This window comes from Neobacillus soli NBRC 102451 (assembly GCF_001591665.1).
Lineage (GTDB): Bacteria > Bacillota > Bacilli > Bacillales > Cytobacillaceae > Neobacillus > Neobacillus soli.
In genome coordinates this window covers 1-57,671 of the sequence record NZ_BCVI01000021.1, presented here as the reverse complement: position 1 = coordinate 57,671, position 57,671 = coordinate 1, and the positions used below count along the sequence as shown (strand labels likewise).

Annotated in this window: 29 protein-coding genes; 13 read left to right on the top strand and 16 right to left on the bottom strand. The window is 40.2% G+C overall.

Annotation, left to right across the window (positions count from 1 at the left end; genetic code table 11):
• Positions 1 to 176: 176 nt before the first annotated feature.
• From BSO02S_RS08545 to BSO02S_RS08515, 7 genes are all read right to left on the bottom strand, one after another.
• Entirely contained in the window at positions 177 to 3,521 is a 3,345-nt protein-coding gene (locus tag BSO02S_RS08545) for a CDP-glycerol glycerophosphotransferase family protein (RefSeq protein ID WP_066065371.1), read from the bottom strand.
• A gap of 182 nt (positions 3,522 to 3,703) precedes the next feature.
• Positions 3,704 to 4,738: an acyltransferase gene (locus BSO02S_RS08540; RefSeq protein WP_066065368.1), complete on the bottom strand. Its 1,035-nt coding sequence runs from the start codon at positions 4,736 to 4,738 to the stop codon at positions 3,704 to 3,706.
• Between the two features lie 233 nt (positions 4,739 to 4,971).
• Positions 4,972 to 5,691: a polysaccharide deacetylase family protein gene (locus BSO02S_RS08535; RefSeq protein ID WP_066065365.1), complete on the bottom strand. Its 720-nt coding sequence runs from the start codon at positions 5,689 to 5,691 to the stop codon at positions 4,972 to 4,974.
• Between the two features lie 95 nt (positions 5,692 to 5,786).
• Positions 5,787 to 7,547, bottom strand: coding sequence for a serine hydrolase (locus BSO02S_RS28625; protein ID WP_169802737.1), 1,761 nt, complete (start codon positions 7,545 to 7,547; stop codon positions 5,787 to 5,789).
• A 135-nt stretch (positions 7,548 to 7,682) separates the two neighbouring features.
• A complete protein-coding gene (locus tag BSO02S_RS08525) occupies positions 7,683 to 9,572 on the bottom strand; it encodes a hypothetical protein (RefSeq protein ID WP_066065361.1) in 1,890 nt (629 codons plus the stop codon).
• Positions 9,573 to 9,885: 313 nt separating this feature from the next.
• On the bottom strand, positions 9,886 to 14,727 hold the full coding sequence (locus tag BSO02S_RS08520; protein ID WP_066065358.1) for a S8 family serine peptidase: 4,842 nt from the start codon (positions 14,725 to 14,727) through the stop codon (positions 9,886 to 9,888).
• A gap of 433 nt (positions 14,728 to 15,160) precedes the next feature.
• Positions 15,161 to 22,090: an Ig-like domain-containing protein gene (locus BSO02S_RS08515; protein ID WP_084374954.1), complete on the bottom strand. Its 6,930-nt coding sequence runs from the start codon at positions 22,088 to 22,090 to the stop codon at positions 15,161 to 15,163.
• A gap of 273 nt (positions 22,091 to 22,363) precedes the next feature.
• Here BSO02S_RS08515 and BSO02S_RS08510 point away from each other — a divergent pair, with 273 nt between their 5' ends.
• Positions 22,364 to 23,560: a HupE/UreJ family protein gene (locus BSO02S_RS08510; RefSeq protein WP_066065355.1), complete on the top strand. Its 1,197-nt coding sequence runs from the start codon at positions 22,364 to 22,366 to the stop codon at positions 23,558 to 23,560.
• A 59-nt stretch (positions 23,561 to 23,619) separates the two neighbouring features.
• Here the strand turns inward: BSO02S_RS08510 and BSO02S_RS08505 are convergent, their stop codons facing one another.
• Positions 23,620 to 28,593, bottom strand: a complete 4,974-nt coding sequence (locus BSO02S_RS08505; RefSeq protein ID WP_142303689.1) for a bifunctional 2',3'-cyclic-nucleotide 2'-phosphodiesterase/3'-nucleotidase — start codon at positions 28,591 to 28,593, stop codon at positions 23,620 to 23,622.
• A gap of 284 nt (positions 28,594 to 28,877) precedes the next feature.
• Here BSO02S_RS08505 and tagU point away from each other — a divergent pair, with 284 nt between their 5' ends.
• The gene (gene tagU, locus BSO02S_RS08500) at positions 28,878 to 29,807 is read left to right on the top strand and encodes a polyisoprenyl-teichoic acid--peptidoglycan teichoic acid transferase TagU (RefSeq protein ID WP_066065353.1); all 930 of its coding nucleotides are present in this window, start codon (positions 28,878 to 28,880) and stop codon (positions 29,805 to 29,807) included.
• Between the two features lie 47 nt (positions 29,808 to 29,854).
• Here tagU and BSO02S_RS08495 read toward each other — a convergent pair whose 3' ends face one another.
• A complete protein-coding gene (locus BSO02S_RS08495) occupies positions 29,855 to 32,881 on the bottom strand; it encodes a S8 family serine peptidase (protein WP_142303688.1) in 3,027 nt (1,008 codons plus the stop codon).
• Positions 32,882 to 33,177: 296 nt separating this feature from the next.
• Here BSO02S_RS08495 and BSO02S_RS08490 point away from each other — a divergent pair, with 296 nt between their 5' ends.
• A complete protein-coding gene (locus tag BSO02S_RS08490; RefSeq protein WP_066065342.1) occupies positions 33,178 to 33,750 on the top strand; it encodes a 3D domain-containing protein in 573 nt (190 codons plus the stop codon).
• Positions 33,751 to 34,111: 361 nt separating this feature from the next.
• Here BSO02S_RS08490 and BSO02S_RS08485 read toward each other — a convergent pair whose 3' ends face one another.
• Complete coding sequence (locus BSO02S_RS08485; RefSeq protein WP_066065338.1) at positions 34,112 to 35,395, bottom strand: Ig-like domain-containing protein; 1,284 nt, start codon at positions 35,393 to 35,395, stop codon at positions 34,112 to 34,114.
• A 261-nt stretch (positions 35,396 to 35,656) separates the two neighbouring features.
• On the opposite strand from BSO02S_RS08485, the gene BSO02S_RS08480 reads away from it, so the two are divergent.
• The gene (locus BSO02S_RS08480; protein WP_066065335.1) at positions 35,657 to 36,262 is read left to right on the top strand and encodes a hypothetical protein; all 606 of its coding nucleotides are present in this window, start codon (positions 35,657 to 35,659) and stop codon (positions 36,260 to 36,262) included.
• 73 nt (positions 36,263 to 36,335) lie between these two features.
• Here the strand turns inward: BSO02S_RS08480 and BSO02S_RS08475 are convergent, their stop codons facing one another.
• Positions 36,336 to 37,361 (bottom strand): CPBP family glutamic-type intramembrane protease, encoded by a 1,026-nt coding sequence (locus tag BSO02S_RS08475; protein ID WP_169802736.1) that lies wholly within the window; start codon positions 37,359 to 37,361, stop codon positions 36,336 to 36,338.
• Positions 37,362 to 37,587: 226 nt separating this feature from the next.
• On the opposite strand from BSO02S_RS08475, the gene BSO02S_RS08470 reads away from it, so the two are divergent.
• Entirely contained in the window at positions 37,588 to 37,890 is a 303-nt protein-coding gene (locus BSO02S_RS08470; RefSeq protein ID WP_066065329.1) for a DUF4359 domain-containing protein, read from the top strand.
• Between the two features lie 355 nt (positions 37,891 to 38,245).
• Here BSO02S_RS08470 and BSO02S_RS08465 read toward each other — a convergent pair whose 3' ends face one another.
• Genes BSO02S_RS08465 through BSO02S_RS26955 form a run of 3 tightly spaced genes read right to left on the bottom strand, consistent with a single transcriptional unit; the run spans position 38,246 to position 41,121 of the window.
• A complete protein-coding gene (locus BSO02S_RS08465; RefSeq protein WP_066065326.1) occupies positions 38,246 to 40,030 on the bottom strand; it encodes a hypothetical protein in 1,785 nt (594 codons plus the stop codon).
• Positions 40,023 to 40,979 (bottom strand): hypothetical protein, encoded by a 957-nt coding sequence (locus BSO02S_RS08460; RefSeq protein ID WP_066065324.1) that lies wholly within the window; start codon positions 40,977 to 40,979, stop codon positions 40,023 to 40,025. Before BSO02S_RS08460 ends, BSO02S_RS08465 begins: the two co-directional genes overlap by 8 nt.
• Positions 40,972 to 41,121 (bottom strand): hypothetical protein, encoded by a 150-nt coding sequence (locus BSO02S_RS26955; protein WP_157081412.1) that lies wholly within the window; start codon positions 41,119 to 41,121, stop codon positions 40,972 to 40,974. The genes BSO02S_RS08460 and BSO02S_RS26955 overlap by 8 nt, the downstream gene beginning before the upstream one ends.
• Positions 41,122 to 41,343: 222 nt before the next feature.
• On the opposite strand from BSO02S_RS26955, the gene BSO02S_RS08455 reads away from it, so the two are divergent.
• Positions 41,344 to 43,116: a vWA domain-containing protein gene (locus tag BSO02S_RS08455; protein WP_066065321.1), complete on the top strand. Its 1,773-nt coding sequence runs from the start codon at positions 41,344 to 41,346 to the stop codon at positions 43,114 to 43,116.
• A gap of 161 nt (positions 43,117 to 43,277) precedes the next feature.
• A complete protein-coding gene (locus BSO02S_RS08450; RefSeq protein WP_066065318.1) occupies positions 43,278 to 46,670 on the top strand; it encodes a tubulin-like doman-containing protein in 3,393 nt (1,130 codons plus the stop codon).
• Here the strand turns inward: BSO02S_RS08450 and BSO02S_RS08445 are convergent.
• Entirely contained in the window at positions 46,633 to 46,836 is a 204-nt protein-coding gene (locus BSO02S_RS08445; RefSeq protein ID WP_066065315.1) for a hypothetical protein, read from the bottom strand. The two genes, BSO02S_RS08450 and BSO02S_RS08445, sit on opposite strands and share 38 nt — an antisense overlap.
• Before the next feature lie 35 nt (positions 46,837 to 46,871).
• On the opposite strand from BSO02S_RS08445, the gene BSO02S_RS08440 reads away from it, so the two are divergent.
• Genes BSO02S_RS08440 through BSO02S_RS08420 form a run of 5 tightly spaced genes read left to right on the top strand, consistent with a single transcriptional unit; the run spans position 46,872 to position 55,332 of the window.
• Entirely contained in the window at positions 46,872 to 49,235 is a 2,364-nt protein-coding gene (locus BSO02S_RS08440; RefSeq protein ID WP_066065313.1) for a hypothetical protein, read from the top strand.
• Between the two features lie 12 nt (positions 49,236 to 49,247).
• Entirely contained in the window at positions 49,248 to 50,522 is a 1,275-nt protein-coding gene (locus BSO02S_RS08435) for a vWA domain-containing protein (RefSeq protein ID WP_066065311.1), read from the top strand.
• A gap of 31 nt (positions 50,523 to 50,553) precedes the next feature.
• Positions 50,554 to 51,192: a hypothetical protein gene (locus BSO02S_RS08430; RefSeq protein WP_066065308.1), complete on the top strand. Its 639-nt coding sequence runs from the start codon at positions 50,554 to 50,556 to the stop codon at positions 51,190 to 51,192.
• Positions 51,193 to 51,205: 13 nt separating this feature from the next.
• Positions 51,206 to 52,474: a TRAFAC clade GTPase domain-containing protein gene (locus tag BSO02S_RS08425; RefSeq protein WP_066065306.1), complete on the top strand. Its 1,269-nt coding sequence runs from the start codon at positions 51,206 to 51,208 to the stop codon at positions 52,472 to 52,474.
• The gene (locus BSO02S_RS08420; RefSeq protein ID WP_066065304.1) at positions 52,471 to 55,332 is read left to right on the top strand and encodes a GAP1-N2 domain-containing protein; all 2,862 of its coding nucleotides are present in this window, start codon (positions 52,471 to 52,473) and stop codon (positions 55,330 to 55,332) included. Before BSO02S_RS08425 ends, BSO02S_RS08420 begins: the two co-directional genes overlap by 4 nt.
• A 99-nt stretch (positions 55,333 to 55,431) precedes the next feature.
• On the opposite strand, the gene BSO02S_RS08415 is transcribed toward BSO02S_RS08420, so the two are convergent.
• Positions 55,432 to 56,400, bottom strand: coding sequence for a YheC/YheD family protein (locus tag BSO02S_RS08415; protein ID WP_169802735.1), 969 nt, complete (start codon positions 56,398 to 56,400; stop codon positions 55,432 to 55,434).
• Between the two features lie 270 nt (positions 56,401 to 56,670).
• Here BSO02S_RS08415 and BSO02S_RS08410 point away from each other — a divergent pair, with 270 nt between their 5' ends.
• On the top strand, positions 56,671 to 57,600 hold the full coding sequence (locus BSO02S_RS08410) for a C40 family peptidase (RefSeq protein ID WP_066065299.1): 930 nt from the start codon (positions 56,671 to 56,673) through the stop codon (positions 57,598 to 57,600).
• The last annotated feature ends 71 nt before the right edge of the window (positions 57,601 to 57,671 follow it).

Sequence of the window (57,671 nt, the reverse complement as noted above, 5' to 3'; positions counted from 1 at the left end):
ATCTCATATTGAAAAGAAATTATTTACAATTTTTTCACAAGAAAAATTATATCACACAAAATTTCGACAAACTATATGAATTTTCAAAGCCCTTTACAATGAATTTAATCTCTATTATTTACATTTTCCTAAAAAACAGGCTGTTGAATTAATTCAACAGCCACTTAGGATACTCTCTATTTAGGTGTAACCGGATTATTATTTACATCAAATATCTGATTAACTAAACGGTCAGCTGCAAATCCATCCTCTAACTGGCAGAATTTAGTGTAAAAATCATTTTGTTTATCTGTGTACTGTTTCTGCACTTCATCTATATTTTGTATTGCTTCCAGCAACTCTTCATTTGTTTTTAACAATGGTCCCGGAGCTTCCTTTTCAAAGTCCATATAAAAACCTCGTAATTGATCACGATAGAATTCTAAATCATAGGTGTAAAACAAAATTGGCCGCTTTAAGTTGGCAAAGTCAAACATAACAGAAGAGTAATCAGTAATTAGGATATCTGTTATTAAATATAGTTCTTGTATATCAGGATAATTAGAAACATCAAAAACAAAATCCTTATATTCATCGGGGATTTTAACTTTTTTCTTGATAACAACATGCATTCTTAAGAGCAATAAATACTCATCGCCCAATTTCTCTTTCATCTGCTCAAAATCTAGATTAATGTCAAAGGTAAAATTGTTGGTTCCGCTAGACTGATTATCCCTAAAGGTTGGTGCATATAAGATGACCTTTTTATTGGCTGGGAGTCTCAAGCTATTACGTACTTTGCCGGCAAGCTTTTTACTATCCTGTTGGTAAAATAAATCATTGCGGGGATAGCCAATTTCAAGTATATTCCCTTCGTATCGAAAGGCGCTTTTAAATGCCTTTGTGGCATAGGGACTGGGTGATATTAAATAATCCCAATTTTTTGTTGCCTTGGATACCCGTTCAACATAGTCATCCGTTCGACCTTGAACGTTTTCGATATCAAAGAGCATCTTCTTTAAAGGCGTTCCATGCCATGTTTGAATATAGGTGGTTGCAGGCCTTTTATTGATGTAGGTTGGGAAGTTTTGATTATTAACCCAAACTCCCGCCTTCGCAAGATAATAATAGTATTTAAAACTAAGCCTTTTCACATAAATGGTCTGTTTATCATTAAACCGTTTTTGCGAATTATAAACCCATACCTTTTTATAATTTAGTCCCCTACGGACAATTTCTTCATAAATATAGCGCGGGCTATCTGCATATTGTTTTCCTAACCCACTTTCAAAGACAATCAATCTGTCATCAACTGGGATTACTTTTTTTGCAAGATTATAAAATGCCTTCATTAGTGGAAAATAAATCCGGCTTCTTCTAAACCTTCTATAGCTTGCTTTAACGATTTCATTTTTCACAAGGGATGAACGAAGAGACTTTTTGCGAATTTTTAATGTCTTCTCGTAGATCCTCTTACAGGAATCTAAATCATGATATTTCAGGAATTTTCCTGCCCGCTTTTTATATTCCTGTTCCATGACAAAGTCGGATTGCGCATATTTTTCGACACTATTCAACAAATCACCAATCGTATAAACAATATCTCCAGGCAGGTCGTTATCTAAATTAAGATGGGAAGGTTGTTTTCCAATAAACCTTTGTCGATCAAATTGATAATAGATAATCGGCTTGTCCAGAAAACTCATATCAAATGCCACACTTGAATAATCGGTAATCATTAAGGCACTTTCTTTAAGTAAAAATTGAACATCTACCTCCCCCTGACTAACAATCCTTACAGGGGCATCTTTAAAAAAGGGAGTAAATTGTTGCATATTAGGGTGTAAACAAAGAACGATTTCAAAATTATACTTTGTTGAATACTCATGTAGAGCTGGATTATGGACCAATTCACGGTACCGCTCAAAGTATTCACTTTCTAAAAATATTTCGTCATTTACAATCCATTCGCGCCAGGTTGGAATGATTAATAATTGCCTTTTTGTTTCAACATCCTTTTGGAAAAGGCTATCAAATCGAGATAATCCAGTTACTGCAACATCGGCTGGGTTATATCCAAAGTCCTGAACAATATAGCTCTTTTCATATTCTGAACTTACTATAAATAAATCTGTATCAAAGCTGGGAGACTTAACCCCATAGAAGTGAACGGTATTTTTTGTCCCCATTACACCATGCTGTAAAAATACCTTTTTAGCCTTTACAACCTTCTTAAAGTTAGCCGTTCTTAAAGGATAAAGGTAATCAGCGTGATGGGACCCTATTATTCTTCTCGCCATTATGGTGTGCCAGATGTGTTCCTTCGATCCAAAGAACAAGATATTTCCCAAGTCCTTTACATTCTCCAATTCCGGAGAATCCTTTTCAATTACGTAGTAAACATTCCGTTCTGGATGTTCCGTTCTCATATATTTATAAAAGCGATATCCGGTATCTTGTGCCTTATAAGGACGTTCTCCCACAATCCAAATGTCTCGATTTCTATAAAGCGGTCTTAAAAGCCATGCCCATTTCATCATACGTTTAAAATAAATTAGGGTATCCCTTTCAAACTTATTAATTTGAAGTGAAAGATTAAAGTATTTTATCGTATAGTAGGGTGTAGCAATATACATGACATCGCCATCATCGGCATAAGCTGGTTCCGAATAGCCTTTTGCTCTAATCTTAGGAGACCCCATTCTTACCAATTTGTTCTCGGCACGATTGTTTAGATTCAAGTCTAAAAAGAAATCATAGATATCCTCGTTTAAAGGTTTTCCATTTAATAATAAATTTAGATTGATAGCTGCCTGATAATAATAGTTATTATTTCCATATGAGTTTTTTGGCCTTTTATTTATTAAATCAAGTTCTATCGGAATTTTTACCTTTGTTCCCGTTTCGCGTCCTGATAGCAAGATAGATGCCTCAATGATTCGAAAACTTTGAGTTGAGACTTGGCCACTAATAAAAAATTGGTTTCCCTTTGATTTAATTTTACTTATTTGCACCTTGGGCTTAATACTTAACTCTTTATCCCAAATTAAGGAGATAAAATTATTTTTTGTATTATAGATTTGTCCTGTCTTTTCACCAATACTAAATTCTTCTAATCCACGATATTCTGTTTCTTCAAATTTACCTAGTCTAATGAGATATTCTAACATTACTCCCCCATCAGAACTTGGAATTACTTTTGCTGTGGATTGAATCTTACTATATTGACTCTCACTTAGTTCTTCTTTTGGAGCTTGAACCAACATAAAGAATTTATATTCGTTTTCATCAAATTCCCCTGCATATTTTGCTAAGTCAATTTCAAAAGAGAAATTTGAAGTAGGACTTGATTCTGCAATTTTTAATTTGGATTCCTCATCGGGGGATATAAGCCAAATTTCCTTTGCTTTGAAATTCCCATAAAGTTCACCATTCATACTAAGTTTGTGATTATCTTGATGAAGTTCCAACCGCTTTTTAAATTTACCTTTATTCCGATTAGCAATACGATGCATTAATTTTTTTATCTTATGTAATACCATTCTTAAATTAACCTCCCTCATATTTAATAAACGGTTCTTTTGAAAAAGGCCCCATTTGTTCCCATTAATATGTATTTAGAAAAATAACGCATTATATAAGAAGAGGGATAATTATTCCTTTTTATCAATTATTTCAAAAGTCACAATACCTCAAAACAGAAAGACAAAGTAAAAAGCTATGGTTATCTGATTCTTATTATCGTTTTTCTAATAAGTGAAATTGCATATGCGATAAAAAAGGTAGTTATCACAACAATAGGTGCATACAAAATTGCTCTATCTTGCGTATCATAAATATTATTCATAAAATACTCATATACCCACCTATCCGTTATATTTGAGACTAAGTAAATATCTAAAGTTAGACTGGAAATGGAACGTACTGGGGTTTGAATCCAGGGTAATAATTTATTTTCAGGAAGTTGGATTTGATACAAAAATAAAAATAAAAATGTAGTTTGGAGCATAATTAACGCTGATCCATAACCGCCGACAAAATTAATAAATTTTGTTCCTTCATTAAATCCAATAAGGATTCCTGCCTCTACTATTGTTATGACAATAAATAAACAAAAACTTTTCAACTTGCTTATCTTGATAGGATATTGCCTAATATAAACTCCCATAAAGTAATAAAAAAGGGGATAAATAGGCATCCAAAAGTTAGGAAATAAAACTATCTTCCTATCTCCAAAAAAGGCCGGCAAAGCGTTCCAGAACATAGGGATTCCCGTGACAAATAAAAGCACAAGTAAAAAAATCTTAAATTGTCCTTTTGTTTTAAAACCTTGCCATAAAGTGTTTAAAAATGGAATAAGAAGTGCAAGCCCAATAAACATATTCACATACCAGGCATAACTAATTGCCTCAAACCTAAAAATCAATGATATCCATTCGGTAATTGTCTTTTGCTCACCAAACTGATAGCTTCGAATAATAATGACAAACACTGAGTAAATAACATAGATCAAAATAATATTTAGTATTCCCTTTAAATACTTTTTATTCCATTCCTTTTTCCATTGTAAAAACCCTGTTGCCATAATAAATAAGGGAACACAAACAATAAAGATTTGTCTGTAAAATGTTTGAATAAATAAAAGGGGACTATTTAAAGGAACACTATAGTAGTGCGTTCTTAGTAAAAAATGGACACTCGGAACTGAAATAATTGCAATCACCTTTAAAAGATCAATGCCAAAAAAGTTTTTTTTCATTTAATTCTCCTTAATATAAATGATTATCCTTAGTTTTTGAATAAATTAATACCAATTTTCTTGTCTGTTATCATGCTGGGCTTTTCACATTTCCTGAGATTTCGACAATATTCTTATTAGATTTTAACAATATATAGCCCTTATGTATAGATTTGAAAAAAAAATGAGAATAAAAAAGGCAACCTAGGTTAGCCTTTTATTTTTGATCCAGTTCAGTTCATGTTTTTTCTAGCCTAAAACCTTCTATCATTCCAAAAGTTCTTCACGATATGGTGTTTTGGATTGTAGACCTCTAATTTATAGCCATTCTTTTTTAGGTAATCGATGATGATTGGCAGCTGCTGCGCTGTTCCTCTTGAATCATGGAAAAGGATCACAATCGGGCCCTTTTTACCTTTTAGTCCTGATTTCACTCTTGAGGTAATGACTCTCGGCTGTGTTCGATTATATTTCCAATCTAGTGTATCAATGTCCCAGTCCCACATTTTAAAGCCTTTCTTTGCTAAGGCATCGCGGAGCGGCTTTTTCATATAGGGCTTGCTGCCATAGGGAGCGCGGGTTAGTTTACTATTAAACCCGGAAACTCTTAACAATGTTTGCCTTGTTTTCTCCATTTCAATGGCGACATTATTCGAGCTTCCCCGATAGAGTTTCTGAACATTGTGGGAGACGCTGTGTAAGGCCGGATAGTTGCCCTCACTGATGATTCTTTTCACCATTTTAGGGTTTTGCTTAATATTCCCCTCAATCATGAAAAAGGTCGCATGTGCCTTCTTCCTTTTCAAAATATCAAGAATTTTTGGAGTGTACTGGTTAGGTCCGTCATCAAAGGTCAAATAAACAACCTTGCTGGATTTAGACTCGGCCGCATGTGTGACATTTGCTGAAAATAGGCCCGTACTGCTGAAAATAAGCAGCATTGCCAAAAATACAGTGACTGTTTTTTTAAACATATTCGTTTCCCCCTCCAATATCTAAAATTCTATTTATCTAAAATATAATGATCTAGGTGCCATGGCCCCTGTTAAATGGAAAAGGATCTTTCTATTTAGTAAGATATGGCTCTCTTACTCTGGTTGCTCCATAATTTATTAAATTCCTTTTTGCTGATTTTGGCATTTTTCTCGCCTGACCAGCAATCATTATAGTAATAATTCGTTTTATCAAATCCGGTCAACGTTAAGGCATGGACTGAAAAACCGTGCATTCTTGAAACCAACACAACAATTGGTTTGTTGTTTAATAATTGCTTTTCTACATTTGCATTGCTTGTACCGGTTAAGTTTTTGGCACTTCCAGCATATTTCTTTACTACTCCCATTAAGGCAGGCGGATAAATAGTCCATCCTCTTTTTGTAAATGGATTCCCCACATATCCAAGGTTTGGATTCGATGAATGTCTTGGCATCTTATTCGCTAAGGTCACTTTGTTGACTCGTACACCTTTATATTGAAGCATCATGGTGACGGCTGTAATTTCACAACCAGTTGGTAATTCCGGCCTTTGATTGATCAACGGCACATTTAATGTTATTCCGCTAATCCGTGAAGAATGCTTTCCATAAACCGTATTTGATTGATATTGGTACCAGGCAAGAGTTCTCTTTGTTCCCTTTTCTGTCTTTACAGCTTTCGTTATATACCCCGCGGCATTAAGATCGAAAATATACTTGATATTTCCCCCGTGTTTGCCATAGACCGTTTTTGAATAATATTCATATCGATTCGTTGCTTTTTGCGTTTCTTTATCAAGCTTTGCCGCTTTCGCGATGAATCCGTCGTTATTTATATCATAAATATAGTTAATATGCTGGGATGCATTTTCAATCGTGCTGTTTGGATAAAATTCTTGAATCTTGATTAATTTGCTGCCTGAATATACCTTTGCATAGGCTATTTCTCCCCAGCTGTTTAGATAGATTTTTGTATCCCCTTTAATAATTACCTTTTGTGTAATACCCTTAGCTTTATGTTGTTTATAGACAATCGCTGCCAAGTCCGCAATCACCTTCTGCGACTTTTCATAGGAAAGGTTTTTCGTCATAATCGCTAAAACAAACGGTTTTTTGTCATAAACGATGGCAGCGTCATTATAGATTCTTTCTGCTGGAATCATCCCCACCTTGTGGGCCACCGCCACTCCCTTTATTCCCTTAGGAATGGTAGTATTATAGACTGTCTTTTTCAAATAGCCGACAAGTTCTTCTCCAAGCGGGCTCTTTTTAGAAAATTGATAGAGTTTCTTCGCATAAATCGTTAAATCATTGGCTGAGGTTAAATTTTGTCCATTCGGGTAGGCGTACTGTCCGCCAATGCTTTTTATGTACTTGACTAAATTCGCTTGTCCAACCCGCTCCTTTAACATGATAAACGCAATATTATCGCTGTAAATCATGGCCTTTTTCACAAGATCACGGATGGTGTAGGACGTGCCCACTTTCTGGTTTTGAATAACTCCGCTTCCGCCAGAGTAATGACGACTCTTATAGACTAGTTTTTGATTTAAGTTGATTTTCCCTTTTGACGCCTGCTCCATAATATACAAAGCTAGCGGCAGTTTAATTGTACTGGCAGCGCGGCCGGCTGTTTTCCCCTTGATTTGAAAGACATCGCCCGTACCTAAATCCTGATACTGAAGCGTCACTGTCCCGCCGGATTTTTTTATGTATTTTGTCAGTTCTGCGGATACCTTTTTTGAAAAATCTTGATGCGCCGTTAATGCTGCCGCACTTGCGTTTTTGGCCGGCACCACCATTGAACATAAAATAATGACAATAAGAATCCCTTTTAAAAAACGTCCTGCTCTCAACTTTTTCCCCATCCTTTTTGCATTCTATATTTCTTAAATTTTAACAAAAATTCCAATATATTAAAATAGTCATTACTGTTGAAAAGTAAAAATCTTAAAAAGGGCTCCAATATTTTTTGAAGACCCTTTTTTCAGCTATCTATATAGGTAAGAAGTATACGTTAGTCCATCATACGTATAATAAACCTTTATTACCGTATTATAGGAAAATTGTGAAACAGCTTTTTTGGGATTAAAATAATAGGTTTGGTACGAACGCCCGATTGTAATCCAGTTATTGGGATTATGAGTATAAATAATATTTCCATTATTTAGAAATTGCATCTTTGTTACCTTTAAATTGCTATAACCATAGTTTGTTACTTTCAAGTATCCATAATTATAGTAAATATCATAGTTTGCGTTAAAGGATGAATTGGGTGATTCCCTTATATCCAGTGAAAGCTTCTTCGTCTTTACTGTTTTTGTACCCTTTTGGCGTACATCTACCGCCACTGTATATTTCCCTTTATAATAGGCCGTCCAATATAAACTTTTGCTGCTTGAGTAATCCTGTACGGTCGACCAATAATAGCCATTATATACTCTGAACCGGTACTCCAAGTAATTTCCCGATGATTTTGCTGTGAAATAAAAATACGTATTCGTGGTCTGCTTTGTGCTAATATTTGATTTTAATGTCGGTGCTGAAAAGTAAGAAGGTTTAAAGATCGTAAAGTTTGCTGTTCGTGTTGCCGTCTTTTTAGATAACTTACTTCGTACCGTTACCATCACCTTCGAAGAACCGGCACTTTTCGGTTTCCAATAGGTGTAATTTTTCGATGAATAATTTTGAATCGTCGTCCATTTTTTATTCTGATAGACACTAAATTTGTATTCGAGATTAACTCCCTTAGCAGCGGCTGTCCATTTAATCGAAGTTGATGTCGGCCGCGGCGAAGACATATTTGCTCTTAATGAGGAAATATAAACCTTTCCATCCGAAATTTCATAGCTTAGTTGCTTTGACACGATCCGGTTCGGATATTGGGACCTGCGAACCTCCACTTTGATGGTATATTTTCCGGCGCTTGTTGGCTTCCAGGAATAAGAGCTGTTCGCTCCAAAGCTCTGGACAACTCTTCCATTGACAGTATATTGGTATTGCAATCCAGACTTATTTGTTTTTGTAGAAAAAGTAATCGTCTTTCCCGTTAACGATGGCGAATTGATGTTTGGCGAAAAAGATGTAATCGCAAAATCCGGTTTATAGGCTGTAATTGTGTACGATATTTCCTTTTGGGCTACTGCACTTGGAAAAGAAGGGTCGCGCACCTCTACTTTTAACTTATAGGTGCCCGGTGCTGTTGGCGTCCATTGATAGGTATTCGCCCCGCTGTAACTTTTAACAACCTTTCCCTGGACGGAAAATTGATAGTGAAGTCCTGCTTTATTTGCGCCCGCCTGAACAGTAATCGTCTTCCGTTCGATTTGAGGGGAAGGAAGATTTGCTGTTAAGCTATTAATCACAAAATCTGGGGCATACTCTATGTATTGCCAAAGGTAATATTCCTGATTGTTCATATAAGAGTAACCATTCGTCTTCACAGAGATATAATAGGTGCCTGCCTCCAACGATGTTTGCATGCCTTGGAAATATCCATAATCTTCATCATAAAGGCTTTCGCTGTTGGCAACAGTGTTATCGTTTTCATCATAAATGGTAATGGAATAATCATCTGAATAGCGTTCATTATCCGAGTAATAGTTTCCTAATAAAGATAGCAGGGTATATTGGCCTTTTCTTGGCATAACTAAACGATAATAATCGGTATCCTCATCATCTTGAATGGTACCAAGCACACTATCTGACGGCTGTATTCTATTGGCCGTCTCCTTCGTGTTATTTGGTTCCAGCTCTGTCACTGCTGGATTTTCCAGTTTTTTAAAGCCAGATTTTGACACAAGTCCCTCTGCATGGGCTGTATTCAAAGAATACGTAAATGTTAATAATAGAATAAAAGCTGTAATGACTACTTTTCTCAATTCTTCCGATCCCCCTTTGAAATATTATCCAATTAACAGTTTACCATATTTCCCAAATAATTCATTACCTATTATTAAGAAAAGCGCAAGCGCCCTGGTCAGCGGCGTATGGCCTGGAGCGCTCCAACTGAGATAAAGGAAACACGGTGAGCGGAGCGAACCGATGTTGACTTATCGTAGGGCGGAGAGCGAAGGACACTAGCCGCTAGGGCTCTGGAGCTGGACAATTCTCAAAGCCGAAATTTATACTTTCTGTAAAAAAAATACCCTCGAATAGTTTCGAGGGTATCTCTTGCAAGTTTACGAAAACTTGTTACTTCTTAACAGTAACCTTTTTAGCCGCACTTACATTACCAGCTTTATCAGCTGCCGTAACGGAAAGTGTTTTACCAGCTTTTTGTTTAGCAATCTTAGCTGAGAAATTGCCTTTTTTATCGGCAGTGGCTGTTCCGATTACTTTACTGCCAACTTTGACAACAACTTTTGAGCCAGCTTCTGCTTTTCCTGTTACTTTCGTAGATTTCACAGTTACTTTATCCACTTTTGGTGTGGATGGAGCTGTTTTATCTACTACTTTAACAGCAGCTGCTTTGCTGACATTGCCAGCTTTATCTGTTGCAGTTACTTTAATTTCTGTTCCAGCTTTTTGCTTTTTGATTGTAAAGCTGTAGTTACCAGATTTGTCAGCTGTAACACTGCGTTGATATTTTCCTGCAATGTATAGCTTAACCGTGGCATTAGCTTCCGCTTTACCTGTTACTTTCGTAGATTTATCAGAGATCTGATTAATCTTTGCTGCAGTTGGAGCGGTTTTATCAATCGTGAACTTCACAGTTGTTTTATTTCCAGCTGCATCGGTCACCACTACTGTATAAACACCGTTTGTTTTAACTGCTGTACCAGATTTAACTTCTTTACCATTTAATGTGGCTGTTCCTTCATTAAAGGAAACTGTCACATCTTTATTGTAAAGGCCGTTGTTTGTAACTCCGCTTACCACTGGAGCAGTTTTATCAATGGTGAAGAACTTATACGTGATATTACCTGCTGCGTCTGTTACTTCAATTAGATAGGATCCTTCTTGGGAAACTACAGTTCCAGATGGTATTGGTTGTCCATTTAATAAACCACCTAGCTCATTAAATGAAAGTGTCACATTTTGATTGTATAAGCCGAAGTTTTCCACTCCACTTACAACAGGAGCCGTTGTATCAATCGTAAAGTGAACAGTAGTTACGTTTCCGGCTTTATCCGTTACGACTAATGTGTATGTTCCTTCTTCGCTTACATTTCCACTCTTGAATTCACTGCCATTTAAAGTAGCTGTGCCTTTATCGAAGAGGATAGTAACAAAATGATTGTAATTGCTATAATCCGCAACACCAATCACTTGTGGAACCTTTTTATCAATCGTGAAATTCACAACTGTGCTATTTCCAGCGGCATCTGTAACCACTAATGTATAGCTTCCTTCTTCACTTACTTTAGTTTCATTCTCAATGTCTTTACCATTTAATGTTGCTTCGCCTTCATTAAATGTAATGGTGACATCATGATTGTAGAATCCATCCTCTACTCCATTCACTTCTGGAGCGATCTTATCAATAGTGAACGTAACCGTGGTTTTGTTGCCTGCCTCGTCGGTTACCACTAATGTATGGTTTCCATCTTCGCTTACAAGTGTATTGGTTGCAAAGTCCTTACCATCTAATGTTGCCGTTCCTTCATTGAACGTAATCGCTACATCATGGTTATAGAGTCCATCGTTTTTAACGCCACTAACGATTGGAGCTGTTTTATCAATTTTCACAGTTAGTGATTGGGTTGTTTCCACGTTTTCATTATTATCCGTACTGCGGAAATCCATCGCTGTGGTTCCAGTGGACAGGTTAATTTCTTTCGTGTATGTTGACCATTCACCATCATTTAATTTGTATTCTGTTGATTTAACGCCTGTTCCTTCATCTTTTGCGGAAAGCTCAACAGTGACATCAGAAGTATACCAGCCGTTTGTACCTTCAGTTCCAGTAACCTTTGCAGTCGTTACTGGTGCATCGTTATCAACATAATTCACAACGATTTCTTTCTCAGCATGGTTTTGTCCTTCATCATCAACAGTAAGCTTAACCTTGTTTTCTCCAAGGGTTAATCCGCTTAGAGCTAGCTTAAATGTACCGTCTTGATCAAGCGTAATAGTAGCCGCTTCTCCAACCTTTTCACCATTGCTGTTTGTTAACTCATAGTTAACATGTAAATTCGAGTTGACATCATAGTCTTCGCCAAATGTTTCTTCCACGAGCGACTTCCAATTGACGTATGAATCTTGTAATGAGCCGGATAAATCATAGTTTGATTGTTTCGTAGTATTCGTATCATCCACTACAATTTTCGGAGCCGTTGTTTTGATAAACACTGGACCTAACCAAGCTTCAGCAGAAATTGCATTATTCGCTGTGTTAAGGGAAGCTAAATCCAACGTATAAACGCCATCTGGAGCATTCTTCTTAGCACCAGTGTTCCATTCTGTGTAGCCCCCATTAAAGGTACCAGTTTTCGGTCCTGTTGTAGTTGAAGCAGTACCCACAATATAACCGACTGAGCCGTCCCCGTAATAGCCCCCATCTGGGTTAGAGGCATCCCAAAGTTCGATTTGAGTTTGACCTTGACGGTCATAAAACTCGTAACGAACCGTTGTGCTATCTAATTTTTTATCACCGTTTGGTGAAATATGATAACTATCAACAGAGAAGCTCTTTAGACCTGTTGGCGGTGCAAAGTTTCCTGCAAATGGTAAATTTAAACTTGTCTTACCATTGGTAATTTTCACATAACCTAAAATTTCATTTCCAGTAGTTCCTGTACCCTTTGGAACGTTTAACGTTACTTTTAAGCTGTTTTCACCGTTAGCAGCAAGTGTGAAATTGGATTTATCCACTGTCACGTTTGCAGCAGCTAAAGTACCAGTCGCAGCCTTTGTATTCTGGACAGTAACAGTATAGTCACTAGCGTTACCTGTGAGATTTTTTACTAGAATATCTTTTGTAATGGTTGATGCATTGTTCGGATTGGTTGGAACATTTCCAAACGTTACTGTACCTTTGATATTATCGTAGGATTTTCCAGAGAAGCTAGTCTTATCAAGTGAATAAGCTAATGCTTCAGTTGTTGCAGCCGCTAGAGGCTGAACGCGTCCGGGACCTTGTGAGAATACATCATATTTCTTAACATCAAGTTGTTTCGCAGTATTTGAGATTGCTACTTTAATATCGAATGGCGTCCAATCTGGATGCTCTGATTTTAATAATGCAGCAATACCGGCAACATGCGGAGTCGCCATACTTGTTCCTGTGAAACGGTCATACGACTCCAGGTAACTAGCATCTGGGAAGTCTTTGCCGTAAGCAGGAACAGATGACATGATGTTCGTTCCCGGAGCAGAAACGTCTGGTTTTAAGTCGAAATTCGGATTAGCCGGGCCGCGTGAGCTTGAGCTATTGATATCGTCGCCAGCTGTTTTGCTTTCAGTAAAATTACCAAACGTTACTGTAGCTTTTTTCGTTGCTAAAGCAGTTCTTAATGCATTTCCATTCGTTGTTGACATATCAAATGTCGGAATAAAGGCAAAAGAATCGCCAAGGAATACACCTGCAGGCGCTGTTCCTGTATTATTATGGATGATTGTCGCTACTGCTCCTGCTTTTTTAGCATTGGCAATTTTGTCAACAAAAGCAATCGTACCACGTGAAATCAGTGCTACTTTTCCTTGTACATCCAAACCATTATAGTCTTTTGCTTCTCCAAGTCCTGGAACGGCTACAACATCATATGTTCCGGATAGAAGTTCGCCTGGTTTTGTGCCAAACTTCCAGCCCATTAAATCCATGTCATAAGATGTAGGATCAGATCCTTCTAATGTAACAGAAGCTTGTCCTTTCATTGTAGTTTCAGGTACAGTCGAGTTCGCAACTGAAATAGCATATGCTGCTGTGGATGGGCTTCCAATGGTTCCACGGTTTGGACCTGAGTTACCTGTTGCAATAACCGCAGTTACACCAGCAAGGGCTGCGTTGTTTATTGCGACTGCATCAGACGCTGTTTGGCTATTACTGCTTCCACCTAAGGAAAGGTTGATAACATCCATTTTCTCTTGGGCTGCCTTATCAATCCCGGCAATAACTCCAGAGTTTGCTCCGCTTCCGTAAGCACCTAGTACACGATAAGCATAAAGCTCAACAGATGGTGCTAGGCCTTTAATTCCGAAAGTGTTATTCCCTTGAGCTGCAATCGTACCGGCAACGTGGGTACCATGCTCTGTGTAAAAAGCACTGCCATTAGCATCAAATTCAGCTTTGCCTGCTGGGCGATCCAATGGAGTCGTTTCATATGGATCATCAGCTGCTCGGTCACGAGCGTATTGCTTAGTATCCGTTTGCGGAACAAAGTTGTATCCGCCCTTGTAAACATTTTGGAACTCTGGGTGGTTGTAGTCTATCCCAGTATCAAGAACAGCTACTTTCACACCTTGGCCTTTATAGCCTAGGGCCCATACAGATGGTACATCTAGGAAAGGGCTGCTTGTATTCATCGCTGGCTTAACTGCTGTGCCAGAAGTTTTTGTGCCCAATGCATGTCTTTCGACGTCTGGTTCAACCAATTTAACGCCATCAACTTTTAATAATTCTTTCACTTGGCTAGCTTTTAATGTAAGCGCCATCCCGTTGAAAGTGTAATTGTAAGTATAACCAACCTTTGCTTTAATCCCCTTGGAGCTTAGGTTCGTTTGAAACTTTTGCTGCTGGGAAACTACTTTTTGCTGAATCGTTTTTTCTTCAGCTTTTGAAGTTGTTTTTCCGGCAACTTTATTAATTCCTTTTACCAAAGCAACTGGGTAATCTGATAATTCAACAATTACCGCTACCTCTTTATCGCCGCTAAGGTTTTGTAGATCAGGATGTAAAACGGCCTCGCTACTTAGACCAGCCTTTTGCTGAGCAATTAGTGTTTTCATTTGCGTTAATGCTGCACTGCTCACCTGTTTTTTGACAGATTTGGTACTATTAGCTTGGGCCGCCCCGAAGCCAGGAAATAACAAGGTAAAAATCATCGTTAAAGCTAGGAAACTACTAAATAATCTCTTTCTCTGTCTAAATTTCAATATTCAAACCCCTCTCGTCTACTAGTTTTTCTATTCTATCTAAAATTCCAATACTCCTACTTTCCTTCACCCCCTACAGCAATGCAAACGCAACATGTTTCGTGTCCGATATTATTAAAATTCGAAATTATCAGACTCTAGTAATAGTATACTATAAAAACACGGAAAAAATATAACGAATTTTCCAAATATTATACTAATAAAATATTAAACAAAGGTTGTTGTGCTTGGTGTCTTTGGTTGGTGTCAGGCACCACTCATGTACATTTGTGTGCCTGAGGTGGACAATGTAGTTAGTATATTAGGGGGGATTTATATTTTTCTACTATAAATAGTAATGATATATTCGCCATGTGTCTTTTTATCTAGTAAAATACAACAAATTCCCATAAAAAATACCCTCGAAGTAATTTCGAGGGTATTTTTTGAAGCATTATTTCACTATAGTTACTTTTTTCGCGTTGCTTACATTACCAGCTTTATCTGTTGCCGTAACGGAAATCGTTTTACCTGCTGTTTGTTTAGCTATCTTAGCCGAGAAATTGCCTTTTTTATCGGCAGTGGCTTTTCCGATAACTTTGCTGCCAACTTTGACAACAACTTTTGAGCCAGCTTCCGCTTTTCCTGTTACTTTCGTAGATTTCACAGTTACTTTATCAACTTTTGGTGTTGATGGAGCTGTTTTATCTACTACTTTCACCGTTGTCGCTTTGCTAACATTTCCAGCTTTATCTGTTGCTGTCACTTTGATTTCTGTTCCAGCTTTTTGCGTTTTGATTGTAAAGCTATAGTTACCAGACTTGTCAGCTGTAACACTGCGTTGATATTTTCCTGCAATGTATAGCTTAACAGTCGCATTAACCTCTGCCTTACCCGTTACTTTTGTAGATTTATCAGTGACCTGATTAATCTTTGGTGCAGTTGGAGCAGTTTTATCAATCGTGAACTTCACAGTTGTTTTGTTTCCGGCTGCATCGGTTACAACTACTGTATAAATTCCGTTTGTTTTAACTACTGTCCCAGATTTCACTGCTTTACCATTTAATGTCGCTGTTCCTTCATTAAATGAAACTTTTACATCTTTATTGTAAAGACCGTTATTGCTAACACCAGTTACGACCGGAGCTGTTTTATCAATCGTGAACTTCACAGTTGTTTTGTTTCCAGCTGCGTCGGTTACCACTACTGTGTAAACTCCATTTGTTTTAACTACTGTACCAGTTTTTACTGCTTTACCATTTAAAGTGGCTGTTCCTTCATTAAAGGAAACTGTCACATCCATATTGTAAAGACCGTTGTTTTTAACACCAGTAACAATTGGAGCTGTTTTATCAATCGTGAACACAACCGTTGTTACGTTTCCTGCTAGATCTGTTACCACTAGTAAGTGGGTTCCATCCTTGGAAACGATCGTTCCTGATGGCACTGGATTCCCATCTAATAATCCACCTAATTCATTAAATGAAACGGTAACATCATGGTTGTAAAGGCCATTGTTTTCTACGCCGCTAACTACTGGAGCCGTTTTATCAATCGTGAATTTAACAGTAGTAACGTTTCCTGCTTTATCTGTTACCACTAATGTGTAAGGGCCTTCGTCACTTACTACTGTTTCACTTTTGAACTCATTACCATTTAATGTAGCTGTCCCTTTATCAAAGGTAATCGTTACATCATGATTATAGTAACTATTGTCTGCTACACCTGTTACGGACGGTGCTGTTTTATCAATCGCAAAGTTCACGACTGTACTATTTCCAGCTTTATCTGTTACCACTAATGTGTAGGTTCCTTCTTCACTTACAGTCGTCCCACTCTTGAACGCTTCACTATTTAATGTCGCTGTTCCTTCATCGAATGTGATCGTTACCTCATGATTGTAGAAACCATCTTCAACTCCACTAACTACTGGAGCCGTTTTATCAATGGTGAACGAAACAGTTGTTTTGTTTCCTGCTTCATCGGTTACCACTAATGTGTAGATTCCTTCTTCAGAAACTACGGTTCCATTGGTAAAAGCTTTTTCATTTAAGGTTGCAGTTCCTTCGTTAAAGGAAATAATTACATCCTTATTATAAATACCGTTATTCTCTACACCTGTTACTTCTGGTGCTGTAGTATCAGGAGCTGCAGTTCCTGATAACTCTCTAGTATCTCTGACACGGATTCGTTCACCCTGTGCAAATGCACCGGAAAGTCCAACAGCTTCTAACGTGTCACCCTTTTTAAGAACAGGTACAGGAACATTGCTTTGGTTCACGATATAACCATCTGTAAACACGATCAAGTCGCCAGAACCGTCATTGATCACATAAGAGTTTTCATCGTACTTCGAGACAACTGTTCCTTTTACCTTCACAAGTAGACCTTGGTTGGCAGCTGATGTTGCTTCCCCAGTCGCTACCTGCTTCGGTTGAGTAGGCGTGCCTTTTCCAAGCTTGATAACATCTTTAGCAAAGCTTGTAAACTCTAATTCTATGTTATTTTCGAACGTCTTAATGTGTCCATACACACGTACTTTATCGCCTGCTTTTAAAGATCCATCTGGAACTTCAAGGTAGGCCATAATTCCGTTCGTATCATCTTGTAGATAGAAGGCATCGAAGAATACACCGGCAGCAGTTGTTACCGTTCCTTCTACGACGACATTCGTATCATCAGCTAGTTTGCGGGCATCGGCGATTTTCATTACTTTCGTTTCGCGATGTGCTAACCAGTTGACGGCATTAATCGTCATTTCGTCATTGCCTTTAGGTTCAAATGACTCATCCATCTGTTTGTCATTGAAGATGTTCATTCCGGAAACCACGATCCGGCCATTTGCGCCAATTTCTTCAGACGCAATTAACGGAATCGCTGAACCGCCTGTTGCATCGGAGACAGCATCATAGGTATAACCGCCTTTGATATTGCCTTGGTACGTTGTTTCATTTCCTTTTGCTAAAATTGTAACCTTACCGCCTTCTGTTAAGGCCGTATTGCTAGGGCCAGAAAGACTAGTACCGCTATAGTAATCAATAAAACTTACGCGGTCGGTCATATAATTGGACACTAATCCTGGATGGACTCGGACTGCAAACGGGCTAACAGCTGGATCACCCCAGAAGTTGCCTGTCTTGCTATCATCAAATACGCCATCATTCCCCATGCGGATTTGAGTTCCGATATCAGTTAATAATGGATTATTAACGGTTGGATCTGTTGAGCCATTATTACTCTTTCCAGCCATTAATAACGAACCGCCATTGTTGATAAACTTGGTAACTGCTGCTCTTTCAGCCGCTGTTAGCGCTGTTCTTGCATGAGTTAACACTAAGACTTTTACATTAGTTAATGCTTCATCAGTAAGCGCTACTTTATTTTCTGTGACTGTATAGCCTTCTTTTTGAAGCATTAGTGTAAATGCTTTTAAGTTGTCTTTATACGTACCACTGTCACCACTTGTATTTTCATTGCCGTGCGCTGCATCAATTAACACCGTAACTCCTAGCGGCTCTTTAATTTTTACAGGCATTGTATACTTCACATCACCAATATCGAGACCGTCGGTTGATGTTACGACAACAATGAGCTGATGGTCGCCCTTCAATGGAGTTGGCCATGTAGCCGTTGCTCCGGCAGATCCTTTTGATAAAATCGATGAGATATTATTGGTACCGATAAAATTCTCCGGTTTCACTTCATCGTAATAGAAGTCTACTTTCAAATTCTTGATCGCTTCTTTACCATTATTGGCTACAGTCGCTGTTAATTTAGCAGGGTTGCCGCCAATAATAACGCCGCCGTCAATATCAATCCCGTTTACCTTCACATCAACTGATTCTTCTTTTGACCAGATTGGCGCTGAATAAATTCGTTCGCCATCCATTTGCGTAACCCTGACAACAAACCATTGCTGGCCGCCTGTTACGGTATACTCTGGATTCCATTCAAAGTCAGCAGTCATTGGTGACGCAGAGGCAACGACTTTGCCGCTGTTTGAAACCAATTCAACCAATTTTACTCTATCATCTGATTTATAGCTTGTTGGCAGATAGCTGTAATCTGTGCTATTGCGTTTTTCTGCTACTGGATCGCTTCCTGTGATTTTAAAATTTAACTTCTTGCTATCAACAGTTGAGCCCATGTAGTAGCCATTTGCTAAAACATCTAACTTAAAGTTTGGATCCTCTTCCATGTACACGCGCATATTCCGCATTGCGTGCATTAACGAATCTTGTGACAAATCATCGGAAACGATAACCGTACGGGCATTCGTTTGGCCCCATGTGCCATCGTGGTTGTCTTCCCCATAAGTTGGAGCGACATGCCAGCCAAGGTCTAATGCTGAGAAGAATTTGCCTTCTGCATTGGCATAACCATAGTGACCAGAACCGTTACCCACTTCTAGCATTGTAAATAACTTGTCTAAGTCTTTATTGTATGGCTTAAAATTATTAAAAGCATTTGCAGACATATCTGGGTGGTTAAATTGACCAACGATGTCATCGTATGTCATGACCCATGCGTAATACTTGTTTAAGTCTTGGTATTGCTTGCCATTAATATTTCGGTCAATGAAATTATCTGTTCCGAAGATATTGGAATGTCCCCATGTAGTCGAGGTCATTTCAAATGCCGGGAAGACAACATAATCATTGTTTTTTGTGTATTGCTTCGCTAAATCTTTTGTTAACTGCCATTGGTCTCCGCCAGTACGCTCCTGCATACCGCCGTGCTCCACTGTATCTACACCCAATTTTTCTGGGTCGATATCATGTGAGTGGTCAGAGAATGCGAACCAATCGTAATGATGGGCTTTACCTGCTTTTAGTGCATCTTCAGGTGAACCTGCCGCATCATGTGAAATACTTGTGTGGTTATGTGTTGTTCCACGGTAATGATTTCCACCAGTAAAGCGTGGCACGACTTCAAATGTCCATTGCTTCTCAGAAGCGTTGCCTAAAACGTCTTTAGCGGCTACTTTCACTGTGTGTATCCCTAGTTCAAGGTCTGCTGCTGGTGTATATTTTACTTGTGTTTTGCTAATGACGGCAGCCGGTGCTTTCAGCTCTTGGCCATCCAGCCATAATTGTACGGTTGATTCATTGACACCGCTTGGGTCATCGATTAAAGCTGAAATTTCAGGTGTTGGACTTTCAACTTTTGTACCATCCTGCGGCGTTTCTCCGCTGATAGCTGGTCCAAACGTATCTTCAATTATTTTAACCGCATATGGTGTGGCACTTGTTCCAGCTGACTGTACTTGCGTGCCCGCTTTTGCTTCAATATAATACTCAAATCCATTTTGCGGTACATTTGCTGCTGGCAATGTGACCGTGTAACGGCCTTCACTACCCTTAACCATTGGTAATGCTGTATATTCTGCCGCTCCAGTAGCGCGATAATAAGCAGTTACTGACTCTGCTCCATCGGCATTAGCGGCAATTTCTACGCTTGTACCTTTGTACACTTCTTTAATCGCTGTGTGCGTGATCGCTAGAATTGGTGAAATATCCTTTGGATCACGTGGATACAATTGGTACCCGTTTGTTGCTGAAGCATTGGTTGTATACTGACCTAAAACACCTGTTACGGTATAACTCTTTCCAGTCACAAGATCGTTATCTGGATTGATTTTAGTTGTGGCCATAACACGCAATGTCGTTGCTTTATTATTTTCGTCAACAAAGGTTACGTTCCAGTTTGGCGGTGTACTTGCTACGGCTGACACCTTACCAGTGACTGAAACAAGACTTCCTTCCAGCGGCTCTGCAACTGCAAACGTATTTAAGTCCATGATCGTCAGAGATTTCGGAGCCGGGACTGGATTGCCTTCACTGATTTTTACAATCGCTGTCGCTTCTAATTCGACTAAGCCATTGTATTGTAAGACCTTACCTGTTACGCGGACTTTATCGCCTTTAACTGTCTTAAACGGCGTATCTAATCCACCAAAAATGTTGATTCCTGCTGTTCCGTCTTGAATATAGTAGTTTTGCTTCTGTGTTCCAAGAATTTGGGTGTCAACAGTCGCAACCCCTTCAACTGTGAAAAACTTATTTAAGTTCACAGCCTGGCCTTTATCGTCTGACTTACGAACATCAGCAATCGTGGAAATCGTCGTTGTATCCGCCTTTGTCACGGAAACAGCTACACTTTCCAGCATAATTCCCTTACTGCTTGTGGTAATCTGGGTTACATAAACGGTATCCGGAGCATTTTTAAATGTTGTTGAAAAATCTCCTGCTGTTCCCGCTGTAACGGTCGCTAATTTTTCACTAGCATTCGCATTGTTGTTCGGATAGACATTCACGATAGCACCTGTTGCTACAGTAGCTGGACTGCCAATTAATGTGCCTGTGCCGCTTGTGATGCTGTAGCTTAATTTATCTTGAGCGACCGCGGCGCTAGGTGCTGCTACGCTAATTTGGATCGCTGTACTCTCATCTAAATTGCCTTGCTTGGCCGTAACAAATACGGATGGTAATGCTTTATCAGAGGTGAAACTAATCGAAAATGAACCGTCAGCTGCCGCTGTAGCTGTAGCTAAAGCAGTTCCTTTGGATGCGTTTTCATAAACATTAATCGCCGAGCCCGGTTCAGCTGCATCAGCTAGACCGACTACTTTTACATTATTGCTGTTTTGTGTAAATTGAATGTTTGTTCCTTTGACCTGTAGGCTTGTAACTGGAACCATCGGCTTCTCAGGTGTGCTTGCTGTATTTTTCGGTGCTGCAACTGCTCCTACAAAGAAGTCTGCTGCGTTGTCATCTGTATCCCAGGCATTTCCTTTGCCGGTTGCCGGGTCGACGTTTGCGTATGGTCGGCGCTGAGCGCTTGTTTTCGCATCTAGAGTTTTGGTAGGCCCAGTACCTTCATAGGTAGTTGCCGCTGCGCCATAGCCTACGAAATCAACTGCATCTGCAGGTATCTTTCCATCTGTAAGTGCAGTTGTAGTTTTCATCAATACTACTTTCCCTGCACCAGCTGCCATAGCGATAGCACCTGAATCATCCGCCGCAGGAAGGTCAACTCCGTTCCCTGCACCAGCTGCTTCAGAAATTAAGTAATAGCCATGAGCAGGAATGGTTTTAGTTAAAGGTGTTATCGCACTAAATACGCCGCCGCTGGAAGCATATTGTACAGACCAATCCTTTAAATCAATGGCTTTATCAGTTGGATTATATAACTCGATAAAGTCATTTTTATATGGAGCATTTGCGTTACCTCCCCCACCATAAACTTGGGAGATTACTACATGGTCAGCTTGCTCTGCATGGGCTTTGCCTATTAATCCACTTGGCAAAAATGTGCTAAGCAATAATAGTGCCGCCATGAACGTACTTGTCATGCGCTTGAACTTTCGATTGGTAAAGCTCATCCATCAACCACCCTTTTCCTCATTTATTGTTTTCACGATTTTAGGTATTTCTACCTATCGTGGTGTGATTACTATCACTCTCTCATTCTACAAAATTTTTATTCTGAAAGATATATATTTTTTGTAAATTATTATATAAATATTCGTAAATAAATGTTATTACTGTATACATTCATGTTCAAAGTATGATTATATAAAGGAGAAATTGTTTTACGCTTTCATTTGGTATATTCAGGAAATTATATTAGTATAATGTTTAGGAGGAATGTCAATATGACATTATTCAACAAATTTCGACCCGAAGTCAGACCTCTAACCTTGGTATTGTTATCTTTTTGGTTACTTGCATTTATTATCTTTCCTTCAAATGCTGCCGCTCATGCCTATAGTGCTAGTTATACAAAAATAACAATGGATACAAAACAGACCAAAATCGTCTTTTCGCTTGATACTTTATCTGTTTTGGAGCTAGCCCCCAAGATTGATGCAAACAAGAACTTTATCATTGAAAAATCAGAAATCAAAAAGGAAGAACATCGGATAGAGGAATTAATCACCGAAGGTCTCACGCTCGATAATGGCAACAAGGAACAGACACCGACGGTTGAAAAAATCGAGATTGTCAAAAAGGAAACGAAAGAATTTCTGTCTGTTACGATGATTTTCCCGGCATTTTCACCTGGCGACACATTCGTCTTTAATGATGGTTTTTATTTTCACGATACCGGAACAAATTATGTTAACCTGATTTCCGCTTCTTATCTGGGGGAAACGAGTGAAGCCGCATTACAAGGTAAAGACCGGACTTGGACAATGCTGGTAACGGAAGTACAGCAAGAGCAGCCATCCGGAGAGGGTCAAACGGTTCAGCCAAATTCCGAACAAAAACCGACGGTGCCATCTCAGCCTGTCAAAACGAAAGCGTCTTCTTCCTGGTTTTCATTTTTGAAGCTCGGGATGAATCATATTTTAACAGGATATGACCATTTATTATTTTTACTGGCACTGCTAATCGCTAGACAAAAGTTCAAACAGATTGCAGCAACGATTACCGCCTTCACAATTGCCCATAGCATTACATTAACATTGACCGTATTAGGCATCATTAATATACCTTCAGGTTTTGTGGAACCGGCGATTGCTTTAAGTATTTGTTATGTCGCTTTGGAAAACATCTTCCGGCAGAAGGTTAGTTACCGTTGGGCCATCACATTTGTTTTTGGGCTGATCCATGGGATGGGCTTTGCCGATATCCTAAAGGAAATGAGTCTTCCAAAAAGTTCATTGGCGATTGATTTAGCAAGTTTTAATATCGGAATTGAACTTGTCCAACTTGCCATCGTTGTATTACTTTTACCATTATTATCTTTCATATATCGGTCGAAGTATTCTCGGAAAATTATTACTTCAGTTTCCATTATTGCCTTTTTATTAGGTGCAATTTGGTTAATTGAGCGAATCGTCGCTTAAACAATATTTAAAAGGAAAGACCCCTGAAAACGTTGTTTCAGGGGTCTTTCCTTTTTGGTTTATTTCTTAACGGTTACTTTACTTGCTTTACTCACATTACCAGCTTTGTCTTTCGCGGTTACGGAAAGTACTTTTCCAGCGCTTTGTTTGGAAATGGATACTGAAAACTTGCCATTTTTGTCGGCAGTTTTAGAACCAAGCACTTTGTTTCCAACCTTTACTACTACTGTAGAATAAGCTTCTGCTTTACCCGTTACTTTGGTCGTTTTAGCAGTTACTTTATCAACCTTAGGAGCCGTTGGCGCTGTTTTATCTACTACTTTTACAGTCGTTGCAGCACTTACGTTTTTAGCTTTGTCTGCAGCCGTTACTGTTAAAACAGTTCCTGCTTTTTGAGCTGTTTTTAATGTAACCGTAAATGTACCAGTCTTACCTGCCACAGCGGTTCCTAAAACTTTCGAACCAGCTTTTACAGTGACAGTAGTACCAGCTTCTGTTTTACCTGTTACTTTTTTATCGGAATCTTTTACTTGAGACACGACTGGTTTTACCGGAGCCGTGTTATCGATTACGGTAGTTTTAACAGCTGGGCTTGCATTTCCAGCCTTGTCAGCTACGGTAACTGTTAGGGCTGTTCCTGCTTTTTGAGCTGAGTTTAATGCTACAGAGAAGTTACCATTATTGTCAGTCGTTGCACTGCCAAGAACAGTTTTTCCTGCTAAAACAGTCACAGTCGAACCAGCTTCTGCCTTACCTGTTACTTTTTTATCAGAATCTCCAACTTTGTTTACGCTTGGTGCATTTGGAGCAATGACATCTAATACCGTAGTCATGTTTATAGGACTTACGTTCATTGCAGCATCAATAGAAAATACATACAATACTGTACCTTCTTTAAATGGTTGTAATAATTGAGCGGTAAAATTACCTTCATCATCTGCAAAAAGAGTAATTTTCAAGTCTTTTCCATCAGAGATAACAACCTTTGTGCCTTTTTCCGCATGTCCAGTAATTTTAACATCTTTATTGGTAACAGGATCTAAGGAAGGAGCATTTGGATCTGTTACATCAATTACTTTAACTATAGTTTCTTTACTAACATTTTGAGCGGCATCGGTTGCTGTAACAATTAGTTCCGTTAAAGCAGGTTGAACTGGAATAACCACTGTATAGCTTCCATCTTCAGAAGCAGTAGTAGAACCAATGACTGTTCCATTTGCTTTTACTTCAACTAGTGAACCAGCCTCAGCTTTACCAGTTACTTTTGTTGATTGGTCTGTAACTTCATCAACGGAAGGTGCTGATGGGGCAGTTACATCTGTTACTTTTACTTTTTTGTCATAACTAACGTTCATGGCAGAATCAGTTGCGATAACAACTAGGTCCGTTCCTGCTTTTTGAACAGGAATAGCGACTGAAAAGTTTCCATTTGCAGAAGCAGTCTCAGAACCAATGACTGTTCCATTTGCTTTTACTTCCACTTGAGCACCCGCTACAGTATTACCTGTTACTTTTGTTGATTGGTCTGTTACTTCAGCAACATGTGGTGCAGGAGGAGTGACATCGACAAGTTTAATTCTTCCTTCGATTTTTGATGAAATTGGACCCTTTTGTGCTTTTACATAATCAATTAGTGTATCCAAATCTGTTTTTTGCGTTACTCTGTCTTTACCCTCTTTAAGGATGGTGAATCCATCTCCGCCGTCAGCCATAAAGTTATTGACAGCTACAGTATATACAGCTTTTGGATCAATTTTTGAACCATCTGGCAAGTAAATATCAAGGATCTTATTTCCGATTGATAGTTTATCTGACCATGTGTAGGTCAAACCAGAGATTAGCATAATTTTTGCATAACTCGTTTCAGACCATTGTTGGTTAAGCAAGATTCTTACTTGCGCACCAGTAATTTTTTCTGTAACAACATCATTACCAAATGGCTGGACTGCAAATAAATCTCCCCAAGTAATCGGGCCAGCTTTTTTAATTTCATCACGAACGCCGCCAGCATTCATAAATCCAAATTGCGCGCCTGTTTGGACACGCATGGAGTCTGCAATTAAGTTCCCCATTGCGTTTTCTCCAGATGCATTTACCTTTTTAGTAATTACGTTTGCAGCGTCTCCAACTACTACACTAACGATTGGAGCGATATATGCTTGATACTTATCAATCTCTGCTTTGATTTTTGCATCAAGATGCTCTTTATTTTGGAATGTTCTTACAATCTCACCCTTTTTCGTTACAACATCTTGTGTAATTGGATCAATTGTTAAATCAATATCAGAGAATGCTGTTCCGTAAGAATAAGATTGGACAAGTAATTTGCCATCGACATCAGCATTTAGATAAGCATGGTCATGTGCACCATAGATGACGTCAACTTCTTTATCAACCTTTTTAGCAATGTCAACTACGCTTCCTTTTGCGTTCGTGCCATCAGTACTTGATGTTCCAGCATTATGGGCAAGGACAACGATTGACTTAATGCCTTGTGATTTTAACTCGGCAGCGTATTTGTTAATTGCCGTTGCTTCATCTGTGAATTTCACTCCAGCTACACCACTTGGAGTAACGATAGTTGGTGTTTCTGTTGTAACAACACCGATAAAGCCAATTTTCACGCCATCCACTTCTTTTACTACATATGGAGGTAAAATTAATTTTCCAGTGTTTTCATCCTCAACGTTAGCCACAACGTATGGGAAACTCGCACCTTCAAATGCACCAAAATCTTTTTCGGTTGACGGATGCGCACCACCATAGATTAGGCGCTTCATTTCTGCTACACCTTCATCAAATTCGTGGTTACCAATTGTCCCTACATCGAAACCAAGTTCATTTAAGAAGCGAATGGTTGGCTCATCCTGTAAAAGGGCAGATACTGGACGGCTTGCACCTACTGCGTCTCCCGCTTGAACCATTAATGTATTAGAAGGGTTTGTTGCTTCTCTTTCTTTCAAATAACCAGCTAGGTATTCAATTCCACCTACAGATTGTCCATTAACAGTTGTTTTATAATCTAATTGACCATGAAGATCGTTGATCCCTAGTAATTGAACATGAACGTTCTGGTCCAGTTCAAATAGCTCGTATCCTGGTTTTGTTGTTGATGCACCAAGGTCTTTAACGTTTGGTGTTTGGCCAAGATATGGTTTTGCTTCAGGAGCAGAGTTGAATACTACTTTTGCAACTCCGCCAACAGGAGCAATCTTCCAGTTGTTGTCTGCCACTGGGTTAATTGTGCCTTGAGCACTAATATAATCCATTAAAATTTGACGGTTTTCAAATGGAGAATCTACGACAACTTTGGCATCCTTCAATTCAGGTAAACCGCCGCTGCCGCCTGCACGGTAGTTATTGGTTGCAACAATAAATTTCTGAGCTGGATCTACAGCTTTTCCATCCAACATTGTCAATTTAACTATACGCTGTCCAACAGGCTTTGTTACATCGATTTGGTATTTAACCCCATCAATGACATCATAATTGTAAGGACGGAAATCATAATCAAGTAAGTCTTGATTTCCTGCTTTGTTCGGGTCAATCGTATTGAATTGTGATGCTGAAATTTCTAACCAGCGCTTAACTTGGTCTCCAGTAACTTCAACTGCTTTTAATGTATTATCAAAAAGATATAAATCAGCAGCTCCCTTAATGGCGACAGGTCCTTTTTCAATGTTTGTATAGTCAGACACACCACCGCGTCCGCCTTTAAATGGCGCTGCAGCTGAAAGTACAGGAATATCCTTATATTCTGGCGCATTTGCCTTAATCCATTTGTTTACGTAATCCATTTGTGCTGCGTTAACAATTTGGGTAGACGCATCATCCATTACGCGGGTGAAGAAGCTATGCATTGGAATCTCAGTATCACCAATTTTTCCACGTACATAATTAATCGTCTCATCATGGACTTTTTGTACATCCTTAACAATGGTTTGGTCTAAAGCAGTATTAGCATCAACTGGACGGTTAACAGATTTAGAGTTCGTCTTATCGACAGTCCATTTGCCGCTAGCATCTTGAACTAGTGCTAAGTCAAGCACACCAAGGTTATTGCCCCAGAATCCTGCTTCAACAGCTTGAACACCGTTGATGGTACCTTTTGTATTATCAATTCCGGCCTTAGTGTTAAATGATGCATCGCCAGGGAAGTTCAAGTGAGCATGTCCAAAAAGCATGGCATCAATGCCAGGAACTTTTGTTAAGTCATAAACAGCATTTTCCGCTTCTTCTTGTCCTGCTTCAGCAATATCACAACCAGAGTGGGCAATCGCGACAATCACGTCCGCGCCTTTTGCTTTCATTTCTGGAATGAATTTCTCTGCTTGTTTCTTAATATCTTTTGTAATGACGTTACCAGCTAAGTTGTCTTTATCCCAACGCATAATTTGCGGTGGAGCAAATCCAATAACCCCAACCTTTATGGTTGATTCTTTCCCTTGATCATCGATAATCTTTTTGTCAAGAATTTGGTATGGCGTAAAGTAGTTCACATCATTATCTGGATTTGAATCATGATCGTCTTTATAGATGTTAGCGTTTACAATCGGGAACTTAACTTCCTGCATAACATCCTTTAAGTAGTCTAATCCATAGTTAAATTCATGGTTACCGACGATTCCTGCATCATATTCCAAATGGTTCATTGCCTTGTAAATAGGATGTGTGTCATTCGGTCCAAGTTTGTTTACCTTTGCCACGTAACTGGCAAGCGGGTTTCCTTGAATCGTATCACCAGCATCAAAAAGCATGGAATTTGCCTTTTCAGATCTAGCTTGCTGAATTAATGTCGCTGTTTTTGCTAATCCATAATTAGTTACGGGTGCATCTTTGAAATAATCGTACGGCATGACATTAGAATGCAGGTCCGTAGTTTCCAAGATACGAAGAGTAGCAGTACTTCCTGTTCCTTCGGCTTTCGCAGTATGTGGGAAAATATTTAATGGAACGGTTGTTAGCGCTAAGGCAACAGCTAGAGTACTATTAAACAACCGCCTTTTCATGCCCCTTTTAATCTTTCTCTTCACAAATCTTCCGCCCTTCGACAAAATTATTTGTATTGCTTTATTATTCTACTAATTTTTTAGAAAGATTAATAGACTTATTTGTTAATTTTACAATAAGTTTAAAATCTTCACAGTTTCTAAACTATTTTGTAACCTAATTCCCACTATTTCACCTGTCTATTTTGTAATAAATCCTGCTAAATCAGCCAGTTTAAAAATGTAACCTTTTCAAATAAATGTATGAAATTTTGATAAAATCTGCTATTCTAATACTTGGTTTAACATTTCATATTGGAGGTAAATTGATGAGAGCTGAGAAGCATAAAAAGAAGAAGAAAAAATGGCTCCGCGTGACTGGAATTGTTTTATTAGTGCTATTACTTGGAATTGGGGTTTATGCCTTTTCTGTTTATAAATCATTAACAAATGCGGTTGATACGATGCATCAGCCAATCGATCGAAAGTCCGATAAACGGACGGAGGATGTATCTTTAAAGAATAAGGAACCTTTTTCTGTCCTGCTCTTGGGTGTCGATCAGCGTAAAGGGGACAAGGGCCGTTCTGATACCATGATTGTATTAGCGGTTAATCCAAAGCTTAACTCTGTTAAGATGCTGAGTATTCCCCGTGATACACGGACGGAAATTATCGGTAAAGGGACCGAGGATAAAATTAATCATGCCTACGCGTTTGGTAATGAAGAAATGTCTATGAATACGGTGGAACATTTCTTGGACATTCCAATTGATTATTTTGTAAAGGTGAATATGGAAGGCTTTAAGGATATTGTTGATGCGGTTGGCGGGATAACTGTAAACAATGATTTAGACTTTACTCAAGATGGTAACCATTTTCCAAAGGGACAAGTGACATTGAATGGGAAACAGGCTCTATCCTTTACCCGAATGAGACATGAAGATCCCCGCGGTGATTTTGGCCGCCAATTACGTCAGCGTGAAATTATTCAAGGGGTTCTTAGAGAAGGTGCTAGCCTCTCTTCGCTCACAAAATATCATAGTATTTTTGAAGCGCTTGGCAATAATGTCAGAACAAGTCTAACGTTTAATCAAATGATGGATATTCAAAAGAATTACCGGAGTGCTGCAGGCAACGTTGAACAAATGACCATCAAAGGTGACGGAAAAAAGATTAATAAAATTTATTACTACATTGTTCCCGATGATGAAAAACAGCGAATTCAAAACGAATTAAAAACACAGCTGGGAATTAAATAATTTTACGAAAAAACTCTGCCTTATGCTTTAGGCAGAGTTTTTCTTTTTCAATAATCCCATTCATCTACTTGATACCAGTATTGATTGCCCAATGCATCGCGATAGGCCAGCAGATAAAATAAGTAGTTAATTGTGGGTTTCGTATAGGTAATCGTAGGAGTACCTGTTTTAACCGTATAGGTCTTTTTCTCCAGCAAGGATCCTCCATCATAGTCATACACATAAAGCGTCGCCGTGATGGGCTGCGATGTTTTGATATTCCAAAACAGTTTATCATGATAAAAGGAGTGGTCCGGTGAATCGTGAAACGCTATGCTATGATTTTGCAGCCACGATGGGTCAGCCTCAGCGGTTATTTTGCCTTTTACCGTTAATTTCTTGCCGTAATCATTTTCCGCTGTGATCAAAAAATAATAGTAGGTTCCTTGTTCATATCCACCCTTGTCGTTCTTTCCGTCCCAACGGAAATTCCGGATTCCTTCGTTAACGGCTTCGTTTTGCTTCACCGTTTTCACCTTTCGATTATATTGATCCCATATTTCGATAGTGACTTTTGCGGGTTTTGACAGCCTGTAATATACTTCACTAACCGTGTCCTGATTAGGGTAGAACATAACAACCGAAGGATAGCTAATTTCTATTTTGGTTATCTCGACATGGATGTTTCCTGTGAAGGTTTGCGCTAAACGATATTTATCCTCGACTCTGATTTTAAATTGATAATCTCCGTCTGGCACTTGCTGATTAGCTGTATCCGTTCCATCCCATTGAAAGGATTGATTCCCAGCATTTTCAGAGGCCTTTGTTTTGATTGTTTTTATCAGTGTACTTCCTTGATACATTCCAATCGTTACCGTACCTGATTTGCTTACATTGTAGCCAATGGACATCATCGCTTTGTTTTTTAAATAAAAATCTTTACCAGCCTTGATGGTCGGGCTCCGCCAATCCTGTACGGTAAATGCGCTGCCTTTGAACATAGTTTTGTTTCCGGCCAGATCCTTCAACTGCACATCATACTGGTATTTCCCTTCTAGAACAAGTTCATTCTTGTCATTCTTTCCATTCCAGCTAATCGTGACGGTACCTGCTTTGTATGGGTTATTAAGTAACTTTTTAACTGTGCCGCCTTTTTCATTTCGGACATAGACAACTAGATTTGCGCTTTCCTTCAGGTTAAGCTTGGCTGTGTGATTGCTTGTATTGTCCATTTTAAATAATGACATGGTTTGCCTCAGCTTGGCAAAGGGAGAAACCGTGTCCACATTTATTGGGACCTTTTTTTCCGTTCCCTTTTTATTTTGACTATCGATAAAGTACATTTTTAGGGTATAGGTTGAATCCTTCACGCTTTGCCCTTTGGCATTTGTCCCATTCCATACTAAGGAATGTTTACCCGCTGATAAGGATTGATTAGAAAGAATTTTCTTTACCGTTTTCCCTTTTTTATCCGTCATAACCGCTGTTACCTTAACCTTTTGCGTCAGCTCAAAAGGAATGGTAATCTTCCCGCTCACTTTAGGTGAATATGAATAGGTGCCTGACACCAAAATATCAGCTTTTGTGCGGTTGACTACCTTAATTACGGTGCTTTTATATAGTGTATCTTTACTATTTGTTACCTTTGCCAGCACCTTGTAGGTACCTGAGGCTGCATATTTTTTGCTATCTGTTTTCCCATCCCAGGAAGCTGAAATTTTTGCTCCGGTTGATGCTTTGTTGGTAAGTATCTTCCGCACTGTTTTTCCACTGGATGTTTGAAGGTAGATGGAAACCTTTGTATTTCCAGTTGCTTGGAGGGAAAATGAAGCCTTATTATTTCCAGTCATTGTGAATGTTTTTGGCGCAGTGATGCTTGAAATAGGCATTGGCGTATTAGAGACAGCCTTAAATGCATCGATTCTCCCATTCCCATAATAGTCATCCCAGCCCTTTGCACCTAAGTCAAGGGTTGATTTTTTAAGAATAGCTTCTACCTGGCTGGGGGTTAAAAATGGATTTTTCGAGCGAATAAGTGCCGCAACTCCCGTTACAATCGGCGCAGCCATTGATGTTCCATTTAAAGAAGCATAGGAGCTTCCGGCCACAGTAGAATAAATATTCACTCCTGGAGCGGCAAGATCAATATAATACCCATGGTTGGAAAAGCCGGCAATGTTATCAAACTGATCCGTTGCACTTACACCCAAGACAGCCTCACATGCGGCAGGATACTCCGGTTGAAAGCTGTCCGAATTTCCTGCGGCCGCGATGAGTAGCACACCTTTTGATTTCGCATAGCTGGTAATAAAATTTATCGGGCCGCTATTATTCGGGGTTCCTAAACTCATATTTATAATATCTGCGTGGTGATCGACAGCATATTTAATCGCCCGGACGACATATTCGGTATTTGCTTTATCCTGGGCATCAAAGACATTGATGGGCATGATTTTCACATTTGGTGCAATGCCTGCAATCCCAGCCTTATTGAAGCTGGCAGCAATAATTCCCGCGACATGGGTGGCATGCTCATCTGGAGTATAATTGGAATTTCCGGTAACCGTATTAAAAGGGCTGACGATTTTCCCTTTTAACTCAGGATGATCCTTCTGTACCCCGCCATCAATCACTGCCACCGTAATCGCCGGTGATCCCTTTGTTATGTCCCATGCTTTAGGCATTCGAATTTTTTCCAAGTACCATTGTTTTTTATAGCTGGGTTCTGCCGGAATATAGGTTTTTTTGAATTTGTAGTTTGGTTCTACCGATACCACTTGTTTACTTTTCAACAGAATTTTGGCCGCTGTGGCTAAATTTGTACCGGGTGAGACTTTAATAAAGGACAAGTCCCCCTCCTCTAACGTGGACTCTTCCGTTGCATTTACTTGCTTAAGAAGGGTATTCCGCTCATCTTGGGAAGTATTTGACGCAAATTTTACGATAATCTCTTCCTCAACAAATTCCGCTTTATCCTTAAACAGGACATCCGGGTTGATCTTTTTTGGATGGACGTTGATCTCATCAGCACTGGCGGCTGATGACATAAATAACAAGCTTAACAGCAGCAAGCTAAATGAGTATATGTATCTCACTAATTCTCCCCCATTAATATTCAGGTATAATATGTGTCTATTTAATATTCATTCTACCATTTTTACCTAGGATTAAGGGGGAGTTGGTAAAAAAATACTTATAGAATATTTTACTAGAATGAGGGTTAATTAATCCGCACTGTCCACCCCAGGTACACAAAACTACTAGTTTGTCCACGAGCGGTGCCTGACACCATATTTACATCCTATTGTCATTAAACTAGTAAATTTCTGAAATCTAGCTGTAATACTAGTATGTTAACTTTATGTTATCAGTAGAAAGGGGTTTTCATTAGATGAAGAAGTTCCTACTCACGTTTGGTTTGGCAGGTTTAATATTTTTTGGAAGTAATCATGGGGCATTGGCAGCTTCAAATATATATAAAGTAAAAAGTGGCGATTCACTTTATCGTATTGCAAAAATACATAAAATCACCATTAACAATTTAAAACAATGGAACAAACTTAAATCAGATATTATTCACCCGAATCAAAAACTAAAAGTCTCTAAGGTGGCTTCTAGTAAACCTGTTAAAAAAGCAAAAGCTAGTAAGTCACAGTCAAAGAAGTTAAAAGTAGTAAAGACATTCACAGTTGAAGCAACTGCCTATACTGCGAATTGCAGAAGATGTTCTGGAAGAACAGCTACTGGTTTAAACCTTAAGAAGAATCCAAATCTAAAAGTAATTTCCGTGGATCCTAGAGTCATTAAATTAGGAACGAAGGTCTATGTTGAGGGTTATGGTTATGCCATTGCTGCTGACACCGGTGGTGCGATTAAAGGAAAGAAGATCGATGTGTTCGTCCCATCTAATAAGAAAGCCATTCAATGGGGAAGAAAAAATGTCAAGATTAAAATTTTAAGATAAATAAAAGGAAGTCCCAGGTGAGATCACATCACTTGGGACTTTTTTGATACTTTTTTCTTGAGAAATTGGTAATAAGGTTACTCCTTTGGAGGGTTTGTCCGGGGATTTAGTTAATTTTGGACGGATTCCGCCAAACTTGCCTGAGATTCCGCCAACTTTCGTATTTATTCCGCCAACCTCTCTGTTATTTCCGCCAATCCCTTCAAATTCACCCTAACACCAAATTCACACCACCACATCTCTCAAAAGAAAAACGCAAGCTTCATTTGCCGCACAACAGGACTAGAACACGATTATTTTTTTCCAAAAAAAACAGCACACATTCACGAATGATTGTATGCTGTACTTTGAATATTTCAATCTAGTTTACTGCTGGTTTTACTTCTACAGGAGTTGCAGCACTTATATTCTTTGCTGCATCTGTTGCGGTCACACTTAACTTAGTTCCCGCTGTTAAGGCTTCTTGGAATGTCACTTTAAAAGTGCCATTCTTATCAGTCTTGACAGTGCCAATTACAGTGCTGTCAACTTTAATGGTGATAGTTGAGTTGGCTTCGGCATTGCCGGTTACTTCAGTTACACCATCAACAACAGGATTTACCTTTGGTGCATCTGGAGCGGTTTTATCAAGAACAACCAAACTCTTAGCAGCACTTACATTTCCAGCTTTATCCTTAGCAGTAACATTTAATTTTGTACCAGCCTTTTGCTTTGGAATTGTTACGGTGAACTTTCCTTTTGCATCCGCTAGTTTTACTTTAGATTTCCAAGATCCAATTGCAACTGTAACGGCCGCTCCTGCTTCTGTTTTTCCGGAAACCGCTGTTGATTTGTCTGAAACAGGATTTACAGTTGAGACAGATGGAGCCGTTTTGTCCAAGACTGTTACAGTTTTTGCTTTACTTACATTTTTAGAAGCATCGGCCGCTGTAACGCTGATTTTCTTACCTGCCTTTTGGCGCGGAATTGTAACTTTAAAATATCCTTTTGCATCTGCACGTTTTGCAGGGGCTTTCCATGAGCCAATTTTAATAGTCACGTAGGCTCCTTTTTCTGTTTTACCAGTCACTTCTTTTGATTTATCGGAAACAGGATTAACAGTCGGAACTGCCGGTGCCTTTACATCAATATTTTTAAAATAGGGTGCCGCTAGCTGTTGAAAGCTTTTGGATGAGGTAGTAATAACTACTTTTGTTTTCACCCTTACCTTGCTGTATAATTCACGAACTTCCCAGTTATGCATCCGGACACAGCCGCCAGATATGTATTTCCCAATTGAACTTTCATTACTATTTCCATGGATTGCATAAGGATAGGTTCCATTCTCACTTTTGCTTAACCCCATCCAGCGGTTCCCTAGTGGATTCCGCGGGTCTCCACCTGGAATACCCAATGTGTAGTAAGGCCGATTGGTGATTTTCTCCCGTATGTAGAAAGTTCCTTCCGGAGTTAGACTTCGGGTCCTTCCTGTTGCCACTACGTATGTTTTAATTAATTTACCATCTTCGTAGAATGCCAGTCTGTTAATCTTTTTATTAATAATAATTAGTTGTTGTTTGGTACTTGCCTGAGCAGCTGGCCCCTGGGGGAAAACCATGAATCCTAAGAATAATATAATAATACCAATGAATAAACGTTTTAACACAATTGCAACACCTCACCCTTCATTTATTACAACAATACCATAAATTTCATAAAGTCAGGGTGTAATTTTACTCATAAATCTTTCGATAAATTTCTACATGTTTTTCAAATTTAATTGGGTAAGATAACTTTACTCCTATTTAACTCCCATTTTCCTAGGAAATTTTTTATGAAAATTGGAGAATAAATGGATTTTCTGTTACCTTTTGTAGTAGGATATTAATAGTTTCCATCTATTCTACGAAAAACGGAGAGCTTTAAAATGCTGACTGCCGCCCAACAAAAGGTGAAACAAGAATTAGAAGAGCTCCAGATAAGAGCCCAGGTCCATTCAAACGATGAGGCTGTTTCTACTAATAATAGCCGCTCTTTGAAAAAGTGGGCCTATGCGATTGGCGGCTTATTTGCATTGATCCTTATCTGTTCATTTTTTCTAAGCGATTATGCTGCTTCAACCCCTGAGAAGATTGTTTCCTATTTAGCAATCGAACAGAACTGCAATGTGCAAAGTGAGCAGCTGCTGTATGACCTTATTGAAAAAAATGCAATCACCCCTCAACATGCCAAAGCAATGCAAGCAGAGCTGCTAAAAAAGGTACATGCCTTAAAAGCACCTTCAAGCTTTAACGGTCACAAACAGGATTTGATCGATGTCTTCGAACAGCAGCTTGAAATTATTACCTACTTAAGCAACATAAAAACCCTTAACTCGACTCAGTTAAATAAAAAAATTATCGAACTGAATATAAAAAAGGAACTAGCGGCGGAAAGTTTAATGAACGCTTTTGCAAACAAACATATAAAATATCTTCGGCAAGAGGATGGGACGGTTCACTATTGGGTCGAATCAAAAATGTATCAATATTAAACTGTTAACCCGAATCTTTAATAGACAATAGGAAAGAGGCTCCCGCATGGTCGGCAGCCTCTTTCCTATTATTCTATTCTACGTTATGGATTATTTCCGGTGCTTGCACCAGTTCAATCATCCCACTCTCTCGACTTAATCGTCTTTGGTTTGATTTTTCAAAGCTAAAAAGAATGACGTGAATAAGTAAAACCACCAATGCAAATAATTCGACGGCGTAGTCGACATAGTACCATGACAGTGTCGCCGTTATGTCATAGAGGGCGTGAACAAGGACGATCACCCATAGGTTTCGTGTCCATAATAGGAGAAGGCCAAATAAGAATCCCATATTAGCGAAGGTGACAATCGCCCCCATTTTAATCGACCAGGGCTGTTCCTTATCTAAGGTATGGTCGATCCCGAAGATAATCGAGGTGAGGAACAGCGCAGTCATCAAGAAGATATCCCTGCGGCCGCTCTCCCAGCGACGCGGGAAGACCTTTTTAAAAATAACAAGCAGAAGAATGATATAGCCCAGCCGCCAAACCTCTTCTAAACCAGCAAGTGTGTCCGTATATAAATCATAGCCAATAGTATCTACTTTTTCAAAAAAGGACCAAATCGGTTTGGCTGGGTGGGCACCATCGTCATCGTCAGTCCCCATATACGTCTGCACCGACGTATAGTTTTGAACGTAATGATCATAATCCGTGTTAAAATCCTCGAGCGTCATGGTTGAAAAAACGTTAATCACCATGCTTCCGAGAAAGAAGAGGAGAAACGCGCCTGTGAATTGAAGCGCATGCTGCCGTTTTGTTTTTGGATGATCGTGTGGACTGCCAAGCCTTCGATACAGCTTCCAGCCGATAAAAAAGGAGGAAACCATGACAGCATCATAAAGGGTGTTGGCCATAGTGCTGTACCTAGTTAGATAGAGTAGAACCTCCGCGCCAATTGTCACAAGGATGATGGCAAATAGGAGCTTTTTTGACATCGGTTTGGTTAAATTTGTTGTCATAACGTCATTCCCTGCCCTCCAAATTTCATCTACTTCCCTAAAACCTTTACCACAGCTATCCCGAACCCGTTTAAAAACAGCAGGAAAAGGAAACAGCAAAGCATCCACTTCCACTTTCGCGTCACGGCATTATCTCCTTCTTTTTTGAAAGTTTGTAATAGTAATAATTTAACATATTAGCAGGGTAATATCATCTGAATTTTTATCGTGCAGATTGTGGTGATTAATTAGCGCGGTAGTGATATTTACAAATAGCGATTTCCAACTTATACTATATTATATTAAAGTTTACAGTGGACAACTGTTTGGATGGGGGTACGGGTTAATGAAACGTCTAGCTTCTATCATTCTGTTAGTCGTGGCGATCTTTGTTTTATCCGCAACAAATCCTGGTCGCTCGGAGTATATCGATTGGATTAATCACAAAACGATGGATCAATCGTCTAACCTTCTAAAAAAAGGGATTCTCTCGGTTGCAGGAAAATCAATCTTCGATTCAGGAACAACAAAGTCCGATTATTTCATTTTCTCCGTCTATAAAACAGACTTCACTGAAGTAGGAATGGGAAAGTCCACCACGATTGGGGTCTTCAACCGATTTATCTCGCTGTCAAACTCGGAAGAATGATAAAAATGTCCTTCATCAACCTGATGAAGGACTTTTCTTTTCTCTTTGGACTCTTCTCAGTGCCCGTCCGGGGGTTTTTTTCCTTTCGGCGGGCACTCTGGGCTTTCCACAGTGCCCGACCGAGGGCTTTTTCCCTCTCGATGGGCACTCTGAGCTTTCCACAGTGCCCGGACGGGGGCTTTTTCCCTCTCAATGGGCACTCTGGACTCTTCTCAGTGCCCGTCCGCGGGTTTTTTTCCTCTCATTGGGCACTCTGGACTCTTCTCAGTGCCCGACCAAAGGCTTTTTCCCTCTCGATGGGCACTCACCAGCTCTTCACTTTTGGTTTTCACCACCAAAATGTCCTCCATTGCCCCTATTCAACTTTTTCCACCTGGAAGACTGGAACGCGTACTTGTTCGCCATTGTCATCGGTTATGTTCGTGTAGCTGTTAAAAATACCGATAACGGTATAATTCGCATAGATGGTAAATCCGGACTGCCCTTTTAACAATAAATAGATTTTATCATAGCTATTGGTGCTTTCATTATAGGTTTCCGATAGCGTTACCAAGGCCCCGCTGTCTGTTACGGAAGCTGCAAATGCCGTAAAGCGTACCTTTTTCCCGTAGTATTTGGTAATATCATCAACTTCGATATCAACATAGTCTACTTTTATATTCGTAAATTGATATTCTCCGTCAATGTCCGGCTCATAGTAGGCAAGTTTCCCAGCACCTGACCCGGCTGGATTATCCACTAATAAAACCTGCTGCGATTCAACGGTTAGATTGTCGGCTTCGACATCAAGAATTTTCACCATCGATCCTTTGCTGACTTCATAGGCCAAATAATGATGTTTCCGCTTCGTTGACTTGGCATCAAGATAAATGACCGGATTTCCAGAAGTGGTTAAGCCGCTTTGGAAGGTCAGCTTATCTATTGCCGGTGAACCTGCCAGATTCCCCTCAGTAACTGCCATTGCTGCTTCACCCTTCAGCTTGCCTAAATAAATACGGCCGTCTTTGGAGATAGCCGCAACGACACTGTCCGCTCCCCATCTATCCTTCACATTCACATAATTAGGGAATTTCTTTTCTGGATACAGACGCTCCAAAACACGAATCGGTTCATATTTATCCCAAGCAAGATTGGCATAAGTAATGAGCTGGTCGGTATTTTCCAATGGTTTAAGCGCTTCATAGATGCTGATGGCATCCGCATACTTATTTCCGGCAGTGAGCCCCTTCGCCCTCGCCAATAAATCGGTCTTCGATTTTTCAATATACGGAAAAACCTTGGCATTCTTCATATTCGATGACAGATTTTTGACGCTGTTCGCCTGCTCAGCGAAGGCTGGATAATCCTTCTTGTCCATTGCCGCGGTTAAGACCTTTAATAAATGGCTGTTAAGGGTATCCTTGAGCCAGCCGATACCGATAGAAAACTGACTCAGCATCCCAAATTGCCTATTCCCTTCGGCCACAATCTCGGCAACCGGTGCATTCGCTGCGGTCAACTTATTTATTTTAGCCGCATAATAAGTTTGGAATGAAGTCCCAATCTTTTTTGATTTCGCCGCACCATTAGCACCGTAATATTCGTCAGGAATCTTTTGGAGGATAGTAAAAATCTCTTCCTCTGTTGCTTGCCCGATTCCAGAATCATTCGCAAGTTTAGCAAGATTCGTCTTCGTTATTGCTGAAAAATAACCCTTTAGTTCCTTATCAAGTTTGGTCAGTGCAACCATCTCTAAATACATATCCTTTTGAACCGCGGTGCCTGACACCCACTTTTTCCGGCTTTCCTGCCAACTATCATACGTTTCAACGAGTTTATCGAGGTCCTTCTCCCCGTTATAGCTCGCCGCCTGCTCATCTAATTCTTCCATGACTTCGCGAATCGGTGATAGAACCGATAGTTTTTCTTTAATGTCTTCGTTATAGTCTGTGACGGAAATGTTCAGCTTGGCGACCCTGAACTTCTTCTCTGCAGCCACCAATTGCCCCGACTGAAATAATCTCACGGCTTCCTTGTAGGCGGTAACTTTTTCGTGGGCCATGATGATTTTGGCACCGACAAGCACGAGCAAACAAACAAGAATCAATAGGAAAAAGTTTCGCGACCTATTCACTTTTTTATAAACAGTTAATTTAAACATGGCTTACAACCTCATCACCAACAGAAAAGCGCTTGAAATCAGGATCGTAATGGTACTTCATCGCCACCAGACGGTTTGTCTTTTCCTCCAGGCTGCCCCATTCCATTTCAGGGTTGGCATGAAGGATACTGCAAAGCCGCAAAACACGTTCCTTTGGAAAATAATCAAGAAATTCTTCGATAAACTCCGAAAACTCCAGAATGTACAGCTTCATCCGTAAGGTCATTCCTGCGACAGTCAGGAGCGAGTTGATCCCGAAATCAATGACAATCGCATCCCGATGGTTGATAAAATAGCCAATACACTTTTTCGTAATCAGCGTCCGATTGATTTTTAACACCTCAAGCGCATATTTCACAAAATCCTTATCATATGATGATGGAATAAGGGTTTCAAGCTCAAGCTCCATATCACTTCTTAGGGAAATATCGTTTAAGACCATCACGCGGCGAATCTTCATTTGATCGCTATACAGAAAATCGCCAATTTCACGAAGCTTTTCATAGGCCGGGGCCAATCTATCTTCTTTAACATCCTTTTTAGCAAGCTCACTGTCGTACTGGATGCCAATCGCAATTTTCTTCAAATCGACGCGGAGCAGCTTTTTCAAATGGATGAAATACTCACTTTTTATAAAAATAGACGTCAAAACGACATAGCTTACCACAAATACCAACCCGGAAATTAACGAGTAATACAAGGTCCTAACCGTTGGAGCGGCAACAATACCGATACTGACAATGATTAAAATCCAAATCGCTTCCGTTAATAAACGGCTTTTAAAAATCGATTTGACGAGCGCTTCCATTCCGACAAAAGTGGTGCCGCATTTCGGACAGGTGTCATCCTTTAAAACGGAATAACGCTGGCATTTTTTACACATCTTCAGCTTTTGAAAGCGATACTTCGTTCTCTTTTTCTTGGAAAACCGGACAGCTTGTTTAGCCATTGGAATCACCCTTGTTAAGCATAATCACTAATTCTTCGTCGATCCCTTCAAAGTCACCGCTGTTCCGTTTATTTTTGAATAATTTAAAGGTTTTCCAGATAAGGATCAAAACTAGAAGGCTAGTAAATACGAAGCTATACATGCTACTTCCCCTTTGAAATTTTTTATTTTTTACATAAAACTACAGAAAAATCCAACATTTTTCCATAAAATACATTAGTTTATATTATAGTAGGAATAATTCAATATTTCCAGATACTAATTGTTTGGGAATATTGTGGCAACGGTGGTAAAATGGAATTATAATGCAAAAAATTGTAACTATTGATCGAAAAAGGAAACTGCCAGTGGGGGTTGCACACAGATGTTAAAAAAATGGATTAGTAGTTTTATAGTAATCGCTTTATTCTGGAATATCTACTCTTATAGTGTACACGCGGCAAATCCGTTACAGTCCACATCACGAATTGAAGGAATGCTGGTAGTTGATGTCAGCAACTCAATGAAGAGTAGTGACCCGCATAATATCAGTAATGAAGCGATGAAAATGTTCATTGATATGGCCTCCTTAAACGGAGATAAGATTGGTGCCATCGCCTATTCCGATGAGGTGATGCGCGAAAAGGCGCTCGTCAAGATCCGCTCCGAGCAGGACAAAAAGGACTTGAAGGAGTTCATCGATTCGGTTGGAAAATACACGTATACCGATTTATCGACCGGGGTGAAGGAAGCCATTAAGGTGTTGGATTCAAGCCATGAACCTGATTATTTTCCATTGATTGTACTCTTGGCTGATGGCAATAACGAACTCGACCCGAAGAAGGCCAAAACTGTGAAACAGGCGGATTCTGATTTGGAAAAAGCAGTCGCTGATGCGAAAGCAAAAGGCTATCCCATCTATACCATCGGCCTGAATGCTGATGGCAAGCTAAACAAAGACGTTCTCACCAATGTAGCCAGGAGCACCAACGGGAAATTCTTTGAAGCTAGCTCTGCAGATAAGCTTCCAGCCATTCTTAGCGAAATTTTTGCCAACCATTTAAAGTTGAAAATAGTTCCTGTCAATCAAGTGATTGGAAATGGTGAATTTCAGGATATAAAAATAAATGTCCCCAATGAAAACGTCCTTGAGGCCAATATTTCGTTAATTTCCAGCAAAGCGGTTGAGGTAAAGCTCATCGATCCTTCCGGTAAAGAGCTGGCTATTCCTTCTGACAAAATCTTGCTGTCAAAATCGAAGACTTACTCGATGGTTAAGCTGATTAAGCCGGAGCAAGGCGATTGGACACTAAAGGTCAAAGGGGTAGCAAGGGATAAAATTGATATCAATCTCGTTTTTAACTATGATTTACAGCTAAAGCTTAAGCCCCTTGCCAAGCAAAGCTACAAAGCGGGCGAAACAGTTAAAATTGACGCCTTTTTTGAGGATAACGGCACAGCTGTTACCGATAAAAGCATCTATCAATCGATGAAAGCGACACTTTTCATAAAGGATCTCGACAGGGGGAAAACAGCGGAAATAGCCTTAAATGCCGCTGACCAAGGCTTTACAGGCCAATTCAAACTTGGGAATTCTGCTGGCTATGAAGTGGTGGTTAAGGCTGAGGACAATAGCTTTTTCCGCGAGACAGCACCGCAAAAGATTACTGTTCAAAAGAGTTCGGCGGTACCAGTAGCAGCGAAACCAAGTCCAACAGAGGATAAAAAGCCATTTCCTTGGCTTTACGCGGCCCTTGGCGTGATTGGTGCTCTCCTCCTAGCCGCACTTGTTTACATGCTTTTGACAAAAATGAAGCAAGCGAACCGAGGCTTTAGCGGCCAAATCGTCGTGGAGATCAAAGATGAGGACACGGGCGAACGCACCAATCCGCAATACAAGAAATTAAAAGGGTATAAAGGAAGGTTCCTCCTCCATCAGCTATTAGCACTTGCACCAGAGTTCACGGAAACCGACCATATCGCTTTCAAGCCGGCATCGGGAGATAAACTGCTGCTCGTCAATAACTCGGACTGTACGATTGAAAAAGGCGGCCGGGCCATTGATGCGAAAAAGGGCCTAGAAGTGAAGAAGAACGACCGGTTGAGAATTGTCTTAAAAAAGGTTAATAAGTCGGTTTATATTGAATATATCAGTTAAATAGAAAAGCGTAGTGCAAAGGGTCAGACCCCTCTACCTTAATAAAGGTTAAAAAGTACACTTAGTGCGAGGGGTCAGACCCTTTTAATAATTGAATCCTTACCACGTTATTTTTCGTCTAAATAAGTAGTAGTATTTTACAGCCAGGGAGGAATTTTTGCATGAAAGCAAGTGTTAGAGAACATATTCAGCAATTGGATGTTTCCTTAGGCGGGGGAATCATTTCCGATAAAATCCGCGTGGATACGATTGACAATCCGATGCTTGTCATCGGCCTGGGAGGCACCGGGATTGATGCCTTGCTGCGTCTCAAATACCAAGTAAACCGCCGCTTCAAGCTTCCCCAGGATCCCTTATCGAAAAAGAAGAAGGAAAAGCCAAATAACATTGAATTTTTAGCATTCGAAACGAATGAATATGATCGTAATAAAAAATACAAAGGCATTGGCCTTGATCCGAATAAAGAATTCGTCCTGCTTTCCAACCCGGAAATCGGCGGACTGCTCCAAAATCGGAGTACGATTGAGCCCTACATAAAGGAATGGCTGTCACCTGAACTATTGATTACCGATGGCATCAGTGGTGCTTCCGGTGTCCGACAAGCCGGCCGGCTTTTGCTTTTTACAAAAATCAACCAAGTGGTGCAAACGATTGAACGAAAAATTGAAGCCGTTCTTGAAGGGACAAGTAAACGGCTCTATGTCTTCATTTTAACAGGACTTTCCGGCGGGACCGGGAGCGGCTGTTATCTTGATATCGCCTATATTACCCGTGGCATTATGGAGCGTAAATTCGGCCCAACCGGTGTCGATAAGGTCAGCATGCTCGGCTATCTGTTCACGCCGGATGTGAATTTGTCCAAACGAGGGTTAAGCTCGCACACGGTCGAATATATTGAGAAAAATGGGTATGCCGCCTTAAAAGAGCTGGACTACTGGATGAATTGCGATGAACGAAATGAACGCTTCAAAATGAGATACGGCAGTCTGCTGGACGTAAACTCGCCGATGCCGCCCTTTAATCTCTGTCACCTAATGTCTGGGACGAACTTAGAAGGAAAATGGCTTGAGAACGCTTATGATTACTGCATGAATGTTACGGCCGAGAATATTACCAACTTCATGGCTAACGAGGAAAAGCAATCGGGTGAGGAGTTTGCGATTCACGATTATATCAGCAACATCCGCACCAATATCGCGCAAATGCCAAAGCCGTATGCGGCCAACTATCAATACAATATTATCGGTGCCTCAATGGCGGAGATTCCGTTAGAGGAAATGACGACCTATATCGGCTATAAGCTGTTTGAAAAAATGAACACGATGTTTGATGCCGGTCCGGACCAAACGGAGGTTGAGCAATTTGCGGAAAAGCTGCGGATTGATCCTGATTCCGTCCATCAGCGCTTCAATGAACGGGTACCTGAGCCATTATCCGGTTTTGAGAATAGTGACCGTTTCTCCTACAATAACGTCATTAAAACGTCAGTCATCAATCTTGACAATGAATTAGACCGAGAATTTTTAGTAAAAGCAAAGGAACAATACCGTAAATGCAAGAAACAGGTTCCAGGGGAGATCATGGAAGAATTCCGCCGCCAAATTGAACGGTTATTCCTCCATCCGAAAAAAGGACCTATTTTTGCCTCACGGTTAATTCACACAAATGATGGCTTTTGTCTTCTAAAAACGCTGCAGGTCTATGTGGAAGGACTCCGCGACCGGTTAGAAACTCTTCCGAAAGCGATTCAGTCGGAACAGGAGTATTCCCTCAATCGGCTCGAAGATGCAAGAAGCGCGTTTATTTCGAAGGATCGCAAAAAAAATGCCTATATTGAGGCCAAGCTGAACGAGTTTTACCTTCGTGCAGAAAAGGCTCGAATGGAAGAAATGATTGAATTCTATGAGGACTTATACCAGCTCCTTAATAATCAGAATAACAAAATTTATGAAGTCTATAAGGAAATTTTAGAAACGTTGAAGAGTATTTTTGAAAAGAATGCCGATATCCTTGTCGATGGTGAGGAAGTCAAGCAGGATCACGATGTCACCTATTATTGGCACCTAGTCAGCGTTCCGGATGTCGCCCGCGAAATAGAGCGGATGTTTGATTCGAAGGACGGCGAGTTATTGGTGCAGCAATGGTCGGAAATGCTCCTTGAGAAATCGACTCATTGGATCAAGGAATCTGATGTCGATGTCGTTGGCACCGTGTCCGAATTCCTGACCGACCAGTTCGGTGACTTGATTACCAAATCAATGGAGGACTTTTTACGGCTTAAATACGGCGAGGATCAGCCTATCGACAAGATTATAGAGGATAAGATTGCTGCTAGGCTCGATCGTGATGCCTTACCGGTCTTCCACCTTGCCAATAGTAATGGCCAGCTTCATTTCCCACAATGGGGCTTTGTATCTGTACCGGTGAAGGCACCGAATATTTTCAATGGCATTAAGAATTTCGAGAAGCATTCCTTGAGCCATTCCCGCTTCACGATTAAGGAAAGTGAGTTGAAAAACCGGATCTTCTGGCTGAACACAAAAAATGGTATTCCCTTATTCGCTTACTCCCCACTAGCCATTTACGAAACAGCGTATGAAAAGACAATTTTAGAAAAAGAAGGCGTCGGCCGCCATCTTGTTCAAACAGCTAAAGAAAACTGGGCCTACCTCCCTTCACCGATTCCGGAAAAATCATGGGGAGATACGTACGAAAACGAACGGGTAAAACAATACAATGCCGGTGTTCGGGCACTGTTTGATCAGGCGCAGGAATTCGGTGTTATTAGTGAAAAAAATGCCGAGCAAAATACGAGTGCCAGATTCCTATGCCATTTTACAAAAGAAATAAACCTTGCGGCGCTGTTTGCGATGCATGAAGTAGATCCGAAGCAGCTAGATAAAGCGGGTCTTGGCAAGCTGAAACAAGTCCTCCGCGTCTTGAAAGAGATGTTTGCCGGCGGCATGGAAACGGCTAGCGCAAGAGATATTTTCGGCAGCACGAATTTGGAGTTGGCCAAGGAGAACTTCATCCGCTCTCCAAAGCTGATTGAGCAGGTAAGAGCTGAGGTTAAGAAATATCGTTTGCTTCAAGAAAACGTAGCTGAAATTGAGCAATTTATTGAATCACAGAAGGAAAATGAGGTTTCCCTGAACCAGTTCATTCAGGCCGTTTATACGAAAACGATTCGCAAAAGAGGCGCCCTTTACGTGTATGATAAAGAGATTGAAGAGGATGCATGGGAACCGTTCGTTAACCTAATGAAGACAACTAAGTTTGTCGATTACGAAATCTATCAAGCCTTCAAGGGGTTAAGCCCGAAACAGAAGGATCAACTAGAGAAGAAATCCGAACGGCGCAGCAATGACTTAATTAATCAGGAAAATGCAACCGAGCTAACCGCAGCACTAGCGGAAATGGCGGCTACTTATCAAAAAGAAAAGGAAGCCCTTGACTACGACTACAACGATTTCGCCAATGGCGAGGAATTGTACCGCTTCTATAAAGAGATGATGATTAAGGTTCAGGAAATGCTGCGGCAGTTAAGATCATAATTGGGAGACCGTCAATCGGCGGATGGCTCCTTCCAATCGGCGGATGGCTTCCCCCAATCGGCGGATGGCTCTCCCAATCGGCGGATGGCTTCCCCCAATCTATATGTTTATATTTTCCGGCCACAATGCAATCCTTTGCTTGTGGCCCGCCTCTTATCACACCCATCTTTTGGTGAAGCTTTTCTATGGGGAGGGACCAGCTTGAGAGAACTTTTACAAACGTATGCCAACACCTTTTCAAACCAGCTCGAGAAAATAACGCTGGAGGAAAATGAACAGCGCAGTGTCAACCATCCGATTGTCTTTGTATTCTTAGGTGACCTTGTGAAGGACGCCCTAAAATCAATTATGACAATTAATGAAGAAAAATGGCAAAACAGTTCGGGCGTGTTATATTTTCATGCCTATCAAACAGATACCATCACAAATCAAAACGTATTATCTATGCAGCTTCCAGACCACGGGTTTGATCGCAAAACAAAACGAAAAGACATCTATGAGGGCTTTTATCAAGATGAAAACATGCTGATTGAATTAAATAAAACCTTCCGTCAGCTTTCATCAAAAATAGCGGAATACGGGAAAGTTTATTCCTCCCTTCAAAAGGTAAACCTTTGTGTGGTGGCCGCCATCGATGACCCAGCAACTATTCTCATCCAAGAATTTACTTTGCTGCTCAAGAGCATTCTTCAAGAGTCGTTTCGATTAGTCGAAGTGGACCTCTATGGTTTAATCAAGGAAAAACAGGATGGAGATCATTTTGCCCACTCCACCGCACTAGGAATTAGTTTTTTCAAGGAATTAGATAGCTATCAAAGCGATGAATACAGCTTTGATAAAGACCTTCAGCTGACTGAAGATTACCTGCGGCTGCCGGTGAGACACCCCCCTGCCCCACTCTTTGACTTGGTGTATTTATTAAGCGATAAGAATGAAGATGGGTTGATTTCTGCTGAGGCAATTCAGCAAAACTACGAAATGATCAGCAATCTGAATCTTTTAAAAAACCGGAAAATGATTACCGATTATCATGAAAAGATGGACAGCTATAGTCATGCCGCTTTTCGGAAGGGCATTCGAGGGAATTCGATAGAACCGGTTTACGCCTCGGCCGGCTTTGCCAAGGTGAATCGTCCAAATAAAGCGATTGCGCTTCATGCAGCAAGTCATTTTTTCAATGAGCTAATGGTTTCGTTAAAAGCGGCCAGTTCACAGCCGCGGGAAAAAGTGCTCAGCTTATTCGAGCTATCTGAAACTTCTTTTCAAAGGTATTTTAATGACTGTCTTCCGCCTGCCGGGAAGCTTGAGGATATGAACGGATTAATGGGGGTAACAAACTCTTATCAAACGCTAAAAAGGATGTCTGTCAGGGAAGCGGAAGAACATATGTATGAAGGCGGTACTAAACGATTCTTTGCCGCCAATTTCGAAGAACCTGTCCGCGAGTACCTCGAACAGTTGGACCTGAAAGAGCACATCCAACAATCCTTTGATGTCAATGTAATAAATAGTGAAAAATACGGGATGTATTGTGCCTATTTGTGGACCGCTGATTCGGCTGGTTCCGAAATCAGTGTGATCAATGAAATTTCTAAAATGCTTCGCGAAATCAAACAGGAGCGCTTAGAAAAAGAAGCCCGGCTCGAACAGTATTACCAGCAGCACGTGGATAGCTGTGATTTTAAAAAGAGCTACCTGCCTTTTGCGGATAAGAAAAACTTAACCAGTTATTTGCACTACTTTTTCGAAGCGGTTTATGGCACAAAATACGAAATGATTAAACTTGAGGTAAAGCAGGCCATCTTAAAAGAATACCTAGAGGTTCTTGAAGAAAATCACCTGAAAATCCGCGCGAAAATGGAGCTCATCGACCAAGTAGAATCCTGTTTGAAACAAACGGCTGCGGAAAGCCTTTATGATGCGGATGATTATTTGGATAAAAATATTGCGGCCTATTATGCAGACATTATCAGCAGAATCACGGAAAAGTTGAAAGAAAAACTTGGCGCAAACTTCTTTTCAGACGAGCGCTTTTTTGGAAATCTCTTTTCATTACTTGAAAACGGGGCAAAAGCCTTATTGGAAAGAGTCCTGCTTGTTTGTAATCGCGAGGTGTTGACTCAGGAAGAATTTCACCGCAGCTTTGAAGATGAACTGTTAGAAAGAGCCAATGTCATGACCCGCTATGAAAACAGGGAAATCCTTACCAAAGAGGATTTGTTTAACCAATTATATAACCGCCTCGATGACAACTCGGCGATTCAAATTGAAGTTTTTAACTACACCCAGGAACACCGCTTTGAAGAAAAATACCTTTTTGGTGATTTTTACAGCAAGTTTATGAAGTTTGCCTTAGAAAAGGAACATGAAACAAGGCAATTTAAAGTCGGCTGTGCTCACGAAAAGAAATCGAGCGGCATTGAAAAGCTAGCCCTGATGGGAGGCTTTCGACTAAAAGACTTAATGTACTATCGAAATGGTGAAAAATACTACAAGGCCTACACCGAAAATGGATTTGAGTTCCATTCCAATGCGCCAGCGCCCGAGGCCAACCCTAAATTGTAAGGAGCATTGAACATGCCTGTTCGAAAGTTTAGTTTTCTCTTTTTTGTGTTTAGTATCATTGCCGGTTTGATTGGGGCTGTGATTGGCGAATGGTTAATCGACTCTTTTTACGGCATTTGGCCGAATATCCTGTTAATGGGGGCTTATTTTGCCCAGTTGGCCCTTATCTTCGGCCTATTTTGCCTACTTGCTGAACTGATTAGCCCAGTGATTAATGGGCGGAGCTGGCGCTTGGAATACTCCGGGCTGAGCTGGAAGGTTCTCGTTCCGTCTACACTTGTGATGCTGTTAATTGCCGGTCTTATTTTTCAATTCTTCTATTCTCTTAATCTTTCAAGCGTCAAACCGCCGGACGATCTTGTCATGGTCCTTGATATTTCCGACAGCATGAAAAAATCCGACCCTGGTCATGAAAGCTTAAAGGCGGCGGTTAAGCTCGTGTCCAATATGGAGTCAAAACATCGTGCCTCTATCATATCCTTTAATGATCAAGCCTTTATTACTAAATCGATGTTCAATGTGAATGATAAAAACGAGCGCGCTGATGCGATTACACAAATCAACGGGCTGGAAGCAGGCGGGGGTACCGATATCAGCATTGCCTTAAACACGGCGATGCAGGAGATTGATGACCATCAGGCCCAGGACCGCAAACCAATGGTGATTCTCTTTTCCGATGGGTATAGCGAACTTGACCTTAAGACGGTTGTTGCCCCCTATCAAAACAAGGATATTATCATTAATACAATTGGGATGAGTAATATTGACAGAGGCGGTGCCCAGCTTCTAAAATCGATTGCATCACATACGGGCGGATCCTTCTATGATGTAAAAAAGGCTAATGAATTAACAAATGTATTTAAAAAAATTTACTTAGAAAACCAAGATCGTTTGCTTGTGACCGAACGACTTGGATTGTTTAAAGATAGTCTCTATCTTAGTGTGCTACGGGTTGTCTTGATTACATTAATTGGTGCTTTGTTTGGCCTGGCACTTGGGATTCTCTTCGACAATCGGTATTTAGCGAAAAGTTACGTGATTACGGGGCTAATCGCGGGGTTATTAGCAGGGTTGGTCCTCGAGCTTGGATTACAAAACAATCTACTCGTTGGATTTTCTAACCGCCTCACTGCTGCTATTCTCTTAACCGCGTTGTGCGGGCTTGGACCGATGATTATTCCGATTCGCGAAAAATTTGCCGGCGGTGTGCCGCGTCAATCTGGCGGAGCTGATAGTACCAGACGTGGTCCTTCGTCGAAAGGAGATCATTTTAACAAAGGATTTTGATCAACTAGAAAAAGATTGTGGGTGATTTTCGATGAACTGGGAAACCATTTCTTCCCCTGATCATGAAATAAAGAATTTGAAAAAGACCGTCCAGGATTCGGAGGTTCAGTTAACCTGGTTTTGGTCAAAGGAAGTCGATTTTGTTTACATTTATAAAGCGAACGTCGACAACGTCAGGCCGATCAGTGAACTCGAGGAGCACGATTTAAAGCTCTACACCCGCGAGGAATACAAGGCAAATCACGGGTATCGTGGCAGAATCGATGCCATTGGCCGTTCTGCCTACCGCATCTTCCCCTGCCAAAAGCGGGACGGGAAACTGCTTGTTTACAAACAGGAAAACGACGATAATCTCATTTATATTTCCGGCTCGAAGGCAAAGATTTATTTTTCCATCACTTATAAAAATAAACTCTTTCAGCCTCGTAAAAAAGTGAGGATGGCAATCATGACAGAGCTTTCGCTTGATAAAGAACTGTTAGTCTACGTGAAAAAAAGCGGCTCCGTCCCGATTTCGATTGATGATGGGACGATGTATCCCTTTGTTCGTGACTTCCCTGCGGGGAAAACCACGCCGCCGGAAATTGAAATCGACAAAAATGAGTATATTCGCATCTTTTTTAGCAACGGAAGGTCCGCGGCTCAAAATTTCGAGTTAATTCCACAATGAGGGAGACAAGCGCATGTTTGCACTACTAAAACGAATGTTTGAAAAAAAACAACCGGCCAAGGAAAGATTACCCTTTTACGATATTGTTTGTCCGTACTGTTTTTCAAAATTTCATCACGAAGAAGTTGTCTTCCGGGCATCCCATCATCGAGAAGATGATGAAGCATTAGCACTCCAGGAAGATGAATTATTAAATATATACCGCGGGAAGTTTGGGCTTGCCCCGATTGATGAACTTGAGGCAATCATTGATCCTGCAATAATTCCTGATGAGAACAAGATTTATTCAAACCATGTTCTCATGGGCGTTTCCGATAAATATTCGGTAGTGACCAAAACTCGCCTTTGCCCGTCATGCCATAATGACCTCCCAGTCACGGCTGGGAAGCATCCAAGCAATATCGTATCAATTGTCGGTGCCACAAGTGTTGGCAAATCCGTTTATATGACGTCATTGATTCATACGCTCCAGCATGTCACCGCAAACAATTTTAACGCAGCTTGTATTCCGCTCGACAATGAGATTAGTAAACGGTTTCGAGTCAATTATGAGATACCGCTTTTTGAAAACGGCAGTCTTTTACAATCGACTGAAAAATCGAATCGCCAAGAGCCGTTTATCTTTCAGTTTGTCTTTAAAGACGAGGACCAGTCTCCGCTCACGCTAGTATTTTTCGACGTTGCCGGCGAAGGGATGACCGATAAAGAATACATCAAGCTTCATGCCGCCCATATCAAAAATTCAGCCGGGATTCTCTTCCTGGTTGACCCGATGCAAATCCGGGCCATCCGGGCCAAGCTGATTCATCAAATGGGTGAACAACCAGGTGAACTTGTTGCCCAAGGTGACGAGCCGCGTGAGGTTGTCATTTCACTCTTTGGCGATTTCATTGCCCATCTGGAAAATAGCAAAACATCCATCCCAACTGCTGTCGTTTTGACAAAGAGCGATCTATTACATGCGTTGAAGGATGAGGACGGCGATTATATCCGAACGAACAGTAATGTGTTCCGCAATGTAACACATAAAGGCTGCCTTGATTTAGACGAGTTCGCAAATATAAACGGCGAAATCCGACGCTTCCTTGAAAAAGTTGACATCCCATTTGTGAATGCCCTTGATGTTTATTTTAAGGATACTTCCTATTTTGCGATTTCTGCACTGGGGAGCAATCCGAAAGACCAACAGGTCAGCGGCATCATTAGTCCCGTTCGAGTCGATGAACCGTTCATTTGGCTCCTTTATAAGCTTAGGTTTATTGAAGGGAGAAATGAGCAGTGACCGAAAAGTTCATTCAACAACAAATGTACACAAGGGAACGGGGCGGAATTTTCCATGACACGGATGGTTACGACACGATTGCGATTTCCGAAGGGTTTGATAAAGCGTTTGTGAAGAAGTATCTGCATCCTTTTTGTATGTATCATGCACCCAAAACATTAACCGAGCGCGGTGAAAAGGACGCTTCTCGCTATCCGGAGGCCGTGACGATTTTTCAGCCGGAAACCGGTGAACTTGTAATCGGTCAGTCCGTGTTCGTCCCTGCCGATTTCACGGGCCAGCGGAGCACCTTTTTCATGCATAATTATATTATTCCGGAAAACATGAAGGATGACTGGATCAAGCATCCTGAAATGATTTTTCAACTGAATGACTTTAAAACATCCTATGATGTCGGATCAGGAAAGGTCCTAGCGGAACGGGAGACTGTTGGCCATGTCGGGAAGGATATTCTTCTCATGAAAAATGACCTTCTTGATGTGTTAGGGATTACTGAAGTAAATTTTAAGCAGCTATTGTTCGCTGTGATGTCGTCGATTGCCGGAAAGAAAAAGGTGTTCATTTCGCTCGACGTGCCAGTGGAGGAATATTCGAAATATGCCTTGCAGCTGTTAGAACTGCTCTATCTTTATTTGCCGTTTGCCCACCGGCGGAAATTAGGGGCGCTGACTTTTTCGAGTGAACCAGCTGGAAAGAATTATCTTCATGTGATGTTTTATGAGCCGGGCACGTTAAATGTCGCCGACCGTTCGATTGAAAAGCAATTTATCTTTGATTTTGCCGGCGGGTGCCGCATTTCCGGCGTTGAGATCGATGGTCAGGAGCACGAATATTTGGACTTTGCCCTCCACCATTTCTCTCAATCAAAGCGGATTAATGGGTTTCTCGAGTTCGCTGAGATGGCGTTGTCAGGCTTGAGCGGCGAGCAGAAACTGGAATTAGCAAGCTATTACCAGCTAACGGCTATTTATATAACGGTAACCTCTGGCAATCTCTCTATCTATCAGAAGAATAAAATTGGCTTTTTACATAGTCTGTTGAAATTTTCCCAGGCTAAAATCGAAGCGAAACCAGAGTTGGTTCAGCTATTTTTACAGCTGATAGCGGAGGAGAAATTAGCGGCAGATCCCGGGTCAGCGCTCGATTACATCAGTGCGGTCATTGCCATCAACAAATCTTTGCGCTGCGATGAGGCGCTCACCTTCATCCTTGAGACGCTTGAGTACTATCAACATGACCAGTTGTTCGATAAATTATGGAAAGCGATTGAACAGGACAATCTCTGCCATGAGGCGTTATTGATGTTTATTAAGGAGCATCCAGATTATGACTTCCTACTTGAGCTGTATCTTGATAAACGTTTTAAACAGCTTGTCCGCATAGAAGACATCCTTAACGAGCTTAAAATAATGCTGGGTTCACCCTATCTTTTGAGCATCGAGAAATTTAGAACGACAGCAATTAAAAAGGCCATCTCCGCAATCAGCAATGAAAAGAAGCCCTTTAAGGCGGTGCTGGCCGTGAGCGATTTTAAAATCGAGCATCAAAGTGCTCCGTTTGCGGAATTTAAGAACAAATTGCTCGCCAATGTTAAGATGGCCCTGTTACGTTCGATGCGATTACGGGACATTTCCACACAGGAAATTTTGTCGTTTGGGACAATTTTTCCAAAAAGATTAAATGTAATCGACCTAAAGGATGCGAAAGCAAAGAGTAACTTTCAGGTTGCCAATGTCCTTTACCAGCTCATCAGCAGCCCATCGCAAGCTGATTTGATTAATTTAAGATTGTTGACTGTCGTTGAGCGCGAACAGCTGCGTGATGTCCTGTTGCGGATATTACGAAATAATCCTGCTCCTGAACAAATTCCCTTGCTGTTAATTGCCTTTGGCTCGGAATATGATGGGGTTGATTATCAAGGGCTATTCGAACACCTGGTAAGGCATAGTAATGAAAAGACGATTCCTGCCTTTATTCGCGGGAATGCAAGACTGGTTGAATCTGAACCGAGTTATAAACGGTCACTAAGAAAATATTTAATCACGCACCCAAAATCGATTTGGAAAAATAGAGCGCTGCGCAATGAGCTGAAGGAAATCAAAAACTACAGCCTTCAAAAATTACTAAAGGAAGTTGAAATCGAAACGGCCAGCCCGTTTGTGAAATTTCTGAAGAAGAATGGCTTGAAATTGGGGTTGGCGATTGTCATCCTTGGTGGAGTTGGCGGCGGGACATGGTTTGGACTAGATTATTTTTTTGGTAAGGACAAACCAGCACCGAAAACCATCGAGACCGCAACGGATAATATGAAGCCATCTGTTGATGATAGGAAAGAAGACCTTCCGATTTCTTTGGCGGGATTTAACCAGGCGGTTGTGGGTGTGGATGGTAAGTCATTTGATATCGCCATTGAAGGAAGCCAAGTAAAGAAAATATACGGACAAGTTCAACCAAATGGTGAGCAAAGTCTATTTTTGATTGATAGTACTGACCATTCATGGCCAATGGATTTAGGCTCATATTTCAATCCCAGCCCTTTTGATCAAAATGGGATGTTAATAGAGGGGTTTTCATTTTCTTCTGCTGAATATGATTTAACAGGCGACGAAATCCCGGAAGTAGTCATAGCGGCTAGCAATGGAACCTCGGAAACATATGTCTGGGTTTATTCCGTCGATACCGGAGGTCCTAAGCAAGAGCCGGCTATTCTCAAACCGATTTATACTGTTAAAGGACAACGGGATGTAAAGCTTAATGACAAAAAGCTTATTCTACCAATGGATGATCAAGATATAGTCTACGAATTCTCAAGCGAAAGCAAAACATTTGTGGAATTAGTAGAACAAAAAAACAACTAATAAAGCTGAAACATGCAAAGGCGATGGAAAAAACCATCGCCTTTGTTATCATTTATCGTCCACCACAGGCATACAAATGTCCACGAGCGGTGCCTGACACTATATATTAGCGTAATAAGTAGCATAGTAAAAATGATTTCTGATATGATTCAACTCAGAATATTTGATTGAGGTAATCCCTAAAGGGCATTTAACATCAAATACCCATATTTTCAGTAAATCATCAAGGACAATATCTAAATTGAGTTCATGGGTGTACTGGAATATCTCCTTTTTGATTTGCACCAAATGCGAAGCAAATTGAAGAGCAAAGTGCTCAATATTTTGTTTTATTTTGGTGCGATTTTCCCCAAACTGTTGTTTGAGAAAGGAATCAATTTCCTGAGTAGATCCACCAGAGCTCATATTGGTAATAATACTCCCTTTGGGGGCAATTTTTGGGGATATCGAGTTAACTGTCCATTCATTAAATAAATTTTTATGCAGTTGTAATTGAAGGTTATAGCTATTTCCTTCTGTTGTTTTACATAAAAGGTAAGGCTGAATAAAGAAGTGTTCCTCTGTTATTTTATGTCTTATTAAAGTTCGCAGCTGTTCCGGGTCTCTCTCTATAAGTTGTCCATCTTTCCAAACAAAGCATGTTCCCTCTTTTCTCTCAACAAGAAATATGTTTGCACTGTTGTTTCTTTCATATGGCTTTACGATAATTCTCTCGTATTCATTTAAAATACGAAAGAAATGTCCGGAAGTATTAATGGTGTAAGAGGGGATTAGATTTTGGCTAAATTGAACTTCATGTTGTAATGTCTCATATAAATCAAGCCAATTTCCTAGAGGAAAATTTAGGATGGGAATGGTCCTTTTTAGTTCACGTAGTAAGGACATTTCCTTCTTAGAATGCGAACTTAAATTATATATAACATCTGGAAAAGTTGTATCCCTTTGTCTCCATTCTCCAAATTCATAAACAAATCCTCGAACAATCCGTTTCTTTATATCCACCTGGGAAGGAGTGAAATAAAAGATATCCGCACTTTCTGCTTTAGCAATTAGCCAATAGGCATACAATGGATTATATTCATTAGGATTCTGATAATGATGCAGTAAACCAATTCGTACCAAAATTTATTCACCTCTGTTTTTCTAGGTTCACTTTTTCATTGTATGAATTTTTTTATCCTTAGGATTGTACAATAACCTATAAATACAAAACTTATCTGAATTTCAGGAAAAACTCCAATTCCTAAACTGGTTGTAAATTGATTAAATATCAATGAATTGCTTGGACAAATTGTTGCACAATAAGTGTGCAAACATTTTATGTGGAGGTAGATACGATTGAAAAAGTTTATTCTCGTTTTATTAGCTGTTTTTCTATTCACAGGTGGTTCATTTGGTATAGTACTTGAAAAAAACAAAGTAAATGCAGCACCAATTATCGGTCCAAATCAAACAGCCGATCAAATTGCTGATGCTATCATTAAAACAGGGGTTAGTTTAATAGGAAAAGCAACATACAGTCGAGCTGAATATAAAGCAACATATCCCTACAAATTTTCTTGTGCGACTTTTATTGATTTCATCTTTAAACAAAATGGGGTAGATTTAGCAACTTATAATGAGGACTACATGTTAAAGCTCGGTGTGCCCGTCAATAAAGATCAGCTAAAAAAGGGGGATTTGTTTTTCTTTGACGTGGACAAGACAGACAGTAATCCCGCCGATCATATTGGTATTTATATGGGGAATAACAAACTTCTACATATGGCTGACCCTACGCAAAACATCGTGATATCAGATATGACCGCTAAACCTTACTACACAGAAAATTTTGTCGGAGCCAGACGCGTCATACCAAGCTATATGCCTTCAAGTCCACTTTCAACGGCGGATAAGATTGTAAACACGGCTTACACCTTACAAGGACATGTCACCATAAGCAATAACGTTAATAACCCTGCAGCCAAAACGTTTACAAACGGGGGGATTGTGAACTACATTTACGGACAAAATGGAATTACTCTTGGCAGCAACAACATTAGTGAGCTCGTTAAAAAAGGAACCTTTGTGTCAAGGTCTAACCTGAAGAAAGGCGATCTTGTATTTTTTACCAACAAACTTGGTTCAAAAACACCTAATATCGTCGCCATTTACGGTGGAAATAATAAAGTTATTCTCACTAATCCTACTCAAGGCATTGTATCCAGAGTGTTGTTTTTTCCTTGGTACGACACCCATTACCTAACAGCACGCAGGGTGATCAAGTAATCGCGACTTAGTCTTGTTTTTATTAGAAAACACAAAAAAGGGCAGCTATTCAGCTGTCCTTTTTCGTGCCT

Excerpts from the sequence above, each read along its gene's own strand:
- BSO02S_RS08545 (WP_066065371.1), bottom strand. The coding sequence starts at position 3,521 with ATGGTATTACATAAGATAAAAAAATTAATGCATCGTATTGCTAATCGG.
- BSO02S_RS08540 (WP_066065368.1), bottom strand. The coding sequence starts at position 4,738 with ATGAAAAAAAACTTTTTTGGCATTGATCTTTTAAAGGTGATTGCAATT.
- BSO02S_RS08535 (WP_066065365.1), bottom strand. The coding sequence starts at position 5,691 with ATGTTTAAAAAAACAGTCACTGTATTTTTGGCAATGCTGCTTATTTTC.
- BSO02S_RS08515 (WP_084374954.1), bottom strand. The coding sequence starts at position 22,090 with ATGAGCTTTACCAATCGAAAGTTCAAGCGCATGACAAGTACGTTCATG.
- BSO02S_RS08510 (WP_066065355.1), top strand. The coding sequence starts at position 22,364 with ATGACATTATTCAACAAATTTCGACCCGAAGTCAGACCTCTAACCTTG.
- tagU (WP_066065353.1), top strand. The coding sequence starts at position 28,878 with ATGAGAGCTGAGAAGCATAAAAAGAAGAAGAAAAAATGGCTCCGCGTG.
- BSO02S_RS08490 (WP_066065342.1), top strand. The coding sequence starts at position 33,178 with ATGAAGAAGTTCCTACTCACGTTTGGTTTGGCAGGTTTAATATTTTTT.
- BSO02S_RS08480 (WP_066065335.1), top strand. The coding sequence starts at position 35,657 with ATGCTGACTGCCGCCCAACAAAAGGTGAAACAAGAATTAGAAGAGCTC.
- BSO02S_RS08470 (WP_066065329.1), top strand. The coding sequence starts at position 37,588 with ATGAAACGTCTAGCTTCTATCATTCTGTTAGTCGTGGCGATCTTTGTT.
- BSO02S_RS08465 (WP_066065326.1), bottom strand. The coding sequence starts at position 40,030 with ATGTTTAAATTAACTGTTTATAAAAAAGTGAATAGGTCGCGAAACTTT.
- BSO02S_RS08460 (WP_066065324.1), bottom strand. The coding sequence starts at position 40,979 with ATGGCTAAACAAGCTGTCCGGTTTTCCAAGAAAAAGAGAACGAAGTAT.
- BSO02S_RS26955 (WP_157081412.1), bottom strand. The coding sequence starts at position 41,121 with ATGTATAGCTTCGTATTTACTAGCCTTCTAGTTTTGATCCTTATCTGG.
- BSO02S_RS08455 (WP_066065321.1), top strand. The coding sequence starts at position 41,344 with ATGTTAAAAAAATGGATTAGTAGTTTTATAGTAATCGCTTTATTCTGG.
- BSO02S_RS08450 (WP_066065318.1), top strand. The coding sequence starts at position 43,278 with ATGAAAGCAAGTGTTAGAGAACATATTCAGCAATTGGATGTTTCCTTA.
- BSO02S_RS08445 (WP_066065315.1), bottom strand. The coding sequence starts at position 46,836 with ATGGGTGTGATAAGAGGCGGGCCACAAGCAAAGGATTGCATTGTGGCC.
- BSO02S_RS08435 (WP_066065311.1), top strand. The coding sequence starts at position 49,248 with ATGCCTGTTCGAAAGTTTAGTTTTCTCTTTTTTGTGTTTAGTATCATT.
- BSO02S_RS08430 (WP_066065308.1), top strand. The coding sequence starts at position 50,554 with ATGAACTGGGAAACCATTTCTTCCCCTGATCATGAAATAAAGAATTTG.
- BSO02S_RS08425 (WP_066065306.1), top strand. The coding sequence starts at position 51,206 with ATGTTTGCACTACTAAAACGAATGTTTGAAAAAAAACAACCGGCCAAG.